A 53,402-nucleotide genomic window follows, 5' to 3' on the forward strand; every position below is an offset into this window, starting at 1 on the left:
GGCGCTGCCCACACCGCAGACGCTGCTGGCCGAATTGCTGAAAACGCGCGAAGGCTGGCATCTTTTCCTGTATCCCTTCGCGGGCCGCCATGTGCACCTGGGCCTGGCCAACCTGATCGCCTGGCGCGTCGCCCAGCATGCGCCGCGCACCTTCTCCATCGCGGTCAATGACTACGGCTTCGAGCTGCTCAGCGCGACCGAGGTGGACTGGCCCACGCTGCTGCCGCAAGTGCTGGAGGCCGGCCCTGGCGAGGCGTTGTTGCACGAGGTGCTGCAAAGCCTCAACGCGAGTGAGCTCGCGCAGCGCCGCTTTCGCGAAATCGCGCGCGTCTCGGGTCTGATCTTCCAAGGCTATCCCGGTGAAAAGCGCAGCAACAAGCAGCTGCAGGCCTCGTCCTCGCTGTTCTGGGAAGTGTTCCGAAAATACGACCCGGCCAACCGCCTGCTCATGCAGGCCGAGCAGGAGCTGCTCGCGCAGGAGCTTGAAATTGGCCGGCTGCGCGCCAGCCTGGCGCGCATGAACACGCAGCAGCTCGTGTTGCAAACGCTGGAGCGGCCCACACCGTTTGCGTTTCCGCTGATGGTGGAACTGTTTCGTGAAAAACTCAGCAACGAAAGCCTGGCCGACCGCATCGCGCGCATGGTGGCGCTGCTCGAGAAGGCCGCCGGCGGGTCCGTCGCGGTGGGCGGCGTTGAGCAGGTCAAGGGCACGCTGGCCTTTGGGCAGGAGAACTCGCCTTCAGGCAATGGCAATGGCAATGGCCGCGGCCGTGCGCGCCGTGAACGCAAGCCCTCCAGGCCGCTACCATTGCTTTGATGACGCAAGAGGATCACACGCCACCCAGCCCGCCGCTTCCTGTGACTTACGCAGGCGAAACCGTCTGTCTGCTACCCGATCGCGCCTTGTGGTGGCCCGCCGGCCGCGTGCTGTTTGTGGCCGACCTTCACCTCGGCAAAGCCGCCACCTACCGCGCGCTGGGCCAGCCCGTGCCTGCGGGTACCACGCGCGAAAACCTGGCGCGGCTCAGTGCCTTGCTGCTGCACTACCGGCCGGTGCAGCTCGTCTTCCTGGGGGACTTGCTGCATGCGGCCCAGGCCCGCACGCCTTCGGTGCTGGAGGGCCTGGCCGCCTGGCGCGAAAGTTCCGGCGCGCTTGATTGCGTGCTGGTGCGCGGCAACCACGACAGCCGCGCCGGCGATCCGCCGGCGTCACTCGGCATTCGTGTGGTCGATGAGCCTTTTGCGATCGGCCCGTTTGCAGCCTGCCATCACCCGCAAAGCCATGAGACGCTGGGTGTGATCGCCGGCCACCTGCATCCGGCGCTGAGCCTGTACGGCGCCGGCCGCGATAACGTGCGCCTGCCTTGCTTCTGTCTGGAGGCGGGGCTGCTGATCCTGCCGGCCTTCGGCGAATTCACCGGCGGCTGGAAGGTGCCGCGCCAGCCTGGGCGCCGGCTGTACCCGGTCGGTGACTCCAGAGTGTGGCAGCTGCCTGACGCCTGACGCCTGAGGCCTGATGCATCAGCGCCGCGCGGAGCTGTGGCGCAAATGCTGCAAGTAACAACTCGACACGAGAAGAGTCAGCAGGGCGCGCCGGCGGGCGTTATTGTCTTGAAGAGTTCAACCGGAAGACAAGGCGACACCAATGGACAGCATTCTGGACAGTTTGACGTGGGCGGAAGAGTTGGAGCCCGGGCACAAGGCCAGACGGTTGCGCCACGTGTGGCTGAAGCGGCTTCTCGTATTGGTGGCTGTGGTTGCCGCCTTGGGCGTGCTCATGGTGCCCTGAGCCGGCTGGCTTACCTCAGCAAGGGCGTGTCGGGCAGTTCGTTGGGACCCGGCTCGGCGTCGCCAGTGCCTGCGGGGACGGCAAAGTGCTGCATCAGCACCGCCGAGGTTTCTTCCAGCGCCTGGGTCAGCCCGTCTTCATAACGCTTCTCCCGAAACGCACTGGCCATGTGGGCCACCATGGCCTGCCACTGCGCCGGGCTCACATGCCTGGCCACGCCGCGGTCGGCCACGATCTCGATGGCGTGTTCGGCCAGCAGCACATAGATCAGCACGCCGTTGTTGTACTCGGTATCCCAGACGCGCAATTTGCCAAACATCATCACCGCACGTTCGCGTATGAGGGCGCTGAGGGGGGTGTTGCTGTCCAGCCGCCACAGGTAGCTGGCGGGCAGTGAAGACTCGACACAGATGCGGATCTCGCCGCTGTGGCGCCGCTCGCTGGCCGCCACGCGCCGCGCCAGCCGGTCCAGCAGGTCGGGCGGAATGGCCCGCGCCGTGTCGGAGGTATCCAGCCACAGGTGCCGGATCAGGGTCTTGAGCTTGTGGATCATGGTGTTCACCAGCTCCCCGATGCGCCGCCGCCGCCGAAATCGCCACCGCCGCCGCTGCTGAAACCACCCCCGCCGCCGCCGCCCCAGCCGCCGCCACCGCCACCGCCACCGCCAAAGCCGCCACCGCCCCAGCCAGAGGACCGTCCCCCGCGCCCGACGGATCCCAGCGAGCCCACGCTGGCGATCAGCGCAAACACCGCGCCTATCAGTGTGGCGACACCGCCAATCAGCAGGCTGCTGGTGAAAAACCAGGCCAGGCCGCCGACCGCGCCGCCGGTCACCAGGGCGCCCAGCTTGCGGCCGAAGATGCCCGACATCAGCCGGGCACCGATCGGAACCGCAAAAAACAGGAACACCGCGATGTCGGTCCAGTTGAACCCCTTGCCGCCCGGGCTGCCAGCCTGCGCATCGGGCACAGGCAGGTTTTCCCCCTTGATCAGGGCGATGATCTGGTCGGTGGCCGCGTCGAGCCCGCCGGCAAAGTCGCCCTGCCGGAAGCGCGGCGTGATGGCGCGGTCGATGATCTGGCGCGCTGCCAGGTCGGGGATCGCGCCCTCCAGCGTCTTGGTGGTTTCGATGCGCACCTTGCGGTCGTTTTTCGCCACCACGAGCAACAGCCCGTCGCCGACGTCCTTGCGTCCGATCTTCCAGCTGTCGCCAACCCGCTGCGCATAGGCGGCGATGTCCTCCGGCGCGGTGGTCGGCACCATCAGCACCACCACCTGCGCGCCGCGCGCCTGCTCAAAAGCTGCGAGTTTGGCCTCCAGCGCCTGGCGCTGCGCGGCATCGAGCGTGCCGGTGCTGTCCATCACACGCGCCGTCAGGGCCGGCACGGGCAGCACGTCCTGCGCCCGGGTTGTCGGGGCGCTGAACAGCAGGCCGGTGGCCAGCAACCCGCCCAGCATGGCGCGAACTGATGCGCCGAGCGCAGCCCGGCCCGGGAAGCAAAGCAGAAGGCTGCGCACGGTCGGCAAGGCGCTGGTCGCTTATTTCTTGTTGAAGTCCACGGTCGGTGGCGTCGAGATCTGTGCCTCGTTCTGCACGCTGAAGGTGGGTTTGACCGTGTAGCCGAACACCATGGCCGTCAGGTTGTTCGGAAAGCTGCGTGCGAGCACGTTGTAGGCCTGCACCGCCTGGATGTAGCGGTTGCGCGCCACCGTGATGCGGTTTTCCGTGCCCTCGAGTTGCACGCGCAGGTCCTGAAAGCCCTGGTTGGCCTTGAGGTTGGGGTAGTTTTCCGTCACCACCAGCAGGCGGGACAGGGCCGAACTGAGTTCACCCTGCGCCGCCTGGAATTTCGCAAAGGCTTCGGGGTTGTTCAGGGTCTCAGGCGTCACCTGCATCGAGGTGGCCTTGGCCCGGGCTTCCACCACCTTGGTCAGGGTTTCCTGCTCGAAATTGGCCTCACCCTTGACGGTGGCAACGATGTTGGGCACCAGGTCGGCGCGGCGCTGGTACTGGTTGAGGACCTCCGACCAGGCCGACTTGGTCTGCTCGTCCAGGCGCTGGAAGTCGTTGTAGCCGCAGCCCGACAGCAGCAGGGCCAGAGCGGTGAAAAGGCCGGCAAGGCCCCGGCTGAAAAAGCGTGATTTCATGGCAAGCCTCCAAAAGTGCAAGCTGCAACACTACCATAGTCGAATGTCGCCAGACCTTCTTCTTTCCTCCCTCCAGGCCCTTGATCCGCGGCAGGTGTTGCAGGCCTCGCTGCGCACGCAGCCCGCCGCGCTCGCTGTGCGACCGGGCCTGATCGTGGCCGGCGCCACCGGCGCGCTGGGCAGCGAGGTCCTGCGCCGGCTGGCCGGCAGCGGCGGCTTTGCGCACACCCACGTGCTGGCGCACGAGCCCATGAGCACCGGGCTGGCGCAGGTCTCGATAACGGCCGTGCGCGGCGAGGACATCGCTGCCTGGCCGGTGCGCCCGCTACCGGTACAGACCGGTGTGGTGATGTTCGAGCCGCCCCGGCTCTACCATGACCGGGAGCGCGCGCTCTGGACGCCACAGCCGGCGCAACTGCCCGCGCTGGCGCAGTGGCTCAGGCGTTGTGGCGTCCAGACCCTGGTGCTGGTGCTGCCCCATGCACCGGGCCGGCTGCCGCAGGCGCTGCGCCACGGCCTGGCCAGCATTGACGAGCAGCAGGTGGCCGCGCTGGGCTTCGAAAGGGTGCTGCTGGTGCGGTCGGCGCAAAAGCAACCGGCGCCGCGCGGCGGCAGCTGGCCGGAGAAGGTCGCGGCCTGGATGCTTTCGACCTTCAGGTACATGATCCCGGCGGCAGCGCAACCGGTGCGGCCCGCCCGGCTGGCCGAGTTCGTGGATGTGGTCCTGCGAATGTTGCCGGCGGGCATTCATGTGGTGGCGCCGGAGCTGTTGTGGCAGGCGGTGCAGGCGCCCCACATGCAGGAGGTGGTGCGGGCGTGGCTTAATACAGGGCAAGATTCCCAGGCGGACTGAACACGCACACCCTCCTACTCCCCATGCGAAAACCCCAAGTTTCCCCGGCCAGCAACGGCAACGCCGACGAGATCGAGACGGCTTTTTACGAGGCGCTGCAGGGCGGCGACATCGAGCGGCTGATGGCCTGCTGGGCCGACGAAGACGACATTGTCTGTGTCCACCCCGGCGGGCCCCGGCTCGTGGGCGCGGGTGCGATACGCGCCGCCTTCGATGCCATGTTTGCCAACGGCAGCATCCGGGCGCATGCCGAAAAAGTCCGAAAGATCGAAGCCCTGGGCGCCAGCGTGCACAGCGTGCTCGAACGCATCGAGGTCATGACCGAAGAAGGCCCGCGCCACGCCTATGTGATCGCCACCAACGTGTACCACAAGACGGCGCAGGGCTGGCGCCTGGTGGCCCACCATGCCAGCCCCGGCACGCCCCGCGAGATGCAGGAAATCTCGGACAGCCCGCAAGTGCTGCACTGAGGCGGAAGACGCGATGTTTTACGACGCACCGTGGTGGCTGCCCGGCGGCAACCTGCAGACCATTTATGCCGCGCTGCGTTCGCAGCGTTACCTGGCCGAGGCACCGAGCTTTCGCCGCGAGCGCTGGACCACCCCCGACGATGATTTTGTCGATGTGGACTTCGCGCGCCACGCCAGCGCGGGCGCCGCGTCGGGGCAGGCGCCCCTGCTGGTGGTGTTCCATGGCCTGGAAGGGTCCTCCGCCAGCCACTATGCAGAAGCATTTGCCGATGTCGCCCGCGTGCGCGGCTGGGCCTGCGCCGTGCCACATTTCCGCGGCTGCTCGGGCGAGCTCAACCGCGCCCCGCGTGCCTACCATTCGGGTGACTTCGAGGAGATCGACTGGATCCTGCGGCGCTTCCGGGCCGGCCACGCCGGACCGCTGTTTGCCGTCGGCATTTCGCTGGGCGGCAATGCGCTGATGCGCTGGGCCGCCGAAATGGAAAATTCGGCGGGCCGGGTGGTGGACGCCGTCGCCTCGGTCTGCTCCCCGCTGGATCTGGCGGCCAGCGGCCACGCAATCGGCCGGGGTTTCAACCGCCTGGTCTACACCCGCATGTTCCTGAACTCCATGGTGCCCAAGGCGCTGAAGAAGCTGGAGCAGCACCCGGGCCTCTTCAGTGCCGACGCCCTGCGCGCGGCGCGCGACCTGTATGCCTTCGACAATATCGTCACGGCACCTCTGCACGGGTTCAGGAACACCGAAGACTACTGGACGCGCGCCTCGGCCAAGCCGCACCTGCGCCGCATCGTGGTCCCGGCGCTGGCGCTCAATGCCCTCAACGACCCGTTCATTCCGGCCGCCAGCCTGCCGCAGGCCGGCGATGTGAGTGCGGCCGTGACACTCTGGCAGCCGCGCGAGGGCGGCCACGTCGGCTTCCCCTCGGCGCCTTTTCCGGGCCACGTGCGCGCCATGCCCGAGGCGGTGTGCGGTTTTTTCTCAGCGCAGCTCGGCGCAACAGCCAGCGGGGCAAAATAGACCGCATGGATGACATTGTTCGCCAGGCCATTGCGAAGTGGCCCAACGTCCCGCACTGCTACGGCTGGCTGGGCCTGGATGCGCGCGGCAACTGGTACATGCGCGATGACCAGGCCCAGGCGGCGGGCCCCTTTGCCGGCGGCGCGGCAGCGGGCAAGGGGTCGCTGCTCAAACACGACAAACTGATCGACTTCATCGCCCGCAACTACGAAGGTGATCCGGCCGGCCAGTGGTTTTTCCAGAACGGGCCGCAGCGCGTTTATGTCGAACTCGAGGCGACACCGCTGGTCTGGCGTATCGGCAGCGCACCGGATTTTTCAGTGACCGCGCACACCGGCCGGCCCGCGCGGGTGCAGCGCTGCATTCTCGATGAACACGGCCGGCTCTATCTGGAAACCGATATTGGTTTTGGTCTGGTGCACACCCAGGACATGGTGCAGGCGTCGGAGGCGATCGAGCAGGGCCTGTGGGTGCCGGTGGACGTCGCCACCCGCGACCTGCCGTCCCGTTTCGGTTATGTGCGCAGCCCGGCCGCCAGCCGTGGTCAGTCTCAGTCTGCTTGATGCTATTGATTTAATAGCGTTCCGCGCTTGCACTGAAAGGGCTTGAGCCCGTTTTGGCCATGAAAAAAGCCGGTCAGAGACCGGCTTTTTGGCAGAAGCTGACAGCGCTTATTTGGCGGCGCTGACCATGTATTCGACGGCAGCCCGGATATCCGCGTCGGAGGCGGAAGAACCGCCCTTGGGTGGCATGGCATTTTTGCCCTTGATCACGCTGGCCGTCAGCATGTCCAGACCGGTCTGGATGCGTGGCGCCCAGGCAGCCTTGTCGCCAAACTTGGGCGCACCAGCCACACCTGACGCATGGCAGGCCAGGCAGGCCTGTTTGTACAACGCTTCGCCGACACCGGCCTTGGACGCTGCGGCGGGCGCAGCGGCTGCCACCACCACGGGGGCTGCGGGCGTAGCCGCTGCAGCAGCAGCAGCAGGTGCCGCTGGAGCGACGGGTGCTGCAGCAGCGCCTGCATCTGCCGCGGCTGCCGCTTTTTGCGGCTCGACGAACTTTGCACCGGCGGCATTGGCCAGGTGCACCACGGCTTTGCCGATTTCGACATCGTCAAAATCACCGCCGCCCTGCGGACCCATGGCATTTTTGCCCTTGAGGGCGGAGTTCCACAGCGCTTCGAAGCCGGTTTTGATACGTGGCGCCCAGGCGGCTGCATCGCCGAACTTGGGGGCGCCGGCGGCGCCGGTGGCGTGGCAGGCGGCGCATTGCGCTGCATACACTTCGCTGCCGGTTTTCAGCGGACGGTTGGCATCGCGGATTTCAACCATGCCGATTTTCTGGATGCGCTGGGCTACGGCCTTTTCAGGATCTCCGGTGCCGGCGGCAGGCTTGTTGTCCGAGGTCACGTAATACACCAGCGCGATGATGGCAAAAATCGGGACGACAAAGGAGAAAAAGACCGCAAGCAGGAGCTGCTTGGGGGTTTTGATGGGGCCTGAGTGGTCTTCTTCGTGGGCCGTCGTTGGATCGTTTGCGCTCATGGCTTCCTCAAAAAACTAAAAATCGGTAACTAAAGCAACTCATATTCGACAACCTTTGATTATAGCCGTCACCCCTGTAAATCCCGGACGCGGCCTGTCCGACTGATAGAATCAGGCTCTTCCACAAGTGCAGTGCGCCCAGCGCCTGCCCTTGCGGGTCAACTACCCGCTGCAAAGCGCCGGTAGATGCCTTGTTTCAGCGTTGCGGCTGTAGCTCAGTGGATAGAGTATTGGCCTCCGAAGCCAAGGGTCGTGGGTTCGATCCCCGCCAGCCGCACCACATCTGCTGTCAGTCGGTCATGTCTGCCTCCGGCCATGCATGACCCCGTGCCCCATGGACCTGGAGTGACACATGAACACCGAGTCAGACGGTCGCGCACTTTTTGCGGACCAGCTGGGCTTCGGATTTGACGACGCGGCGCCCCTCGTGGCCGCGCCCGTTTCAACCAAAACCCGCAAAGCCCGAATCGTTCCTCTTGCTCCTGCATTGGAGCCGCTTTCACCGGAAGCGATGGCGCTGGCGCTGGAGCGGCATGCCGATTACCGCGTGCTGCGGCGCCTGCCTGTGCAGCAGCAGTTTGCGCACCCGTCCGGGGGGCGGGTCACGCGGCTTCTGATTCTGGATACCGAAACCACCGGGCTGGACGCATCGCGGGACCGCATCATGGAGCTGGCGCTGCTGCGGGTCGATGTGGATCTGGCCACCGGCCTGCCGGTCGGCACCGTCGATGTGTATGACGGCCTCGAAGACCCGGGCATGCCGATTCCGCCCGAAATCCAGGAGCTCACCGGCATCAGCGATGACATGGTTCGCGGCCACAAGCTCGACGAGCGGCGGGTGGCGGCCATGCTGGCCGGTGCCGATCTGGTAATCGCCCACAACGCCGGTTTCGACCGCCCATTTGTCGAGGCCCGGCTGGCGCAATTTGCGCAATTGCCCTGGGCCTGTTCGTTTGCCGATCTGGACTGGAAAAAAGAGGGCCGCGGCTCGGCCAAACTCACGCAGCTGGCGCTGGAACTCGGCTGGTTCTACGATGCGCACCGCGCCGAGATGGACTGCCACGCGCTGCTGGCGGTGCTGGCCAGCCCGCTTCCGGTGTCCGGACAGACGGGGCTGACACAGCTGCTGTCTGTCGCGGCCAGGCCCAGCTACCGGCTGCAGGCGACCGCCGCGCCCTTCGAGGCCAAGGATCTGCTCAAGGCCAGGGGCTACCGCTGGGACGGGGAACACCGGGTGTGGCACACCCGCCTCGGCGACGAGGCGCAGTTGCAGTCGGAGTGCGAATGGCTCAAGGCCTCGGTGTATGGCAACCGCGCCGCGCGTGTCCAGGTGGAACGCCTGGATGCGGGCAACCGGTATTCGCTGCGACCGGGCCAGGTCGAGGCAAGGGCTCTTTAGGCTCTTTAGAACTTGTCCGGACGACGCTGCCAGGTGATGCAGCGGTTGTTCGCCGGCATGGCGCGGTCTTCCACCAGCTGCAGGCCGGCCGTGGCCGCCAGGGCATGGACCGCTTCGACATCGCGCAGTCCGCTGGCGGGGTTGCCGGCACGCAGGGAGGCATCGAAGGCGGCATTGCTGTCGCTGGTGAAGCGGCCGCCGTAGTTGAAGGGGCCATACACCGTGAGCAGCCCGCCCGGCGGCATGTGCCGGCCCAGTGCCTGGAACAGCCGCTGCACTTCTGGCCAGCCCATGATGTGCAGGGTGTTGGCGCTGAACACTGCGTCAAACGACACATCGGGCCAGTCCTCGCGCAAGTCCAGCGCGACGGGCGCGGGGGTATTGAGCAGCCCGGCTTCATTGAGCCAGAGTTGTATTCCCGGCAGATGGTCGGCGACGTCCGAGCTTTGCCAGCGCAACCAGGGCAGGGCGCCCGCGAAATACACCGCGTGCTGGCCCGTGCCGCTGCCAATTTCGAGCACTGAACGCCGGTCGGCAAAACGCTCGCGCAGCACGCTCAGGATGGGGTCGCGGTTGCGGTCGGTGGCGGGAGCGTGGGGCTTGTTGTCCATAGGTGACGATTGTCGCTGCGCGGGGAACCGCCGCACCCCGGGGCTGTCGAATCCTGCATTCCGGGGCGGTGTATAACAAACACAGCGGCCATTCAACCCAAGGACCTGCCATGCGATTGCCCAAGCTTCTGTTTGTTCTAGTGGCCAGCCTGCTCTGGCTCGGTGGCTGCGCGCTTCATCCCTTCAGTGCCGTCCAGCCGGGCATGTCGCAGGGCGATGTGGTGGCGCGCCTGGGCCCACCCGGTGCCGTGGTGGCGATCCCCCAGGGCACGCGCCTGCAATACTCCGGCCAGCCCACCGGCCAGTTCGCCTTCATGGTGGACCTCGATGCTTCGGGCCGCGTGTCCAGCGTCCGGCAGGTTCTCAATGCCAGGGATTTTGCGCGCATAGAAGTGGGCAAGTGGACGCGTGACGATGTGTTGCGCGAGTTTGGGCGCCCCGCCCTTGTCGATCGCGTGGCCTCCTGGCCGGGCGACATCCTGACCTACCGCTGGTACGACCTGCAGGACCTCTTCTACTGGGTCTATCTGGACGGCAACCAGGTGGTTCAGAGAGCACATCCGGGCATGGAGTTTCGCAATGACCCGGAACCGCGCGACTAGCAGCCAGACAGTCCCGGAGCTCAGGCTTTTTTCAGCTGCAGGGCGGCTTCGTACAGCTCATTGCGCGGTGCACCGGTGATGTCGGCGGCCAGTTTGACGGCGGTTTTGAGCGGCAACTCGGCCAGCAGCAACTGCAGGACACGGTGGCCGTCGTCCTTGGCCCGCGCCTCCTCGCCGGGGTGCAGCACCAGCGCAAATTCGCCGCGGGTGCGCTGCGGGCCGGCGGCCAGCCAGGCGCTCAGGTCCTGCGCCGCAACCGTGGCGATTTCCTCAAACTGCTTGGTCAGCTCGCGGCAGACCGTGACCAGCCGGCTGCCCAGCGGCGCCATCGCGCGCGCCAGCGCTTCCATGCGGTGCGGCGCCTCAAGAATGACCACCGCACGCGCGTCGGCCTGCAATGCCTGCACCGCCTGCTCCCGCTCCATCGCCTTGGACGGCAGGAAGCCGGCAAACACAAACCCCGAGCCGCCGCTGATGCCGGCCACGCTCAGCGCGGTGGTGACGCTGCTGGCGCCGGGCAGCGGCAGGATGGTCAGTCCGGCGGCGCGCACGGCCGCCACCAGGCGCGCGCCCGGGTCGCTGACGGCAGGAGTGCCGGCGTCACTGACATAGGCGACGCGTTCGCCGCGCTGCAAGCGTTCGATCACGAGCTGCGCCGCCTGGGCTTCGTTGTGTTCGTGCACGGCCAGCAGCGGCTTGTCGATGCCGTATTGGCGCAGCAGCGGCTGGGTATGCCGGGTGTCTTCGCAGGCAATCGCATGCACCAGCTGCAGCACATGCAGCGCGCGCAGGCTGATGTCCGACAGGTTGCCGATCGGCGTGGCCACCACATACAGCGCAGCTTCGGGATAATGCTGCATGCCTGCCGCAGCGCGCGCAGCGGGCAGGGCCAGGTCAAAGGAAGCGTTCAATGTGGTTTTCCAGAAAACAGGTTGAAAAAGGGCCGCCAGTTGGCGTCAGCGCTGACGCAGCGGAGCAGCCCGGCCAGATTACCACCAAGCGCCTGGGGGATGAGGCGGAGTCGCTGGCACTGGCGCATCTGCGGCGCGCCGGGCTGAAGCTCGTCGAGTCCAATTATCGGACCCCCGGCCGCGGCGGCGGCGAGGTGGACCTGGTCATGCGCGCCCCCGACGGCACCCTGGTGTTTGTCGAAGTGCGCCAGCGCCGTAGCATGGGGCATGGCGGGGCGGCGGCCAGCGTCAGCGCCGTCAAGCAGCGGCGCATCATTTTTGCCGCCCGGCATTTCCTGATGCGGTTTGCCAGCCTGCCGCCCTGTCGCTTTGACGTGGTCACGGTGCAGGGCCGGCTGGACACACCCGACACGGTGGCCGTGGAATGGCTGCGCGGCGCCTTCGAGGCCGACTGAGTCGCTTGCGCAGGGCGGTTTCGTCCCCATTTTGTAACCATGCATTGCGTCTTGCGGGCCGGAGGGTCTGCGCGGCGCAGATTGAAAATCCGACCCGGTATCATTGACCCATGCTCGAACAACGTATAGAACAGCACTTCATCGACAGTGCCGACCTGAAGTACCAGGCGGCGCAAATCCTGTCCAAGCCGATTGCGGCAGCGGTGCAGGCCATCCTGGCCAGCGTCACCAGCGGCGGCAAGGTGCTGGCCTGCGGCAATGGCGGCTCGGCGGCCGATGCCCAGCATTTCGCGGCCGAATTTGTCGGACGCTTCGAGCGCGAGCGGCCCGAGCTCGGCGCCATTGCGCTGACCACCGACAGCTCCATCCTCACGGCGATCGCCAACGACTACGACTTCAGCGTGATTTTCTCCAAGCAGGTGCGCGCGCTAGGCGGTGCCGGCGACGTGTTGCTGGCGCTGAGCACCAGCGGCAACTCGGCCAATGTGCTGGCGGCCATCGAGGCGGCCCATGAGCGCGAGATGACCGTGGTGGCACTGACCGGCAAAAGCGGCGGAAAAATGAGCGCCGCGCTGCGCGAGACCGACGTGCACATCTGCGTGCCGCACGACCGCACGGCACGCATTCAGGAAGTTCATCTGCTGGCCCTTCACTGTATTTGTGATGGCGTGGATGCCCAATTACTTGGTGACCAGGAGAACACTTAAATGACCGTCAAAACCATGTCCGGATCCCTGCGACCGTACCAACGGCTTTTGCTGACCGTGTGCACCGCTGCCCTGGTGGGCAGCAGCCTGAGCGCCTGCTTCCCGCTGGTTCTGGGCGGCGCGGCGGCTGGCGCGCTGGTGGCCATTGACCGCCGCACCTCGGGCGCCCAGCTCGAAGACGAGGGCATCGAGCTGCGTGCCATGGCCCGCCTGCGCGACAACATCGGCAGCCGGGCGCGGGTCAGCGTGACCAGCTACAACCGCCAGGTGCTGCTGACCGGTGAAGTCCTCAACGAGCAGGACAAAAAGCTGGTGGAGCAGGTGGTGTCGCGGGTGGAGAACGTGGGCTCCGTGGTCAATGAGCTGGCCATCATCAACAGCCCGACGCTGGTGCAGCGCTCCTCCGACGTGTTGATCACGGGCCAGGTGAAAGCCCTGCTGATCGACTCCAGCGACATTTATGCCAACGCCTTCAAGGTGGTCACCGAGCGCGGTACCGTCTACCTGATGGGCCGTGTGACGCAGCGCGAAGCCGATCGCGCAACGGAAATCGTGCGCGGCGCCCGCGGCGTGCAGAAGGTGGTGCGCATTCTCGAGATCATCAGCGAGGACGAACTGCGCAGCCTGCAGCCGGGCGCCGCCAAGCCAGCAGCAACGCCGGCCCGCGCGCCGGGCAGCTGACGGGGGCGCTTCTCTTTTCAAGCAGGGGCCGCGGGTCCGGCTCCGCCGGCCCGCAGGCGCAGCGCCCCCTCGGGGGGCAGCTCAGTACGCGAAGCGACAAGCGTGGGGGCTACTTCAACCGCTTGATCAGGCTGGAGGTGTCCCAGCGCTGCCCGCCCAAGGCCTGCACGTCGCCGTAAAACTGGTCCACCAGGGCCGTGACCGGCAGGCGGGCGCCATTGGTCTTGGCTTCGTCGAGCACCAGGCCCAGGTCCTTGCGCATCCAGTCCACGGCAAAGCCGAAGTCGAACTTGTTGGCCACCATGGTCTTGCCACGGTTGTCGAGCTGCCAGCTTTGCGCGGCGCCCTTGCCGATCACGTCCAGCACCTGGTTCATGTCCAGGCCGGCCTTCTGGCCGAAAGCAATGGCTTCACTCAGACCCTGTACCAGCCCGGCGATGCAGATCTGGTTGACCATCTTGGTGAGCTGGCCGGCGCCGCTGGCGCCCATCAGTGTGAAGGCTTTGGAAAATGCCATGCCGGCCGGCTTGACGGCGTCAAAGGCCGCCGCGTCGCCGCCGCACATCACGGTCAGCGCGCCGTTTTGCGCGCCCGCCTGGCCGCCCGAGACTGGGGCGTCGACAAACTGCAGCTTCAGGGCCTGGGCGGCGGCGTACAGCTCGCGGGCCACGTCGGCCGATGCGGTGGTGTGGTCCACGAAGATGGCGCCCGGCTGCATGCCGGCAAAGGCGCCGTCGGGGCCGAGCGTCACGCCGCGCAAGTCGTCGTCATTGCCGACGCAGCAAAAAACGATGTCGGCGCCGCGCGCCGCTTCACGCGGCGTTGCGGCATGTTTGGGGCCTTGGGTGCCCGCGTATTCTGCGCACCATGCTACTGATTTGCTAGCAGTCCGGTTGTAGACAGTGACCTGGTGGCCGGCCAGCGCGAGGTGGCCCGCCATCGGGTAGCCCATGACGCCCAGGCCGAGAAAGGCGACTTGGCGGGACGGGGCGGGTTCGTAGGTTTTGGGGTTGGTATTGCTCATGGTCTGTGAGAAGGTAAAAGAGGTGGAGGGGCGTAGCGAGCGGGCTTCAGGCTAGGCGGGCGGCGCGCAGCAACCGGAACGTACTTCAGGTACGTGAGGATTGCGAGCACCGACCAACAACGCATGAAGCCTGCGCAGTAGCCCTAGACAATGGACATGTGTTCGGTGCCGGCCGCCAGATCCTGCGTCTTGGCGCGCTGCGAGTTGAGTTTGATCTGCAGCCGCAGGTCGTTGACGGAGTCTGCGTTGCGCAGCGCGTCTTCGTAGGTGATCATGTTGCTTTCAAACGCATCGAAGAGCGCCTGGTCGAAGGTCTGCATGCCGAGGTTGCGGCTTTTCTTCATGATCTCCTTGATCTCGGAAACCTCACCCTTGAAGATCAGGTCGGAAATCAGCGGCGTGTTGAGCATCACTTCCACGGCGGCGAAGCGGCCCTTGCCGTCCTGCTTGACCACCAGCCGCTGGGAAATCATGGCCTTCATGTTCAGCGACAGGTCCATCAACAGCTGGGCGCGGCGCTCTTCCGGGAAGAAGTTGATGATGCGGTCCAGCGCCTGGTTGGCGCTGTTGGCATGCAGCGTGCACAGGCACAGGTGGCCGGTTTCGGCGAAGGCGACGGCGTGTTCCATGGTTTCACGGTCGCGCACCTCGCCCATCAGGATCACGTCGGGCGCCTGGCGCAGGGTGTTTTTCAGCGCGGCTTCCCAGCTGTCGGTGTCCAGGCCCACTTCGCGCTGGGTGATCACGCAGTTCTTGTGCGGGTGTACAAACTCCACCGGGTCTTCGATGGTGATGATGTGGCCGTAGGAGTTTTCATTGCGCCAGTCCACCATCGCGGCCAGCGTGGTGGACTTGCCCGAACCGGTGGCGCCCACCAGGATGCACAGGCCGCGCTTGGACATCACCACGTCCTTGAGCACCTGCGGCACACCCAGGCCGTCGATGGTCGGCAACACGGCCGGGATCACCCGCATCACCATGCCGACCTTGCCCTGCTGGATGAAGGCGTTGACGCGAAAGCGCCCGACGCCGGGCGGCGAGATCGCGAAGTTGCACTCCTTGGTGCGTTCGAACTCGGCCGCCTGCTTGTCGTTCATGATGGCGCGCGCCAGGGCCAGCGTGTGGCCGGCGTTGAGCGGCTGTGGCGAGACCTTGGTGACCTTGCCGTCGACCTTCATCGCGGGCGGAAAGTCGCCGGTGATGAACAAGTCGCTGCCGTTGCGGCTGACCATCAGCCTGAGTAGGTCGTTGATGAATTTACTGGCCTGGTCGCGTTCCATGACTTGTCCTGTTTATTGATTCAATGGTGGCGTGACAGTCCCAGCGGGCTCTACAGTCAAGCAGGGGCCGCGAGTCCGGCTTTGCCGGCCCGCAGGCGCAGCGGCCCCCTCGGGGGGCAGGGAGCTACACGCAGTGAGCGACCGTGGGGGCAACATGTTCAGCCGGGGAAGTTCTCGGGGATTTTTGCCTTGCCGCGCGCTTCAGCGGCGGAAATGACGTTGCGCTTGACGAGGTCGGTCAGGTTCTGGTCCAGCGTCTGCATGCCTACGCTGTTGCCGGTCTGAATGGACGAGTACATCTGCGCGACCTTGGCCTCGCGGATCAGGTTGCGGATCGCGCTGGTGCCCAGCATGATCTCGTGCGCGGCGACGCGGCCCTGGCCGTCCTTGGTCTTGCACAGGGTCTGCGAAATCACCGCCTGCAGCGACTCGGACAACATCGCGCGAATCATGTCTTTTTCCTCGGCCGGGAACACGTCGATGATCCGGTCGATGGTTTTGGCGGCGCTGGAGGTGTGCAAGGTGCCGAACACCAGGTGGCCGGTTTCCGCAGCCGTCATGGCCAGGCGAATGGTTTCCAGATCGCGCATCTCGCCGACCAGGATGGCGTCCGGGTCCTCACGCAGCGCAGACTTGAGCGCCGCGCTGAAGCTCAGCGTGTGCGGGCCGACCTCGCGCTGGTTGATCAGACATTTCTTGGATTCATGCACGAACTCGATCGGGTCTTCCACCGTCAGGATGTGGCCGTACTCGGTTTCGTTGAGGTAGTTGACCATGGCTGCCAGCGTGGTCGATTTGCCCGAACCGGTCGGACCGGTGACCAGCACCATGCCGCGCGGCTTCATCGCCAGGTCGCCGAAAATTTTCGGCGCGCCCAGCTGCTCCAGCGTCAGGATTTTGGAAGGGATGGTCCGGAACACGGCGCCCGCGCCGCGGTTCTGGTTGAAGGCATTGACGCGGAAACGCGCCAGGCCGTCGATCTCGAAAGAGAAGTCGATCTCCAGGAATTCTTCGTAGTTCTTGCGCTGGGTGTCGTTCATGATGTCGTACACCATGGCATGCACCTGCTTGTGGTCCAGCGGGTCGACATTGATGCGCCTGACATCCCCATGCACCCGGATCATGGGCGGCAAGCCGGCCGATAGATGCAAGTCAGACGCCTTGTTCTTGACGCTAAAAGCCAGCAGTTGGGTAATGTCCATCCCGGGGTTCCTGAAAAGTTTACATTTGGATTATGACCATGATTGTGCGCAACCTCCAACTCGTCCGTGACCGTATAACCACGGCCTGTGTCGCTGCCGGACGCGACCCCGCCAGCGTGCGCCTGCTGGCCGTGTCCAAGACTTTCGGTGCCGATGCGGTGATCGAGGCCATGTCCGACGGGCAACGCGCGTTCGGCGAGAACTACATCCAGGAGGGGGTGGACAAGATATTGGCAGTGCGCGCGTGGGAAGCCGATCACCCTGGCTTGCCGCTCTCCCGCCCATCGGAGTGGCACTGCATCGGCCCCATCCAGAGCAACAAGACACGGCTGGTCGCCGAACACTTCGACTGGGTGCAGTCGGTGGACCGCCTGAAGATTGCCCAGCGCCTGAGCGAGCAGCGCCCGCCGCATCTGCCGCCGCTGCAGGTGTGCCTGCAGGTCAACATCGACGGCGGGGCCTCCAAGTCCGGCGTGACGCCGCAGGACGCCCAGGCGCTCGGGGCCGAGGTCGCGCGGCTGCCACGGCTGCAGCTGCGCGGCCTCATGTCGATTCCCGAACCTGCTCCTGATTTTGTAGCTGCCTGCGCTGTCCACCAAAGGGCTGCAGATCTTTTTGACCAGATCAATCGTTCTGGTGTGTTGCCGCAGGTGATGGACACGCTGTCGATGGGCATGACGGCCGACCTGGAAGCGGCCATTCATGCCGGCAGCACCATGGTGCGCGTCGGGACCGCTATCTTTGGCGCTAGATAAGCCCCCACGGTTGCTCACTGCGTGTAGCGCCCTGCCCCCCGAGGGGGCCGCTGCGCCTGCGGACTGGCGAAGCCAGATCCGCGGCCCCTGCTTGTAGGGGAGAGAGACCGCGGTGTTCGCGCTGCCTATTTTTTGGGCACAGCCAGCGGCTTGATGTTTCCGCAGTCCGCCGACAGCCACTTGCCGCCGCCGTCCATGGTCATGGTTTCCGGCTTGCCCTGCATCATGCTTTTCATGGTCATCTTCATCGTGTAGGCCTCGGGGCTGACAAAGGTCACCGTGCCTTCGCCGCTGGACGGCGGCTGGGTGCAGGCAAAGCTCATCTTCATGGTGTTGCCCGATCGCGGCGAATTCGTGGTCTTGCAGTCGCCCTGCTGGGCGGGCAGCTCATTGCGCTCCGCCATTTCTTTGGTCATGCAAATTTTTACCGCCATGTTGCCCCCGGCACCGGGGCCCATGGACAGGCCCTGTTTGGCCATCATGTCCTGCATCATCTTGCGCTGCTCGGGTGGCATGGCGGCCATCTGCTTTTGCGACTCGGCCATGGCTTTTTCCATCTGGCCCGAGCTGGACTGCATCTTGTTGTTGATCTCCCACAACCCCGGCTTGAGGTTTTGCGCCAGGGCCGGTGGCGCCGCCAGCAACAAGGTACCCAGTGCCGACGCACTGGCGACGAATAACTGCTTGACCGACAAATAAGCCATGAGCGCCTCCGGTTAAAAAAGAGACAAAAAAGACCTGACCTGCAAGTTTAGACACCCAGCGGCAATTGCGTGGTGTTTTTGACCTCCTCCATCACCGCGTAGGTGCGGGTTTCGCGCACGCCGGGCAATTGCCACAGCGCGTTGCCGGCAAAGTCGCGGTAGGCCGCCATGTCGGCCATGCGGGTTTTGAGCAGGTAGTCAAAACCGCCGGCCACCATGTGGCATTCCATGATCTGCGGGTACACCTGCACCGCGGCCTTGAAGGCTTCGAACACATGCGGCGTGGTGCGGTCCAGCAGCACCTCGACAAACACCAGCATGCCGGCGCCCAGCTTCAAAGGGTTGAGCCGCGCCTCGTAACCCAGGATGTAGCCGTCACGCGTGAGCCGCTGCACACGCGCCAGCACGGCCGTGGGCGAGAGCGCCACCGCTTCGGCCAGCTTGAGGTTGGAGAGGCGCCCGTCCTGCTGCAGCACGCTCAAAATCTTCAGGTCGATGCGGTCGATGTCTGTCTGGGCTTCGGTCATGTAGTTAATTATTCAGAATTAGTTGCAGAATTTAGCGTGAAATTCTCCTGAAATCCAGAGAACATGGCGTGATTCACCAGTTCACGGAGATTTTCATGCCGCAACAGCCTCGCCTTCCTTTGCCCTACCGACCCGAAGCCGCCATCGTCGCCCGGCATTTGCAGGCGCTGGCGGGGGCGCTGGACTGGGCCGCCGCCGCACCTCTGGCCCGGCCCTGGGTGCAAGCCGTGCGCAACAACCCGCCGCCCTTCTGGGCCATGGAAAGCCTGCTCAAGGAGTACCCGATTTCAAGCGCCGAGGGCCTGGCCCTGATGCGTCTGGCCGAAGCGCTGCTGCGGGTGCCCGATGCCGAGACCGCGATTGCGCTCACCGCCGACCAGCTCGGCCGCGCCGATTTTGACGGCGCCAGCGACGCCATGATGGCCCGCCTGTCGGCCTCGGCCATCGCCCTGTCCAAGAAGTTTCTGCCTGAAGACGGCCAGAGCAGCATCATGAGCAAGCTCGGTGCGCGCACCGTGGTGGCCGCCACCCTGCGGGCCGTGCAGTTGCTGGGCCGGCAGTTTGTACTGGGTCAGAACATCGGCGAGGCGATGAAGGAGGCCGATGGTGCCAGAAAACACACTCCCGGCCTGCGTTTCAGCTACGACATGCTGGGCGAGGGCGCGCGCACCGATGCCGACGCTCTGCATTATCTCGCCAGCTACACCCATGCTATTGAATCCATAGCTGCCCGCGCAGACAAAACGGGCGCCTGTGAGCAAAACGACGGTATTTCCATCAAGCTCAGCGCGCTGCACCCGCGTTACGAAGAGACCCAGCACGCGCGCGTGCTGGCCGAGCTGGTGCCGCGCGTCTGGGGCCTGTGCGAACTGGCGGCGCGGGCCAACATCAACCTGACCATTGACGCCGAAGAGGTGGACCGGCTCGAACTTTCGCTGGACGTGTTTGAAGCCCTGGCCGCCCTGGTGGCGCAGCAGCAACCGCAGTGGCAGGGTTTCGGCCTGGCGCTGCAGGCTTACCAGACACGCTCGCTGGAGCTGATCAGCCATGTCATCACCCTGGCCCGCCGCTACCGGCTGCGTTTCATGTGCCGCCTGGTCAAGGGCGCCTACTGGGATTCGGAAATCAAGCGTGCGCAGGAGCTGGGCCTGCCGCACTACCCGGTGTTCACCCATAAACACCATACCGACGTGTCCTACCTCGCCTGCGCGCAGGCCCTGCTGGCCGCGCCCGATGCGATCTACCCGCAGTTTGCCGGCCACAACGCTGGCACCATCGCTGCGATCATCCAGATGGCGGCGCGCAATGCGGACGTGCGCCGCGCAGGGCCGCCCCAAGCAAGCACAGCCCCCTCGGGGGGCAGTGACGTACACGAAGTGACGAACGTGGGGGCCGCATCAACTTTTGAGCTGCAGCGGCTGCACGGCATGGGCGAAGGCATTTTTCGTGAGGTGCTGAAAAACCCGCAGATCGCCTGCCGCGTCTATGCGCCCGTGGGCGCCCACCGCGACCTGCTCGCCTACCTGGTGCGCCGCCTGCTGGAAAACGGCGCCAACTCCTCGTTCGTGCACCAGCTTGCCGACGAGTCGGTGGGCATGGACCAGCTGCTGACCTCGCCGCTGCACATGGCGCCCGAGTCGTCCCTGCCGCTGCCGCCTCTTCTCTACGGCCCCGGCCGCCCCAACAGCGAGGGGCTGGACCTCACAGTCGAGAGCATGCGTGCGCCGCTGTTCGCTGCCTTCACGACGGTGCAGGTGCCTGGGGTGCCGGAGTTCGATGCCAAATTGGCCGCAAGCGCAGTACAGACAGGCGCCTCCAGCTATCAAAAATGGAGCAAGATAGATGTGGCCGAACGCGCTGCCACTTTGCGCCGCGCCGCTGATGCGCTGCAGCAACAGATGCCCGCCTTCTGCGCCCTGCTGGTCAAGGAAGCCTTCAAGACCTGGGGCGACGCGGTGTCGGAAGTGCGCGAGGCGATTGACTTCCTGCGTTACTACGCCAATGAAGCCGAACGCATCATGGCGCCCATCGCCTTGCCGGGGCCGACCGGCGAAACCAACGAGCTGCGCCTGACCGCACGTGGCGTCTGGGTCTGCATCAGCCCCTGGAATTTTCCGCTGGCGATTTTCACTGGCCAGGTGGCCGCCGCGCTGGCCACCGGCAATGCGGTGCTGGCCAAACCGGCCGAACAGACGCCGGGTGTGGCTTGGGAAGCGGTGAAGCTGCTACACGCCGCCGGTGTGCCCGAAGGCGCGCTGCAGTTGCTGCACGGTCCCGGCGAAACTGTCGGTGCGGCGCTGGTGGCGGCGCCGGGGATTGCCGGCGTGGTGTTCACCGGCTCCACCCAGGTGGCCAAAATCATCAACCGGGCGCTCGCCGCCAAGGACGGGCCCATCGTTCCGCTGATCGCCGAGACCGGCGGCATCAACGCCATGCTGGTTGACAGCAGCGCCCTGCCCGAGCAGGTGGTCGATGCCGTGGTGCAAAGCGCCTTCCGCTCGGCCGGCCAGCGCTGCTCGGCGCTGCGCCTGCTGTGTCTGCATGAGGGCATTGCCGACAAGGTGGTGGCCATGCTCCGGGGCGCGGTGCAGGAGCTGGCCGTGGGCGACCCGGCGGAGCTGGCCACCGACGTCGGCCCGGTCATCGACCGCGAGGCGTTTGACAATATCCAGCGCCACCTGCAACGCCTGGGTTCAACGTCAAAAGTGCTTCCAGCCCTTGCTGGTCGGGCGCAGAATGCTCCTGATTCAATAGCGAATCAGGTCTTGCCCAGCGCCTTTGAAGTCAGCAGCCTGACCGAAGTGAAAGACGAAATCTTCGGTCCTGTGCTGCAGATCGTGCGCTGGGGCGGCGAGCCGCAAAAAGTCATGGCCCAGATCAACGCCCTCGGCGACGGCCTCACGCTGGGCATCCAGACCCGCATCGACTCGCGCGCGCAGGCGCTGGCCGCGGCCGCGCATGTGGGCAACATCTATATCAACCGCAACATGATTGGCGCGGTGGTCGGCGTGCAGCCTTTCGGCGGCGAAGGCCTCAGTGGCACCGGCCCCAAGGCCGGCGGCCCGCACTACCTCTACCGCTTCTGCGCCGAACAGACTGTCACCGTGAACACCACGGCGGCGGGAGGCAATGCGGCTTTGCTGTCGGGGACCTGAACAATCCCTGGAGGGGGCCGGATAGGCGAAAAGCCCCGCCAGTCCGGAGACTGGCGGGGCTTTTCATATTCCTGAAATTCACCCACTGCCTGGGCCGGAGCCCGGGCGGTGGTGAGTCAGCCGGCCGGAAACCCGGCCAGCCTGCAGCCATTACATGTAGCTGGCTTCGCCGCGTGGGATCTGGCCCAGACGGACAGCGTCGGCCGCTTGTGCACGCACGGTGGCGCGGTCGGTCGAAGACTGCACGGTGGCTGCCACGCGGGAGCCGGCAGGCTCCTGGCTGTGGGTTTTCACTTTGCTGGCGGCTTCGGCGCGCACTTCAGCCACGGAGCGGGTCGAGTTGAACTGGACGGCAAACTGCGAACCGTCGGCTTCGTCAGCGTGGGCGCCGAAAGAGGCAACAGTGGCAAGAGCGGCAACAGCGAAGAATTTGGATGCGTTCATGATGAAATTTCCTTGAGAGAGAGTTAATAAACATTTCCGGGCATGGCGGGCTCATTGATTCCGTCTGTCCAGCCTCGGTGAGTCGTTTATTGGTTGCGGCTCATCGATGTATGAACTTTACTATTGCTAATAACAAAGAAAAATAGCATTAACGGCAATTTAAAATTGCTGATTAAGAAACAATTGGGGCTTGAATTGTCTCTGCAACGTCCGGGGGCCGTTCCGGCTGGAGTGCTTTGACGTCTCGGTTTTGCGTACCGGCAGCGCGTCTGCGCAAACGCGGGGACTCGATATCGACACCGCACGCGACATGCTGTTGCGGGGTTAATGAACTTGGGGCAGCGCCTGTCCAGGCCTTGATCCGGGAGCCCGCCGTCCATGCTTCACCCGAACGGGTCTCCATTCATTTATTCAAGACCAAAGTGCCTGCGGCCCAGATGGGGGATGTGCAACTAGCTATTGATTCAATAGCAACTCGACGGCCCGCGGCGTCTCTCAGCAGCCCGTCGCGCCCTCCGGCGGCTTGGCCATGCCCTGCATGAACACCTCGAGTTCGTCGATCGGCAGCGGCTTGCAGAACAGGTAGCCCTGGAAGCAGTGACAGCCGTGCCGGGCCAGGAAGTCGCGCTGGGCTTCGGTCTCCACGCCCTCGGCCATCACGCCCAGCCCCAGGCTTTGCGCCAGGCCAATGATGGTGCGCGCAATCGCCGCGTCGTTGGGGTCGGTCAGCACGTCCTTCACAAACGCGCGGTCGATCTTGAGCTGGTCCAGCGGCAGGTGTTTCAGGTAGGACAGCGCCGAGTAGCCGATGCCGAAGTCGTCGATGGACAGCGTCACGCCGGCGTTCTGGAGGATGCCCATCTTGGCAATCGTCACGTCCATGTCGCTGGCCAGCAGGCTTTCGGTCAGCTCCAGCTTGAGCCGGTGCGCGCTGATGCCGGCGCTGGCGATGGCGGCCATGACCTGCTCGACGAACTCGGGGTGGCGGAACTGGCGCACGCTGACGTTGACCGCGATGCTGAACTTTTCGGTGAGCGGACAGGCGGCCCAGCGCGCCAGCTGGGCGCAGGCGGTTTCCAGCACCCACTTGCCCAGTGGCAGGATCAGTCCGCTTTCCTCGGCCTGGGGGATGAAGCTGTCGGGAAACACCAGGCCGCGTTGCGGGTGCTGCCAGCGGACCAGGGCTTCGACGCCCACCATGAAACCCTTGGGGCCCACCTGCGGCTGGTAGTGCAGCACAAATTCCTGGTTGCGCAGGCCCTGGCGCAGCTCGTAGGTGAGCGCCGCGTTGGCTGTGGCCACTGCCTGCATGCCGGGATCGAAAAAGCAGATGGTGTTGCGGCCCGCGGCCTTGGCCTGGTACATCGCCAGGTCAGCCTGCTTGAGCAGATCGCCCACGCTTTTTTCGTGCTGGGTGATCAGCGTGATGCCGATGCTGCAGGTGCCGTCATAGTCGTGGCCCGACAGGTCGCAGGGCTCGCTCAGGGTGGCAAGAATTTTCTGTGCCACGACTTCGGCCTTCTTGCGGGCCAGGGTCGGGTCGTCGCCCAGGTCTTCGAGCAGCACCACAAATTCATCACCACCCAGGCGGCCCACGGTGTCGCGCAGCCGCACGCAGCTGTTCAGGCGCGCCGCCACCTTCTGCAACAGCAGGTCGCCGGTGGCATGGCCGCGCGTGTCGTTGAGCACCTTGAAGTTGTCGAGGTCGATGAACATCAGCGCCCCGGTTTTGTCGGGGTTGCCGGTGTGGGACAGTGCCGTGCGCAGGCTGTCCATCAGCAGCTGGCGGTTCGGCAGTTGGGTCAGCGTGTCGTAAAACGCCAGATGCTCGATTTCTTCCTCGGCGGCCTTGCGCTCGGTGATGTCGCGCGCCACGGCCACCCAGTGCGTCAGGCCCCGGCTGAAATAGTCCACAGGCACGATGTCGAGCTCCAGCCAGAACTGCTCGCCGTTTTTCTTGTAGTTGATGAGTTCCGCGCGCACCGGCTGCGCTTGCGCCAGCGCCAGCCGGATGCGGTCCAGCTCGGTGCGCTGCGTACGCTGCCCCTGCAACATGCGCGGCGTCTGGCCCAGCACTTCGGCCGGGCTGTAGCCGGTTTGCCGCTCGAAGGCATCGTTCACAAACACGATGCGCGGGCCGGGTGCATCGATCGGGCCGGCTTCAGTGATCATCACGATGTCGTTCAGGTGCGCGATGCTGGTTTGCAGCAGCAGCAACTGCTCCTGCGCCTGGCGCCTGTCACTGACATCGCGCAGGTACACGGCCACCCCTTCTTTAAACGGGTAGGCGCGCAGCTCCAGCCAACGGTCGGGAAGGGCGCAGAAGACCTCGAACTCGCGACTGTCGCCGCTGGCAAGCATCTCCAGGATTTCCTGGTGCACCCGGCTGGTGGCGTTGCCGTCCAGCGCTTCCCAAAGCGTCTGGCCCAGCAGCGCCGTGCCCGGGGCGCGCAGCAGGCGCTCGCCCTCGCGGTTGACATAGGTCAGCCGGCCCTCGCGGTCCAGCGTGGCAAAGGCGTCGTTGATGCTTGCCAGCGTGGTGGCCAGCCGCATGGTCAGGCTTTCGCTTTCCTGCTCGGCGCGTTTTCGGGTCGTGAGGTCTTTCAGCACGCCGACCAGCTGCACGATGGCGCCCGAGGCATCGCGCAAGGCCTCGCCCAGCGAGCGCATCCACAGCCGCTGGCCGCGCCCGGTAATGACCTCCACCTCTTCGTCAAACGCCGTGCCGTCCGCGAGGCAGCGCTCCAGGGCCGCGGCCATGCAGTCGCGCGACTCGGGTGCGAAGATGTCCAGCGCATTGGCCCAGGTGGGTGCCTGCGCTGGCGTCATTTCCAGCATGGCGGCCAGCTGCGCCGTCCAGGTCAGCTGGTGCGACGGCAGCGCCAGCATCCACGCACCCGCACCGGTGGTCCGCTCCAGCAGCGCAAGCGGGCCGCGCGGCGACAGGGCGGCGTTCGGCGCGCTGGGGTTGGACGTCAGGATCGGGGTCATGATGACCACCCTAACAGACGCAGGGCCGGCCCGGGCTTCGCAAAGCGCCCGTCAGGGTGTCGGACGCTGGCTGCGTTCCTCTTTCAGCGCGTCGTGCAGACGGTCCAGCGAACGGGCGCAGTCAAGCACGACGGCCTGCACCAGGCTGGCCGACAGCGCGGCCGAATGGGCGGGCACCTCGGGCAGGTCGCCTAGCCGCTCGCCCACGATCCTGCGCAGCGTGGTGGTCACCGCCTCAAACAGCACATCCCAGTCCTCGACCCCGATGGCCAGGTGCGCGTCATACGGTGCATGAGGCGGGGTTGCCTCAGGGTGGGTGCCGAGCCCGTTCTGGCGCGACACCGGAGTCGCTGGCGCATCGGGCCGGGATGCCGGGGCCACGCCATGCACTCCAGCGGCCGGCCCTGGCGTAAGGTGATGGGAAGAGGGCGACGTCATGGGGCGGCCTCCTGGGGACGGTGTGGGCACGTGGCGGCCATGTCAGGCAGTGTGTGTAGTTATGCTGCCGGTTGTAAATGACTTTTTTACTATCGTCTGTGCGTTACCGAACGGATGGGCGGGCCGCGTGGTGGTTCGACGGCGCGGTGCGTCCTGGCCTCCATGCTGCCCAGTAAGCGCCGGTCCCTCCGAGTCTGTCGAAGAGAGCTTCGCCAAGCTCAGGCCGAACGGTTGCCGGCCAGCAGGCGTTCAGCCCAGCAAGTCGGCGTAGGTCAGGCGGTCGGCAGCGTAACAGCTGCAGGCGGCCGCCTCCAGCCCCTTGCGGTCCAGCACGGTGAGTTCGCCCCGGTGGTACTCGATCAGGCCGCGCTTTTGCAGGGCGCTGGCGGCGGCCGTGATGCCGACGCGGCGCATGCCCAGCATGTAGGCGAGAAACTCGTGTGTGACATGAAAGCTGTCGGAGTGGGCGCGGTCCTGGCTCATCAGCAGCCAGCGCGCCAGGCGCTGGCCGGTCAGGTGAAAACGCAGACAGCCGGCAGACCCGGCCTGTTGCGCCATCAGCACGTAAATGTACCGATTCAGACCGCGTTGCAGTGCCGTGCTGCGCGCCAGTTCGCGCTTGAAGGCGACCGCGCCGATGCGCCAGGCGCCACCGGCGCCCTGTACCAGCGCACGCCAGGGCGCCGTGGCGACACCCAGCGCCAGCTGCGCACCCAGCATGCCTTCGCGCCCTATCATGCCCACCTCCACGCCCGAACTGCCATCGACCGGCGTGACCAGCGAGATAAAGCCCTGGGTGGGAAAGTACACATGGCGGACCGGCTGGCCGGGTTCGCACAGGACGCCGGACAGCGTCAGGTCGACGGGTTCACAAGCGGCCAGCAGGCGCGCGCGGTCCAGGCGGGGAAGACGTGCAAGGATGTGGTTCTGGACTGCGGACAAGCGGCTCTCCGGTGGATGGCGGCTTGCCGCGGGGGCAATTAAAAGGCCGCGCCGCTGTCAGATACAAATTCCAGGCGGCGCCCCAGTATGCGCTAGAAAATCTATCCACCCCGGCCAGGGGCTGCGGCGCGGGCAGACGGCAGGGGGTCAGATCGCCATATTTTCCGGAAGCAGCCGGTCGTATTCCTTCTTGACCACGGCATAACACTCGCAGGTGCGTTTTTCCAGCCCGGGACGGTCCAGCACCGTGATGCGGCCGCGCGAGTAACGGATCATCCCGAGGTTTTGCAGCTTGGTCGCGCCCTCGTTCACGCCTTCGCGGCGCACACCGAGCATGTTGGCAATCAGCTCCTGCGTCATCACCAGCTCGTTGCCCTGCAACCGGTCCAGGCTCAGCAGCAGCCAGCGGCACAGCTGCTGGTCCAGGGAGTGGTGGCGGTTGCAGGCGGCGGTTTGCGCCATCTGTGTGATCAGCGCCTGGGTGTAGCGCAGCAGCAGGTGCAACACCGGCGCATGCTTGAACTCTTCCTTGATGACATTCGCCGGGAGCCGGAAGCCCTCGCCAGCGCTTTGCACCACACCCCGGCTGGGCGTCGATTCGCCGCCCATGAACAGCGAGATGCCGACCACGCCTTCGTGGCCGACCACGGCGATTTCGGCCGAGGCGCCGTTTTCCATCACATACAGCAGCGAAACGATGGAAGTGGTCGGGAAGTACACATGGCTCAGCGTGCTGCCCGATTCATACACCACCTGGCCCAGCGGCATGTCGACCCGTTCGAGTTGCGGCAACCAGCGCTGGAATTCGGCGTCTGGCAGGGCTGCGAGCAACTCGTTTTTTCGGGGATCGGGGGAAACGGCCATCAACAAAGCTCCGAAGCGGTAACTGGCTTCGAAGGGTGCCTCTGACAGAGGGGTCGTGCCAGTTCGCCATCGTAGGCCGTTTTAGGTACTTTGTATGTACGCTATCGCACAAACCGATGGACGGCCTGTCAGCGCAAGCGACGGCAGGTTTCCTCAGCGGGGCGTGACCTGAGCGTGCTGCGCAATGGCTTCACGTTGCGCCGCCTGCACATCGTCCGTGAGGATGTTGGCTGTTTGTTCGGCGCAGTAGGCAAACAGGGCATCAAGCTCGGTGGTCTTGTCAAACACCGCGTCGGCGCCGAGTTCGGCCACGCGCCGGCGGACTTCGGGTGTGGCGTAGTTGGTGAGCACCACCACCTTCTGGTAGGACTCGCGCTGGCGGCAGCCGGCCAGCACGCCCAGACCGCTGCCCTCCTTGAGGAAAAGATCCACGATGGCCAGGTGCCAGGCGCCGTCATGCAGCGTCAGCCAGCGGCTGGCTTCGGCCTGGGTGGCGGCGTGCGCCACGACCTTGACATGAGCGATCTCCTCCAGGGTGTCGATCAGGTTGTCCCGAATGATCTGGTTGTCTTCGGCGAGGTAGGTGATGAGTGCCATAGGGGTTGACCGGTGAGGGGTTGGACCGCTCGCCGGGCGGTGAATGAAGCGGCTTCTTTCATGAGGCGCCGGGAAATGGAAAAAAATGCCGTCCGCCGGCGCGCGGGGCTGTAGGACGGCGCGGCGAGCGTGCGCTGACGTCTGCAGCCCGGTCTGCGGCCCGCGTCGGTTGGTGAATGCGCAGGTATTTGGAGCTGCATGTGTGTGCCATCGCACAGAAGGACCGGCGCAGCGTCCTACAGTCACGGGAGGGTTTTCCTCAGGTACCTGGCTGTTCGCGCTTTTTATATTGGTGAGAACTTAAGTTAACACCTGTTCCAGAGGGCAAGAGAACTCGGAACCCCAAGACCCATGCACACCCAATTTGATCTGCTCAAGAACTTTCCCGATATCGGCTCGTTGCGACCCGCGCTTCACTCGCTGTGTTCGCGGTATGGCTCCGTCGCCCGGCTGGACATCCTGGCGGCCAGCCAGGCAGGCAAGCGGCAGGCCCTGTGTTTTCTGCGCATGGATTCGGCCGCGCAGGAGCAGCAACTCATGCGCGAGCTCGGGGTGGGACGTTTTGGCGGCGACCTGGTCGTGATTGTTGACCTGCTGACCCCCGGCGGCATGACGGGCCACGGGGCGAACGCGCAACTGGCGTGACCCATGGCGGTGAACTGCCGGTTCACCCGACTTCCTTCTTCGGCCCCTGCACCACCTGAGTGCGGGACTCGTAGCCGCTTTTTTCCCTCTTTCTGAAAAGCATTCATGCCAAACATTCTCATCGTCTCGGGCACACGCCCTGAAATCATCAAGCTGGCACCGGTCTACCACGCGCTGCGCGCGACGGACTGGGCGCGTGTGCAGTGGCTGCACACGGGCCAGCATGGCGACATGGCAAGCCAGATTTTCGAATGTTTCGATGTCACGCCCGATATCTCGCTGGCGCGTGGCGGCAGCAGCCTGCTGGACTTCAGCATGGGATGCCGGCAGCAGCTTGACGCGGTGGTGACCGGGCAGGACTGGTCGCTGGTCATCGTGCAGGGCGACACCGAGAGCGCTTTCCAGGGTGCGCTCGCCGCCTTCTACAACCGCGTCCCGCTGGCGCATGTGGAGGCCGGGCTGCGTACCTACAACCTGGCACGGCCTTTTCCCGAAGAGGGCCTGCGGCAGATGATCAGCCGCCTGACGCGGTTTCACTTTGCGCCCACCCAGCGCGCGCTGGTGGCGCTGCAGACCGAGGGCATTGCCGACGAGTTCATTCACCTCACCGGCAACACCGTGATTGATGCGCAGCAATGGACCTGTGCCCACCGCGGCGTCAAGCGCACGAGCGCGGGCCGCGGCCACCTGCTGGTGACCGTGCACCGGCGCGAGAACTGGGGCAACGACGTGGAAGAAATCTGCCACGCCATTGCAGACATTGCGCGCCAGCAGCCGGACCTGCAGGTGCTGTTTCCGGTCCACCTCAACCCCGTGATCCAGGGCCCGGTCAATGCCCTGCTGGGTGACATCACCAACGTGACCTTGACGCAACCGCTGGACTACACCGGCATGCAGCAGGCGCTGGCCGATGCGTGGATGGTGCTGACCGACTCCGGCGGCCTGCAGGAAGAAGCCCCGACCTTCGGCGTGCCCGTGCTGGTGCTGCGCGATGAGACCGAGCGGCCCGAAGCGATTGAAGCGGGCTGCGCCCTGCTGATCGGCGCGACACGCAGCGCCATCGTCTCTGAAGTCACCCGGCTTTCGAAGGACACCGAGGCCTACACGCGGATGGCGCAGGCCGGCAATCCGTTTGGCGACGGCACGGCCTCCGCGCAGATCGTGGCGGTGCTCCAGCGCAGCCTGGCGGATGCGCCCGCGGCCGTCCCCGCGCTGGCGTGAGCGAACCCCTTCTCCCTGTAACGACTGGACTGACTGGAGCCCTGCCCATGCTGCCTTCCTTTTCCTCCTCGGCTTGCGGCCTTTGCGCCGAACGCCCTGTGCACGCCACCCGGCGGCAGATCCAGCTCCCTGTTGCGCTTGCCCTTGCGGCTACCGCCTTCATGGGGGCAGGACCGGCCCTGGCACAAGCCCAGGTGACGGGTGCGCTGATTCCCTCGTTCAAGGACTACCCGGTCGCTGCCGTCATGGCCTCGCTGCTTTTCCTGATCGTGGTGGCCATGATGATTTACGGCGTGCGCCACTTCATGTTCACGATGAACCGGCTGACCGGCGTGCAGCGCCACCCCTACATCGACATTGCCGTGGCGCGCTGGCCGATGATCACCGTCTTCATTGCGGCGCACAACGAGGAAAAGGTTATCGCCGGCTGCATCGAGGCGCTGCTCAATACCGACTATCCGGCGGACCGGCTCAAGATCATTCCCGTCAATGACCGGTCCAAGGACGGCACGGGCGAGATCATCGACGGTTATGTGGCGCGTTTCCCCTCGCGCATTTCACCGTTTCACCGCACGACCGGAAAGGCTGGTAAATCGGCCGCACTGAAGGACGCCCTGCATTTTGCAGAAGGCGACATTGCCATCATTTTCGACGCCGACTACGTGCCCGGCCGCGGCCTGCTCAAGCAGCTGGTGGCGCCGTTTTTTGACCCGGAGATCGGCGCCGTGATGGGACGTGTGGTGCCCGTCAACAGCGGTGCCAACCTGCTGACCCGCATGCTGGACCTGGAGCGCTCAGGCGGCTACCAGGTGGACCAGCAGGCGCGCATGAACCTGAACCTGCTGCCGCAGTACGGCGGCACCGTGGGCGGCGTGCGCCTGTCGGCGGTCGAGGCCGTGGGCGGCTGGCACGACGACACGCTGGCCGAAGACACCGACATCACCTTCCGGCTCATGCTCAATGGCTGGAAGACGGTCTACACCAACCGCTCGGAATGTTATGAAGAAGTGCCCGAGGAGTGGGCCGTGCGCATCAAGCAGGTGACGCGCTGGGCCAAGGGCCACAACCAGGTGATGAGCCGCTACTGGTGGAAGTTTGCCACCAGCTCCTACCTGACGCCGGCGCAGCGCATTGACGGCCTGCTGCTTCTGTTCGTGTTTGTCATCCCGCTGGTCATGCTGGCCGGCTGGGGACTGGCGCTGGGACTGTATTTCCTCAATGCAGGCTCGCTGCTGTCGTCGCTGATTCCCATTTTTGCGCTGATGATCTACGGCACATTGGGCAACTTCGCCGCATTTTTTGAAATCGTGGTCGCTGTGCTGATTGACGGCAACCGGCGGCGGTTGAGGCTGCTGCCTTTCAACATGCTGGGTTTCCTGGTCAGTCTGTTTGCCATTTCTGGCGCTGTCTGGAGCCTGCTGCTCGACCGGATTTTCAAACGCGAGATGGTGTGGGACAAAACCATCCGCTACCGAACCAAGGCTGCTGAATAAATGACTCAAAATTACATCACCTACACCGCGTTCGCGCTGGTCTGCCTGCTGCTGCTGACGCTGCCTTTTGTGCCTGCATTCCGGGAATGGCTGCGGCCCACGGACTTCGCCGCCTTGCCGATTTCGGCCAACTACACCACCGACATTGACCACTTTGCGCGCCGCCTGCACGCCGATGTGTCGGCCAGGCTCGGACTGGGTGAGCACACCGGGTATGAGGAGTTCGAATTTGTCGGCGATCCGGCGTCCGCTGCTGGCACCGACCTGGACTGGCGCAAGGCGGACAAGCGGCTGATCGCACGCAGCAGCATTGCCAGCCCTTCCCCGATCCGCAGTGCGCAGCCGGTGTACGTGCAGGGAAGCCTGCGCGGTGGTGCTGAGTCCACGTTTCCGGCGCTGTATGCCACCGGTGACATTACCCTGGGTGAACACAGCACGGTGGATGACTGGGCCCATGCCGACGGCGTGCTGCGCATGGGGCCGCGCAGTGTGGCCCTGCGGCGGGTGTCGGCGGGCGGTGCGATTGAACTCGGCAACGAGACCTGGTTTGAGCGCCTGAATGCGCCTGCCTTGCGTTTTGGCACGCGTGTCAGCGATGTGCTGCCACCCACGGGTGCCGAGCAGACGCCGGCCAGTTATGCCGATCTGCCAGGCGCGGTTCAGCAAACGCCCCTGCTTTTCCTGATCCGGGGTGACTGCGCGCTGCCGCCCGCCAGCATCTACCGCGGATCGCTGGTCGTGACGGGTTTTCTGACCATTGGGGCGGCGACCACCATCATCGGCGACATCAAGGCGCGCGAAGGGGTGAGCATCGGCCACCGCGCCAGCGTGCAGGGTGCGGTGACCTGCGAAAAGCGTGTCTACGTTTACAAGGATGCCCAGGCCTGGGGGCCAGTCGTTTCCGAGAGCGACATCCTGATCGGGGCCAGCGCGCTGGTGGGTTTGCCTGAAGCGCCCACCACCATCACCGCCCGCAACATCATCGTGGAAGACGGGGCGGTGGTGCATGGCACCGTGTGGGCGCGCGAGATCGGCATGGTGAAACAGGCATGAGGCTCAAACAACTATTGACGGTCTGTGCGCTGGGCGCATCGATGCTGACTCAGGCCGGATGTGCTGGTGCGGCGCCGCGTCTGGAGCTTGGCGGCTACACCGACGACAGCGGCGCCATCACTGTCTTGCACGGCGGTGATTCGGCAGACCCCTATTTCGCGATGCAGGCCTTGTTGCTGGCGCACGAAAACGGCATGGACATTTCGGTGCCGGCTGAAAAATTTGCCAACTGGCTGGTGCCACGGCAAAAGCCGGACGGCACGTTTGACCGGTTCTGCCGGGGTACCGACAAAAAATGGGTGTCCTGCAAAACGGCCGACGCCGACGACTCCTTGCTGGCGATCTGGATGAAGCTGCTCGAAACCATGCCGGCCAAGCTGGCCAGCAACCCGGTCTGGAGCAAGAGCCACCAGGTCAGCAAGGTGGCGCTGGAGCACCTGTACCAGCCCTCGCGCGGCATCTACATGGTCTCGCCAGTGGTGTTGCACGGCCTGTTCATGGACAACCTGGAAGTCTGGTCACTCAAGGTGCACCTGAAGCAGCCGCAGCAAAGGGCGGCATCGGACAAGCTGGCACGTGCCATCCATGACACGTTCTGGGACCCGGTCAACAAGCGCTTTCTGGTGTCCACCCAGCTGGAGCAGCGTTCGCAGAAGCCGGCGTTTTACCCCGACCATGTGGCGCAGATCTTTCCGCTGCTGTTCGATTTTCCGCTGGTGCCGGGCAACGCGCGCCAGTACTACCGCGACTGGATGGCGGCGTACCGCGGTGAGTGGCTGATCCAGGGTGAAGCCGACTATCCGTGGGGGCTGCTGGCCGTGCTCGCCATGCGCCAGAACGACAAGGCCACGGCCGCCTGCTGGCTGCGCCAGTCCACGCCGCTTCGCCACTCGTCGCGCTGGGCGGTGAGCGACGAAGCGTCCTACCAGATCCTGGTGAGCCGGGGCGTGACGCCTGCGGCGAAGGATGCGAACTGCAAATGAACGGACCGCGCGGCGGTGTGCTGCCCGGGCCGGCGAATGTGATGCAAGATTTTTTTTGGAGTGTATTTTGATGTTCAAGCCTTTTTTCCTGGCGCTGCCCGTGTTGCTGGCCGCTGCCCTGCCGGCAACGGCTCAAACCGTCGCGCCCATGCCAGCCCCGGTGCCGGTCGACAGCTTGGCGGCGCCGGCTGTGCCGGGAAGCAACGACTCCCTGCGCAGCCTGGAGCTCAGCACGGGTGTGCAAAACCTCAGCAATGGCTTTGGCAACTGGCGCGACGTGACCCTGAAGGGGGTCTATGGCGTGGACAAACATGTCCTGCAGGGTGAGTTGTCCGCGCACAAGCGCTTTGGCGAAAACGGTACGTTTCTGGGTCTCAGCGACACCTACACCTTCAATGAAGACTGGTTCGGGTCGGTGGCGTTGGGTGTCGGCGACGGTGCCTTCTATCTGCCGCGTTACCGTGTGGACGGAACGATTTCCCGGAAATTTCTTCCCGGCCGCAATCTGGTGGGCACCGTGGGGGCAGGGTATTACAACGCGCCCGATGGCCACACCGACCGCAGCCTGTCGCTGGGTGCGGCCTACTATTTTGAGGCGCCCTGGATCGTGGAGGGTGGCGTGCGGCTGAACCGCAGCAACCCGGGCTCGGTGGACACGCAGCAGCAGTTTGTGGCGCTGACCTGGGGCCGCCACAAGCAGGATCTGGTGACCGCGCGTTACGGGTGGGGCAGCGAAGGCTATCTCGCCATTGCCGCCAACCGGCAACTGGTCAACTTCGACAGCCGTGAGGCCAGCCTGACCTGGCGCCACTGGTTCAATGCGCGCACCGGCGTGCTGGTCGGCGCCAACCGCTACAGCAACCCGCTGTACCGCCGCAGTGGCGTGAATGTCGGCGTTTTCCACGAATTTTGATCGCACCCCATGAGCTCCAGAACCAAATCCCTGTCGGAACCTGCGCGTGAGCAGGAGCGTCTTTTCAACGCCTCTTTTTCGGCGGCCCGGGAAGCCCGCGCCCAACGGGTTCTGGTGCGCCCGCACCGGTCCATCACGCCGCTGAAGGTCACGCCCTGGTTGCTGGCGCAGGCGCTTGTCCTGCCGCTGATCCTGTGCGCGCTGGTGTATCTGGGAAAACCGCTGCTGTTTGATTTCTGGCGCGATTGCATCCTGTTCTGGTCCGCGGGGCTGGACATGCCTTTCACCCTGACCAACCAGCTCAACGACGCTGGTTACTACGCGATGCAGCTGTCCAGCGGACCGGACGACCGGCCGCTACCGAGCCGAACCATCCTGCTGGTGACGGCGGTTGTGACGCTGGCGGGGCTGGCCTTGTCTCTGCGCATGAAAAACGCGCAACTGCCGCTCAAGTACCCCTTGCGCATTGTTGGCGTCATCCAGCTTGTGACGCTGGTCTATTTCTGGCTCTCGCCAAGCGCTTTTCCCTACAGCATTGCGCGCCACAGTGAAGAACTGATGACCATCGGCTACGTGGTCATGCTGGCCACCCCGGTGATGCTGGCGATGGGGTATTACATCCTGAACCAGAGCCTGTCGATCAAGCTGTTCCACACCGCGCTGATCCTGGGTTTTTTCGCGGTCATGATTCCCCACCAGGTGCTGGCGCAGGCTTTCATCATGCAGCACCTGTCGGTACTGTTCATGCCGGTGCTGTACATCTGCATGGGCGCCGTCTTTGATGCGCTGGTGTTTGTCGCCCTCTACTCGTGGGCGGTCAGCAGCGCGCCGCAGGACGCCACGGTCTGAAGGTTCAATACCGGACGCTGCAGACCTCCAGCGCATTGAGTCCGCGGTCGGTGATGAGGTAGCCGCCTTCGCCGTCGTCTTCCAGAAAGCCGTGTTTTTTCAGGGAAGCGACGGTTTTCAGCCCATGGGCGCGGGTTTTGTGCGGTTGCGGCTGCTTGCGCTCGGTGGGCGGCAGGCCGACGATCCTGAAGCCGTAGCGGGCATCTTCAAGGCACTCGTACTGCTTGTAGGTCAGTATTTTCACCGGCAGGGTGCCGGTGGTGGTGCCGCTCCACTCAAATTCAGGCGGTGCGTAGCTGACCCGGTAGGTGCTGTCGTCCAGCGGGCGGCTGTCTGGCTGCGCCTGCCCAGCGGCAGCCGGGGAAGCTGCGGTCCTGCGTCTCAGGACGCGGTACACCCCCCAGGCGACCAGCCCCAGCACGATCAGCACCATGATCAAGACAGCAAACTCCACGAACTCCCCTTAATTGGCAACTGGTGTAATTATCCGTACAAAGTGCGTTCCGGTCTGGCGTACTCAGCGATCCTGGATCTCGAGCTCGAAGTGGGCATCGCCCATGTAGCGTTCGGCGCCAAAAGCCGCTTGCGTAGCCGCCAGCTCGGCCGCTTCCCACTGTTCGGCCAGCAACTGTTCTGCCGGCGCCAGATCCCAGGGGCGGGTCTGCTCCCCGTGGATCTGCAACAGCCGGAGGTAAGCGCGGTAAACGGGTGGCACCAGGCTGGCATCGCCCAGCGAGGCCTCGAGCGCTGTCCGAAAGCGCTGCGCTGCGCCGGCGCGTTCGGTGTCCGAGACGTCCTCGCTGTGAAAAATCCTGACCGTGTAGTGCATGGCGCAAGTCTACAAGCTCGCACCCGGCGCCGGCACACACGAGCGCAGCGCACCCGGTCATTTCGTTACTCATCTTGCATTAGCAGTGGAGACTTTTCAAAACGCTCTCCGTACCATCGGTTCTTTTTCAAGGAAATCCAGATGGCACTGCAATCCCCGTTCTTTGGCAAGCGCGACAACGAACCTTCCAGCCTGCGTCATGGCAGCCCCAACCCCAATCCTTACGCCAACACGCCAGCGGCAACCAATGTGTCGAACAGCGCGCCCGCTGCCTCTGCCGCTGCGACCGCGACCAGCAGCGCGCCATCTGCCGCCCCGCGCGAGAGCGGCGGCAGCAAGCTGACCGTCGGTCCCAATATCAAGCTCAAAGGCGTCGAGATCACCGACTGCGACACCCTGGTGGTGGAAGGTCTGGTGGAGGCCACGATGGACTCGCGTGTGATGCAGATCTCCGAGCATGGGGAGTTCAAGGGTTCGGCCGAGATCGACATCGCCGAGATCCACGGCGCGTTTGACGGCAACCTGACGGTGCGCCAGAAGCTGGTGATTTATGCGACCGGCAAGGTTACCGGCAAGATCCGTTATGGCAAGCTGGTGATTGAAGAGGGTGGCCAACTCGCTGGCGAGATCCTGTTCGGCGCCGTCGGCAATTCAAAACCCGCACTGGCTGGAAAGCCAGGCCTGCAGGTCGCCTGAGTTTTTTAGGGCCTGTTCACATTATTTATACAAGTGCGAACGTGGTTAAAACAGCGCCAATCTAGGCGCGCGACGACGCTCAGCCTGGGCGGCTGGGCTAGGAGTGCAACGACGAGTGGCGCTGTTTTAACCACGTTCCCTTCGGGTTGCGGCCAAAAAGGCCATGCGCAGCGTTGCAAAGCCTTGCCGGGCTCCAGCCCGGCTGCATTTTGCGCCTCACGCATGGCCTTTTTGACTCGCAACGCATCTTGCATAAATAGTGTGAACAGGCCCTAGACACGCACGCTGTCGCCGAGTTGACGACAGGGGTGCGCCGGGCGGGCGCAAAATGCGCCGATGTCCGCGGTTCACTCCCCCCTACAGGCCCAGGTTGTTCAATGGCAGGTTGAGCCCGGCGCGATCGTTTGCGCCGGCGACCTGCTGGTGATTCTCGAAGCCATGAAAATGGAACACGAGGTGCGTGCGGCCATCGGTGGCCGCCTCGGCGAAATGTTTTTCGCCGCTGGCGAACTGGTGGAGTCGGGCGCGCTGCTCGCGCGCATCGAGCCCGTGGGGGCAACGGTGGCGCAGCCTGATGCATCGACTACTGCGTTCCCCGAAGCATCCTCCCCCGTGTCCGGCCGTTTGCGCGCCGACCTGCAGCGCATGCTGGATCGCCAGGCGCCCACGCAGGACGCCAGCCGGCCCGAAGCGGTGGCCCGGCGCCACGCCCTGGGCCTGCGTACCGCGCGCGAGAACATCACCGACCTGTGCGACGAGGACTCCTTCATGGAGTACGGTACGCTGGCCGTCGCGGCGCAGCGCAGTCGCCGCAGCGAAGAAGACCTGATTGCCAATACGCCCGCTGATGGCATGGTGACCGGCATCGGCAGCATCAACAGTGCCCTGTTCGGCCCGCAGGCGAGCCGTGCCGTGGTGATGGCCTACGACGCTACGGTGCTGGCCGGCACCCAGGGCATGCGCAACCACCAGAAAACCGACCGCATGCTGGGGATCGCGCTGCAGAACAAGCTGCCGGTGGTGCTGTTTGCCGAAGGCGGTGGCGGCCGTCCCGGGGACACCGACATGCCCATCGTCGCTGGCCTGCATGTTGGCACCTTTGCGAGCTTTGCCCGCCTCAATGGCCGGGTACCGGTGATCGGCGTGGCGGCGGGCCGCTGTTTTGCCGGCAATGCGGCCCTGCTGGGCTGCTGCGACGTGATCATTGTCACCCGGGGCAGCAATATCGGCATGGGTGGCCCGGCGATGGTGGAGGGCGGCGGCCTCGGCGTGTTCAAACCCGAACAGATCGGGCCGGCCGGTGTGCAGCATGGCAACGGCGTGATCGACGTGCTGGTGGACGACGAAGCCGAAGCGGTGGCGGCGGCTCGGCACTACCTGTCTTTTTTTCAGGGTACGGTCCAGGCGTTTACTGCGCCGGATACCCTGGCCCTGCGCGAGGTGGTGCCCGAGAACCGTTTGCGCGTGTATGACACCCGCGCGGCGATCGACGGCATCGCCGACGCCGGCAGCGTGCTGGCGCTGCGCACCGGCTTTGGGCAAGGCATTCACACCGCGCTGGCGCGTATCGAGGGCCGGCCCGTGGGCATGCTGGCCAACAACCCGCAACACTTGGGCGGCGCCATCGATGCCGATGCGGCCGACAAGGCCGCGCGTTTCATGCAGCTGTGCAACGCGCATGGCCTGCCGCTGCTCAGCCTGGTGGATACCCCGGGTTTCATGGTCGGGCCGGAGACCGAGGCGCAGGCGCAGGTGCGCCACGTGAGCCGGATGTTCATTGCCGCCGCGCATCTGCGCGTGCCGTTTTTCAGCGTGGTGCTGCGCAAGGGTTACGGCCTGGGCGCCATGGCCATGACGGCCGGCAGTTTTCATGCGCCGGCCTTCAACGTGGCCTGGCCTACCGGCGAGTTCGGCGCCATGGGCCTGGAAGGGGCGGTGAAACTGGGTTACCGCAAGGAGCTGGAGGCGCAGCCCGAAGGTCCGCAGCGCGAGGCCTTGTACGAGACCCTGGTGGCGCAGCAGTATGACAAGGGCAGTGCGCTCAACATGGCGACCACGCTGGAAATCGACGCGGTGATCGACCCGGCGCAAACGCGCGACTGGCTGGTGCGCGGCCTGCAGTCGGCGCCCATCCGGCCCGCGGACGGCGCGCTGGCCATCGATACCTGGTGACGAATTAAAAAAGCCGGAACAGCAGGGGCAGCAGCAAGGAAGCCAGCACCACCTGCAGGCCCAGCGCCAGGCCGGCGTAGGCGCCGGCATCGGCGTTGACCTGCAGCGCACGCGCAGCCCCTATGCCATGTGAGGCGGTGCCCAGCGCAAAGCCGCGCGCCGTCCAGCCGGCCGCATCCAGCGGAATCCCGAAGGCATCAAACAGGTATTTGCCACTCAGCGCACCGACCAGTCCGGTGATGACCGCAAACACCGCCGCCAGCGCCGGGATGCCGCCTATCTTCTCGGCAATACCCATGGCCACCGGGGCGGTGACCGACTTGGGTGCCAGTGACAGCACCACGTCCAGGGGCAGTCCGACGGCCCAGCCCAGCGCCAGTGCCGAGCCGCTGGCGGCGATGCCACCGGCCAGGGCAGCCAGCAGCAGGCGGCCCCAGCGCAGCCGCAACTCGGCGCGGCGCTGCCACAGCGGCCAAGCCAGCGCCACCACGGCCGGCCCGAGCAGGAAGTGGATGAACTGCGCGCCCGCGAAGTAGGTCGGGTAGGACACGCCGGTGGCCAGCAGCACGGCCGCAATCACCAGCACGGTCCAGAGCACGGGATTCGCCCAGGGTGCCTGCTGCAGGCGTGCGTAGATGGCCTGGGCCACGACGTATACCACCAGCGTGGCCGTCAGGCCGAACAGCGGCGTGGCGGAAAGGTAGACCCAGAGCTCAACGAACTTCGGCATTTTTCCGCCACAGGAGATTCAACGTCAGCACCGTGACGGCCAGCCCGATCAGGGTGGACAGGACAATCACCAGTAACATGCGGCCGCCGTACTGGCTCACCAGGCTCAGGTGGGTCATGACGCCGACACCTACCGGCACAAACAGCAGCGAGAGGTGCGTCAGCAAAAAATCCGCGCAGGCCGCCACCGGCTCGCGCACCAGGGGCCAGCGCAGCGCGACCAGCAGCAGCATCATGCCGATGACCGGCCCGGGAAAAGGCAGGGAGAGGCCGCGCGAGAGCAGTTCGCCGATGGATTGCAACAGCAGCAGCCAGGCGAGGCCGCGCAGACCTTGCATGGCTAGAACCGCGGGAGGTCGGGATGCGAGATCTTGCCGCCGCGCACCAGCATTTTTCCGTACTCGGCGCAGCGTTGCAGCGTCGGGATCACCTTGCCGGGGTTGAGCAGACCCAACGGGTCAAACGCGCGTTTGACACCGAACATCTGCTCGTTCTCAGCGGCCGAGAACTGCACACACATGGAGTTGAGTTTTTCCACGCCCACGCCGTGTTCACCGGTCACCGTGCCGCCCATGGCGACGCTGGTTTCCAGGATGTCGGCGCCGAACAGCTCGCAGCGGTGCAACTGGTCGGCGTCGTTGGCGTCGAACAGAATCAGCGGATGCAGGTTGCCGTCACCGGCATGGAACACATTGGCGCAGCGCAGGCCGTACTTGATTTCCATCTGCTGGATCGCCAGCAGGATGTCGGCCAGGCGCTTGCGTGGAATCGTCGAGTCCATGCACATGTAGTCGGGGCTGATGCGGCCGCTGGCCGGAAAGGCGTTCTTGCGCCCGCTCCAGAAGCGCAGGCGCTCGGCCTCGTTCTGGCTGACCGCAATCGCCGTGGCGCCGTGCCGGCGCAACACCTCGCTCATGCGGCCGATTTCCTCCTCGACCTCTTCCGGCGTGCCGTCGCTTTCGCACAGCAAAATCGCCTCGGCCGTCAGGTCGTAACCGGCGTGCACAAAGTCTTCGACCGCCGCGGTCATGGGTTTGTCCATCATCTCCAGCCCGGCCGGAATGATGCCGGCAGCAATCACGGCCGCCACCGCGTCACCGGCCTTGCGCAGGTCGTCGAAGCTGGCCATGATGCAGCGCGCCAGCACGGGTTTGGGCACCAGCTTGACGGTGACCTCGGTGGTGACGGCCAGCATGCCTTCGCTGCCGATGACCACCGACAGCAGGTCGTAACCGGCGCAGTCCAGCGCGTCGCTGCCGAATTCCACCGCCTCGCCTTCGATCGTGAAGCCCCTGACCTTGAGCACGTTGTGCAGGGTCAGGCCGTACTTGAGGCAATGCACGCCACCGGAGTTTTCAGCCACGTTGCCGCCTATGGTGCAGGCGATCTGGCTGGACGGGTCGGGCGCGTAATACAGGCCCAGCGGGGCGGCGGCTTCGCTGATGGCGAGGTTGCGCACACCGCCTTGGACCACCGCGGTGCGGCTGGCCGCGTCCATCTTCAGAATTTTGTTGAACTTGGCCAGCGACAGGGTGACGCCCAGCTTGTGCGGCATGGCGCCGCCGGACAGGCCGGTGCCGGCGCCGCGTGCCACCACGGGGACTTCCAGCGCATGGCAGGTTTTCAGCACGGCCTGCACCTGGGCATAGGTTTCGGGCAGGGCGACCACCAGCGGCCGTTCGCGGTAGGCGGTCAGGCCGTCGCATTCGTAAGGCGTGGTGTCTTCGCTGTTCCAGAGCAGCGCATGCGCCGGCAGCACGGCCTGCAGCGCGGCGACGACCTGGGCCTGGCGTTCGGAGCGTTCCAGCAGCTGCTGCTGCCGGGAGTCGAGAGGAGCGTTCATGGGCGGCCTTCAAGGTGAAACACGGCTTGGCGCCGGGATGAAAGCACTTTAATGCAAAGCGTGCGCGGGCGGCGTGAAGAAAATGAAGGACCTTTGTGAAAACCGGCTAGCTATGAAACTGATAGCTACTAACGCCCGCCCCTTAAGGGCTGGAGGCATAAAACGCATGGAGGAACCAGCGTAACGCTTATGCGACCGATTTTTTCAGCCAGTCGGCAAACGCCGCACATTCCCAGCGGTCCATCATGCCGGTGCGCCAGCACAGGTAGTGGGCGTGCGGGCTGGGCACATTGCGCTCGTACAACCGCACCAGGGAGCCGTGTTCCAGCCATGGTGCGCCCAGCTTGAGGCGCACCAGCGCCACCCCCATGCCGGCGGCGGCGGCGTCGCACATCAGGCCGATGTCGTTGAACTGCGAGCCATCGACCGGCTCGGCCCAGTCCAGGCTGTGGGCCGCAAACCAGGTGCGCCAGGGCTCCAGCGGCGAGCGCAGCAGCGCTTCCCCGTCCAGGTCCTCGGGAACTTCAAAAGGCCCGTGCTCCCGCACATAGGCTGGCGAGGCCAGCGGCGTGACCTCGTCCTTCATCAGGCAGACGTGTTCGAGGTCGGCATAGCGGCCGGTGCCGAAACGCACGATCAGGTCGGCGTCTTCGGCCACCACGTCCAGCAGCGGGATGGACACCTGCAGCGTCAGGTCGATCTCGGGGTAGGCATCGGTGAACTGGCGCAGGCGCGGGATCAGGATGGAGCGGGCAAAGGTCGGCGTAACGGCCAGACGCAGCTTGCGCTTGCCGGGGCTGCCGCTCTGGCCGGCCGTGCCCGGAAATTTTTGCAGCGTCGCCAGGCCCTCGCGCACATGGGCCAGGTATTCGCTGCCTTCGGTGGTCAGCGAAAAGTCGGCCCGGCCGAACAGCTTGGTGCCGATGATCTGTTCGAGCTGCTTGACGCGGTGGCTCACCGCGCTGGGCGTCACGTTCAGCTCTTCCGCGGTCTGGGTGACGCTGCGCAGCCGCGCCAGCGCCTCAAAGGTCAGCAGGCACTGGATGGGCGGAATGCGGGCAGCGGTCGCCATGCCTGGTCACTTGAAGATCACCGTCTTGTGGCCATTGAGCAGCACCCGGTGTTCGCTGTGCCAGAGCACTGCGCGGGCCAGCACCTGGCTTTCGGTGTCGCGCCCCATGGCGGTCAGGGCTTCCACGGTTTTGCTGTGGTCGGCCCGGGCCACGTCCTGCTCGATGATCGGGCCTTCGTCGAGGTCGGCCGTGACGTAGTGCGCGGTGGCGCCTATCAGCTTCACGCCGCGGGCGTGGGCCTGGTAATAAGGTTTGGCGCCCTTGAAGCTGGGCAGAAACGAGTGGTGGATGTTGATGGCCCGGCCGGCCAGCTTTTTGCACAGGTCGTTGCTCAGGATTTGCATGTAACGCGCCAGCACCACCAGTTCGGCGCCTTCGGCCTCGATGATGTCGTACTGCTTCTTTTCGGCTTTTTCCTTGGTCGCTGCGGTGACCGGAATGTGGTGGAAAGGCACGTTGTAGCTGGCTGCCAGCTGGTAAAAATCACGGTGGTTGGAGACGATGGCGCGGATGTCCAGCGGCAGCAGGCCCGACTTCCAGCGAAACAGCAGGTCGTTCAGGCAATGGCCTTCCTTGCTGACCATGAGCACGGTACGCATCGGTTCGGTGGTCTGGTGCAGACCCCAGCGCATGTCGAACAACACCCCCAGCACGCCGACCTGTTCCCTGAGTTCTTCAAAGGGGAGCTGGTCGCAGGTGAAGCTGACACGCATGAAAAACAGGCCGGTCGCGTCGGCCGCCGGGTCGTCGCGCTTGTCGTCGCTGAACTGCGCCGCCTCCAGGATGTTGCCGCCGCGTTCGAACAAAAAGCCGGAAACCGCATGAACAATGCCCGGGCGGTCGGGGCAGGACAGGGTGAGGATATAAGTAGGGCTCATGGGGGATGAATTGTCGCAGGTGGCCGGCCGCCAGGTGCTTGCCGGAAAGCACATTGTCGCTGGGAGTGCCAGAATGCATCACTCACCGCCAAAACCCGGCTGCCCTATTTTTAAGCAGGAGATTTCGCCATGGCCTATCAAGACTTCAACATGGACCACCAGTGGTTGCCTTTCACACCGAACCGCAGCTTCAAGAAGGACCCGCGGGTTTTTGTGAAAGCCGACGGCATGTTTTTCACGACGCACGACGGCAAGCAGGTGCTCGACGGCATTTCCAGCCTGTGGTGTGTGGGCGCGGGCCACAACCGCAAGCCGATCAACGAAGCCATCAAGAAGCAGCTCGACACGCTGGACTACGCCACCGCCTTCCAGGCCAGCAACGACCAGGCCTTCAAGGCCGCCGACCTGATTGCCGGCATGGCGCCGGGTGACCTGAACCAGGTGCTGTTCTGCAATTCCGGCTCGGAAGCGGCCGACACCTCGCTGAAGGTGGCGCTGGCCTACCACCGCGCGCGCGGTGAGGGCCACCGCAATGTTTTCATCGGCCGCGAAAAGGGGTACCACGGCGTCGGGTTCGGCGGCATGAGTGTGGGCGGCATTCCGGCCAACCGCAAGGTCTACGGCTCGGCCTTGCTGCCCCGGGTGGACCACATGCGTTTCATCCACGACCCGGTCAAACACGCCTACATCCATGGCGCCGAGCCGGTCTGGGAAGAGGACATCCTGCTCGAGCTGGAGCAGCGCATTTTGCCGTTGCACGACGCCAGCAACATCGCGGCCGTGATTGTCGAGCCGGTGGCCGGCAGCGCCGGCTGGTACCTGCCGCCCAAGGGTTACCTCAAGCGCCTGCGCGAGATCTGCGACAAACACGGCATCCTGCTGATTTTTGACGAAGTCATCACCGGCTTCGGCCGCATGGGCACGAATTTCGGCGCCGACTATTACGGCGTGGTGCCCGACATGCTGAACTTCGCCAAGTGCGTGACCAACGGCGTGATCCCGCTGGGCGGCGTGATCTGCTCCGACCGCATCTACAACACCATGATGGAGGCCAATGCCGACAGCCCGGCGCATGCGGTGGAGTTTTTCCACGGCTACACCTACTCGGGCCACCCGGTGGCCTGCGCCGCGGCGATTGCCACGCTGGGCCTGTTCAAGGAAGAAAAGCTGTTTGAGCGCGCCGGGCAGATGGGCACCGTGCTCGGTGATGCCATGCACAGCGGCTTCAAGGGCCTGCCCAATGTGGTCGGCATCCGCAGCCTGGGCCTGGCGGGTGCGGTGGAACTGGCATCCATCGCCGGGTCACCGGGCAAACGCGCTTACGACATCTTCATGGACTGCTTCAAACACGGCGTGCTGGTGCGACCGGCGGCCGACAACATCGTGATCTGCCCGCCCTACATCGTGGAAAAAGAGCACATCGAGCGCATCGTCAGTGTGGTGGCGGATTCCATCAAGAAGAACGCCTGAAGTCGCGGTAGGGGCCCGGGCTACTTCGCCGCGGGCTTTTCCTTCAAACTTGCGCAATAGTCCTGCTCTGGCACGGCCGGGGTCGCCCAGACAGCGTCAAACGCAGCCCTATCTTCGGCCTCCTGGCGTACATCCGGCGCACTGGCGGCCGGGCCGGCGCGCAGCTGCACGGCCCTGACGGTGAGGCCGGGCGGCAGGTGCTGGGGCACGCCCAGCGTGCGGTTGACATGGCCGCTGCCGGCCAGCAACACCACGGTTTTTCCGGGCAAGGCCGCCTGCTGCAGCGTGCGCGCCATGCGGATGTCGCGCGCGATCTGGATGCGTGTCATCGGGGAGATGCGGTCTTCCGGCAACAAGCCGCAGTGGCCGAGGCGTATCAGCTGCTGCTGGGCCTTGAGTGCGGGGCCGGGCAGGGGCTGGTCCAGCCGGCCGTCGGCCATGGCTTCGCGCATCTGCGCCGCCGGCAGGTTGGCGCCCAGCACCGGCACGCCGGCCTTGACGGCCGCCATCACGGCCGGGCCATAGGCCGCCCAGGGCCAGCCCTTGTTGTTCCAGCCCAGGGCGGCCTGCACCTGTAGCTGGGTGCTGTTCGATTTCAGGGCCGCGGTGCTGGTGCCAGCCTCGGCCATCTCCAGCGCCACGGCGGCCAGCCGGCCGCGCACCGCCAGGTACTCGATGACCTGACGCTGGATGTCCTGGTGTTCGGCCGCATCATGCTGTTCGCCGAGCAGGATGACGTCGGCAGGCAGCAGGGCCTCGGTGCGAGCCGTGATGTCATTGGGCGCATGCGGAAACAGCCGCGGCTCGGGCACCCTGGCACAGGCGGCCAGGAGCACGAGCAGCAGCGGGACCAGGGCGGCAAGGCGCCGGCGTGGTTTCAGGAAGGTGGGGAGGGTGGTGTTCATGATGATGGTCACGGCGATACTAGCCCCATCTGAAAACCGGCGGCGGCCTGCCGGCCCAAGCCCCCGCACTTCTTGCCCCTCACCCTTTCTTGTCCCGGATGCGTCTCAAGCCGTTTCATGTTGTGTTCACCCTGCTGCTGGCGCTGGCCGGCGCGTGGCTCTGCGTCTGGATCGGCACCCCTCTGCCGTGGATGATCGGTCCGCTGCTGGCCACGGCCTGCGCCTCGATCGCTGCCCTGCCGACCGCCAGCTGGCGGCCGCTGAACAACACCGGGCAGTGGGTCATCGGCACGGCGCTGGGCCTTTACTTCACGCCGCAGGTGACCGCGCTGGTGGGCAGCCTGTGGTGGGCCATTGCGCTGGCGATTGTCTGGGCGCTGGGGCTGGGCCTGGCCTTTGGCGGCTGGCTGCATCGTGTCAACGCACCGCGCATGCCCGGCGTGCCGGCGCCGGCGATGCGCGCCACCAGTTATTTTGCGGGTGCCATAGGCGGTGCTTCCGAGATGACCCTGCTGGCCGAACGCGCCCATGCGCGCACCGACCTGGTGGCGGCCTCGCACAGCCTGCGGCTGCTGCTGGTCACGGTGACGATTCCTTTTGCGATGCAGTTCAGCGGGCTGCATGGCCTGGACCTGAACCCGCCGGTGCTGCGCGCGCTGAACGGGCCGGGCCTGGCCGCGCTGGCCGGGGCCACCGCCGCCGGTGCCTGGCTGATGCTGCGCCTGGGCCGGGCCAACCCGTGGTTCATGGGTCCGCTGCTGGTGACCATGGGCCTGACCATGGCCAGCCTGCACCTGTCGGGCATTCCGCCCTGGCTGACCAATACCGCGCAACTGCTGATTGCCGTGGGGCTGGGCGTGCGGTTTTCACCGACCTTTCTGCACGCCGCGCCGCGCTGGATGGCTTCGGTGGTGTTGGGCACCCTGGTCATGCTGGTCCTCTGCAGCGGTTTCGCCGCGCTGCTGGCATGGGCCACCGGCCTGCCGCTGGCCACGCTGATTCTGGGCACTTCTCCGGGCGGCATCGCCGAGATGGCGATCACCGCCAAGGTGCTGCAACTCGGTGTGCCGGTGGTCACCGCGTTTCAGGTGTGCCGGCTCGTGGCGGTGCTCATTCTGGTGGCACCGCTGTATCGCTGGTTCTACCCTGCGGACTGAGCCCGCGCCGTCAATGCCGGAATTTGCCGTCGCGTGTGACGATGGCCAGATCCACCAGCGTCAAGCCGGTGTGCGAACCCGGCAGGTAGCTGGCCCGCAGGCCGTTCAGGTCAATGCTGCCGGCGTTGTGCAGGCCGCGCACAAAGCTGTCGCGTGTCGGATCGTTGCCGGCCAGCCGCAGGGCGGCGACCAAGGCCTTGGCCGTAAGGTAGCCTTCCAGGCTGCCGTAGGAGAACTCCTGGCCGGGTTTCAGGCGTGCGAATTCTTCCTGGTACTCGCGCGTGATGCCTGTCTTGCGCTCCCACGGGCTGGGTACCACCTGGGAAAACACCATGCCGTGCGCGAGTTCACCCAGGTTTTTGGCGAGTTGCGTCGAGCCTGAATTCACGCCGCTGAAAGTGGCACGCACGCCCTGCTTGCGAGCCTGGCGAATCAGCCGTTCATACACGCCGGCGCCGCCATGGTTGATGACCACCTGGGCGTTGGTCGCGGCAATGCGCTGGGCCATCTGACCCATCTGCACATCGCTCACATCGGATTTGAAGGGCAGGTCCGCCACCAGCTCCATGCCCAAGTCCCGGCACAGCAGCCTGACGTTCTCCAGGTGTTGCAGGCCGGTCTCGGAGTCGGAACGGACAAAGGCCACACGCGTGGTCCCGGTTTTCTTCGCGTAGTCGAGCAGTGCGCGGAACTCTTCCCGATGCTCGGTGCGCACCGGAAAAACCAGCGGCTGATGCGGGCGGCGCAAGGTGGGAGACCCGGCGATGGGGCCAAAGAAGGGCACGTTCAGGTCCACCGCGGCTTTCATCACGGCGGTGGACGGACCGCCTTCGATCGAGCCGAACAGGATGAACACCTTGTCCTGCCCCACAAGCTGCCGGGCATTGGCTTCGGCTTTGGTGGACTGGTTGTCATCGTCCAGTGTCTGGAGGACGACCTGCCGTCCGTTAACGCCACCGCGGGCGTTGACGGCCTGCAGATAGGTCTGGATACCGTCCTGCACCGCCTTGCCGTAGTCGTTTTTTCCGCCCTGCAGCGTGATGTTCTGCCCAATCAGGATCTGGCGTGGTGACACGCCGTCAGCGGCCAGCGCCCAAGGTGTGCACAGCACAAGGCAACCGGCAAGCAGTCGGGAAAAAGAAAGAGTCATGGTCAGGTCCTGGGGCAAGGTGATGGCGGAGGCACCCGTTGCCATCGCTTCGGCGGATGGCCGATGTAAACAAATGTTACATGGCCTTCCTTAACCCTGTCTTAAGGCCGTCAATGACCTTCAGGAATCGTCGGGGACCCGCGCTGGGGCCGTCAGCTGCGCTGCAGTCGTCAGTGCAGCCCCACCGGCGTGTGCGCCAGTTCGGCATAACTTTCGAGCATGTCCTCGACTTCTTCCTGCGTTGGCGTGTTTTTCTGCCAGACGTTCAGGCGCTGCTGGAACAGTTCGGCCCAGGAGCCGTCCAGATAGACCTCCTTGCCGGAGCGTTTGTCGACAATTTCAAAGCCGTTGCGGGCCAGCTGGGGCACGGCCGGGGCGGGCGCAGACTCCTCCGGGGCGTTGGCGTGAATCTGTACCACCGCAAAGGATTCGGAGTCGTAGAGCATTTGCATGGTGTGGTTTCCTTCTCGTGTACATATATCAACGGCCGGGCGGAGTTCAAGAGCCACAGGGTTAATCCCTGAAAGGCCCGGAAATGCCAAAAAAATCACATCGTGAAGGAAAGAACAGCGGCGGCGCCTGCGGATGTCAGGGTCTCTCGACCACGCGCAGTTGCTGGTCGATGAAGTCGCCGTTTTGCTGGGTGATGCGGCTGCGCACCGGCAGGTAGTCCATGGAGGGGGCGAACCAGATTTCAACGGTCTGGTCGTAGTCGCGCAGCGGCTTGCGCGTGAGCTTGAGCGTGGCGGCTTCGCCAGCGGGCAGCGTGAGGGTTTCCTCGGATTCGACGGTGAAGGTCCAGGTGTCGACCTCGCGCGGGCCGGCGGTGTACAGAGACACACTGCTGCCGACCGGGTAGCTGGCCGGGGCGCCGGCCAGCAGGCTGCCCAGTTGCAGGAAAACACTCAGGCGGTCCTGCGCGCCGCGCAGCCAGGGGGCGTCGGGCGTGTTGGCACTGAAGCTGATCTTGCCCTTGTCTTCCTCGAAATGCGCCGCGCGTTCGCTGCGCGACTTGTCCAGAAAACGCGTCGGCGCCAGGCCGTCGGCGGTGATGCGGCCGCTGCTGGTCATGCTGCGCGATCCCAGAAACAGGGCGCTGACCACCATCCTGGCGTCATAGGTCTGGCCGTCCTGCAGCCAGTCGAGCTGGGCAAAGGCGCTGTAGTCCATGTTTTTTGATCGCCCCGTCATCGCGTATTTGAGGCGCACCGAGCCGGGGATGGACAGGGCCGTGCTGGCTCCTGACAGGGAAGGCGCCACCTCCACGGGGGTGGGTGCGACCGGTTCGGTGGTGGTCGTGGTGATTGCGGCCGGCGGGGTCGTGCTGTCGCTGACTGGCGGCGCTATGGATTCGATAGCTGATGGCGCTTGCAAGTCGGGGGCTGGCGCCCGATTTTCCTGTGAAACAGGGGCGCGGCGCCGGACCGGACGCGGACGCACCGGCGTGACTGCGGGCGCACTGGCCACGACCGGTTCGGGCCTGATCTCCAGCGTTCGCGTGATGAAGGGGCGTGGCACTGCCGCCTGCGGGTCGGGCACCGGCCCCCATGCCAGCGGCGCCGCCTGCAGCAGCAGGACATGGGCCAGTACCACCAGCGAGGTCAGGGCGATCAGGGGTCGCGCCGGCAGCGCTGGGGCCTGCCGGGCGGTCGGGGTGTTCATGCCCCTGTGAATCCCAGATCGGCAGAAAGTTGCCGCGCGGCCGCCGCCAGCGGTCGGGCCACGGCGCCGTCCCAGTCCGGGTCGAAGTTGGCCAGCGAGCCCATTGCCACCATGCCCAGCACCAGGTGGCCGTCGGCGTCGAACACCGGCGCGCAGAAGCCGGCCACGCCGGGCAGCAGGGTGTCCACCACGCGGGCCAGGCCGCGCCGGCGCACTTCTTCCAGCAGCGCCGTGACCTCGGCCATGGTCTTGGGGACGTCCTTGCGGGCGAGCTTGTGCATGCGCGCGAGTTCGTCCCGGAGCAGCGGCGTCAGGCGATCCTGCGCGGGCGGCCGGGTGGGCGGGGTTTTTTCGCCGCGGCTGCCGGCGGGCTGCGCCATGAAGGCGGAGAAACACAGGCCGGTGGCCGAGGACAGCAGCGGCATGACATCACCGAGGCGCAAATTGACGGTCACCGCCTGCGGCGACTCCTCCCAGTGCACGATGGTCGGCCCTTGGTTGCCCCACACCGCCAGCGCCAGGGTCTGGCCGATCTGCTCCATCAGCGGTCCCAGGCGCTGGCGCGCAAGCTTGACGCTGTCCAGCCGCGACAGCGAGGCCAGGCCCAGCTTGAGCGCCGCCGGGCCGAGGTCGTAACGCGTGGTGCCCGGGTCCTGGGTCACCAGCTCCAGTCGCTGGAAACTCACCAGGTAGCGGTGCGCCTTGGCGGCACTCATGCCGGCGGCGGCGGCCAGGTCGCGCAACATCAGCGCGCCCGGCGAGGCGCTGAGCACCTGCAACAGGCTGAAACCCACTTCCACCGACTGGATGCCCGCACGTTGCGCGGGCAGTGCGGGCAGGTCGTCGTCCGCCAGAAGGTGTTTACGCTCTTTCATGGAATTCGATTAAAATTAAAATTACATTTAGGTAAACTGATTTCACTTATCGTAACTGTATTGCCGTGGGTCTGCCGTGTGTTTGATCAGGCTGACCCAGCCGCCCCCCAGAACAGAGGAAATTGATGAAACTTGCTACCTACAAAGACGGTTCACGTGACGGCCAGCTCGTGGTTGTCTCGCGCGACCTGTCGACGGCCCATTATGCGACGGGCATTGCCACCAAATTGCAGCAGGTGCTCGACGACTGGAACTTCCTCGCCCCGCAATTGCAGGACCTGTACGAGACGCTGAACAACGGCAAGGCGCGCCATGCGTTCCCGTTCGAGCCGGCGCGCTGCATGGCGCCGCTGCCGCGCGCCTACCAGTGGGCCGACGGCTCCGCCTACATCAACCATGTGGAGCTGGTGCGCAAGGCGCGCGACTCCGAGGTGCCCGACAGTTTCTACAAGGACCCGCTGATGTACCAGGGCGGCAGCGACGACTTCATCGGCCCCTGCGACGACGTGGTTTGCCCCAGCGAGGACTACGGCATCGACTTCGAGGCCGAAGTCGCGGTCATCACCGGCGACGTGCCCATGACCAGCACGCCCGAGCAGGCGCTCGAAGGCATACGCCTGGTGATGCTGGCCAACGACGTGAGCCTGCGCAACCTGATCCCCAACGAGCTCGCCAAGGGTTTCGGCTTTTTCCAGAGCAAGCCGGCCACGGCCTTCAGCCCGGTGGCGGTGACGCTGGACGAACTCGGCGACGCCTGGGAGCACGGCCGCCTGAACCTGACCCTGCAAAGCACCTGGAACGGCCGCAAGGTCGGCATGTGTGACGCCGGGCCGGAGATGACCTTCCACTTCGGCCAGCTGATCGCCCACATCTGCAAGACCCGCAACGTGCGCGCCGGCTCCGTCATTGGTTCCGGCACCGTCAGCAACAAGGGCATCGAGGTCAAGGGCAAGACCGACTGGCCCAAGGGTTACAGCTGCATCGCCGAAAAACGCGCGATCGAAACGATTCAGGACGGCAAGCCCTCGACGGACTTCATGAAATACGGCGACACCATCCGCATCGAGATGAAGGGCAAGGACGGCGAACTGATTTTTGGCGCGATCGAGCAGAAGATCGTTCCGGCCGCACCGGTCAAATAAAGGAAAGAGGAAAGGGCGTGCGCGACGCGCCCTTCACCTTCAGCCTGCGGCGCGCGTCTGGGTGATGAACAGCTGGATGCCGCGCAGCAGCATCTCGACCGAAATCGCCACCAGGATCAGGCCCATCAGGCGTTCAAACGCCATCGCCAGCCTGTCCCCCAGCACGCGCTGGATGCGTTCGGCCAGCACCAGCACCACGGCGCACACCGCCATGGTGACGCACAGCGCCGCCACCCACTCCATGCGCCGGGCCGGTGCCTGCGACACCAGCAGCAGCACCGTGGCCAGCGCCGAAGGCCCGGCCAGCGCCGGGATGGCCAGCGGCACGATCAGGGGCTCGCCCTGCAGCGGCTCCGCCACGGGATGGCCGCCCGGAAAAATCATGCGCAAGGCGATCAGAAACAGGATGACCGCACCGGCGATCTGCAGCGACAACTCGCTGAGGTTCATCACGCGCAGGAAGCGGTCGCCGACAAACATGAAGCCCAGCAGCAGCAAAAAGGCGATCAACACCTCGCGCAGGATCACGAAGGCGCGCCGCTCGGGCGCGACGTGGCGCAGCGCATTGGCAAAAATCGGGATGTTGCCGAGCGGATCGGTGATCAGCAACAGCAGGATGGTGGCCGAGGCGAAGGTGTAATTCATGTCAGCCCCCACGCTCACTCACTGCGAGCCTGCGGCAGCTCGCTGCCCCTTGCACGGGAAGAGGGGCGCTGCGCCTGCGGCCCGGCAAAGCCGGCCCCGCGGCCCTTGCGTAACTGACGAGCTCCTGCGCTAGCTCGCTGCGCGCTGGCGTGCTCACCGGCCCATCCTCATGACGCGTAAATCGCGTCCAGGTCGCGGAAACCCTTGATCTCCAGCGGGTTGCCAAACGGGTCGCAGAAAAACATGGTCCACTGCTCGCCCGGCTGGCCTTCAAAACGCACTTGCGGCGCAAACAGGAAGTCGGTGCCCGCGGCCTGCAGGCGCGCGGCCATGGCCTGCCAGTCGGGCAGCGCCAGGACCAGCCCGAAATGCGGCATGGGCACCAGCGTGTCGCCGACATGGCCGGTGCGTTCGGTCTTGAAAGGCGGGCCCAGGTGCAGCGAGAGCTGGTGGCCCATGAAATCGAAATCGACCCAGGTCTCGGTGCTGCGGCCTTCCGCGCAGCCGAGCACGCCGCCATAGAAACGGCGGGCCTCGTCGAGATCGGTGACGTTGAAGGCGAAATGAAACAGGCTGCGCATCCGGTCAAGGATAGCAGCCTGTAGGTGGCCGGTTGCTGTCCCGGCAAAAAAATCCGGCGTTCAGACGGTCGAAGGATCGGCCGCCATGTTGTCGAACTTCTTGAAGTACTGGCGGGCCAGCGCGACCAGCTGGGCGTCGCTCGGATGGTCGGTGACCACCGAGTCCACCACGCTGTCGGCCACGGCCGGCAGGTGGCTGCTGCACCAGTCGCGGAACTGGTTGCGCACCAGGCCGGGGCCGGTGAGCAGCACTTCATGCGTGCCATTCAGTGCCCGGGCCACGCCGGCAAAAAAAGCGGCGCTGTCGTCAACCTTGCCCTGGTG

The 53,402-nt window shown here is 65.2% G+C and carries 57 protein-coding genes, 1 tRNA gene and 1 pseudogene (2 of these 59 running past the window's edge); 27 read left to right on the plus strand and 32 right to left on the minus strand.

Annotated elements, in window-relative coordinates; all coding sequences use genetic code 11:
- The 3 genes from AAG813_RS08035 to AAG813_RS08045 all read left to right on the plus strand — a co-directional run.
- Positions 1–817, plus strand: the end of a protein-coding gene (locus AAG813_RS08035; protein WP_341913693.1) for a ligase-associated DNA damage response DEXH box helicase. The gene continues 1,826 nt to the left of window position 1, outside the view; the window shows 817 of its 2,643 coding nt (coding positions 1,827–2,643); the start codon falls outside the window, past its left edge; it ends in the stop codon at positions 815–817.
- Positions 817–1,503, plus strand: a complete 687-nt coding sequence (pdeM, locus tag AAG813_RS08040; RefSeq protein ID WP_341913695.1) for a ligase-associated DNA damage response endonuclease PdeM — start codon at positions 817–819, stop codon at positions 1,501–1,503. The genes AAG813_RS08035 and pdeM overlap by 1 nt, the downstream gene beginning before the upstream one ends.
- 142 nt (positions 1,504–1,645) lie before the next feature.
- Positions 1,646–1,789 carry a hypothetical protein gene (locus tag AAG813_RS08045; RefSeq protein ID WP_341913697.1) on the plus strand — a complete coding sequence of 48 codons (144 nt, stop codon included), beginning with the start codon at positions 1,646–1,648 and terminating at the stop codon, positions 1,787–1,789.
- Between the two features lie 10 nt (positions 1,790–1,799).
- Here AAG813_RS08045 and AAG813_RS08050 read toward each other — a convergent pair whose 3' ends face one another.
- From AAG813_RS08050 to AAG813_RS08060, 3 genes are all read right to left on the minus strand, one after another.
- Positions 1,800–2,342: a TPM domain-containing protein gene (locus tag AAG813_RS08050; RefSeq protein WP_341913881.1), complete on the minus strand. Its 543-nt coding sequence runs from the start codon at positions 2,340–2,342 to the stop codon at positions 1,800–1,802.
- A 5-nt stretch (positions 2,343–2,347) separates the two neighbouring features.
- Positions 2,348–3,247 (minus strand): TPM domain-containing protein, encoded by a 900-nt coding sequence (locus AAG813_RS08055; RefSeq protein ID WP_341913883.1) that lies wholly within the window; start codon positions 3,245–3,247, stop codon positions 2,348–2,350.
- Positions 3,248–3,328: 81 nt separating this feature from the next.
- On the minus strand, positions 3,329–3,937 hold the full coding sequence (locus AAG813_RS08060; RefSeq protein ID WP_341913699.1) for a LemA family protein: 609 nt from the start codon (positions 3,935–3,937) through the stop codon (positions 3,329–3,331).
- Positions 3,938–3,980: 43 nt separating this feature from the next.
- Between AAG813_RS08060 and AAG813_RS08065 the strand changes: the two genes are divergently transcribed.
- The 4 genes from AAG813_RS08065 to AAG813_RS08080 are packed head-to-tail and all read left to right on the plus strand — an operon-like array spanning position 3,981 to position 6,841.
- Positions 3,981–4,790, plus strand: a complete 810-nt coding sequence (locus tag AAG813_RS08065) for a hypothetical protein (RefSeq protein WP_341913701.1) — start codon at positions 3,981–3,983, stop codon at positions 4,788–4,790.
- 23 nt (positions 4,791–4,813) lie between these two features.
- Positions 4,814–5,260, plus strand: coding sequence for a nuclear transport factor 2 family protein (locus AAG813_RS08070; protein ID WP_341913703.1), 447 nt, complete (start codon positions 4,814–4,816; stop codon positions 5,258–5,260).
- A 13-nt stretch (positions 5,261–5,273) separates the two neighbouring features.
- A complete protein-coding gene (locus AAG813_RS08075; protein WP_341913705.1) occupies positions 5,274–6,278 on the plus strand; it encodes an alpha/beta fold hydrolase in 1,005 nt (334 codons plus the stop codon).
- A 5-nt stretch (positions 6,279–6,283) separates the two neighbouring features.
- On the plus strand, positions 6,284–6,841 hold the full coding sequence (locus tag AAG813_RS08080; RefSeq protein WP_341913708.1) for a DUF2946 family protein: 558 nt from the start codon (positions 6,284–6,286) through the stop codon (positions 6,839–6,841).
- Positions 6,842–6,949: 108 nt separating this feature from the next.
- On the opposite strand, the gene AAG813_RS08085 is transcribed toward AAG813_RS08080, so the two are convergent.
- Positions 6,950–7,825, minus strand: a complete 876-nt coding sequence (locus AAG813_RS08085) for a c-type cytochrome (protein WP_341913710.1) — start codon at positions 7,823–7,825, stop codon at positions 6,950–6,952.
- A gap of 204 nt (positions 7,826–8,029) precedes the next feature.
- Between AAG813_RS08085 and AAG813_RS08090 the strand changes: the two genes are divergently transcribed.
- Positions 8,030–8,105, plus strand: a tRNA-Arg gene (locus tag AAG813_RS08090).
- Between the two features lie 72 nt (positions 8,106–8,177).
- On the plus strand, positions 8,178–9,224 hold the full coding sequence (locus AAG813_RS08095; RefSeq protein WP_341913712.1) for a 3'-5' exonuclease: 1,047 nt from the start codon (positions 8,178–8,180) through the stop codon (positions 9,222–9,224).
- A 5-nt stretch (positions 9,225–9,229) separates the two neighbouring features.
- Here AAG813_RS08095 and AAG813_RS08100 read toward each other — a convergent pair whose 3' ends face one another.
- Positions 9,230–9,835 (minus strand): DUF938 domain-containing protein, encoded by a 606-nt coding sequence (locus AAG813_RS08100; protein ID WP_341913714.1) that lies wholly within the window; start codon positions 9,833–9,835, stop codon positions 9,230–9,232.
- A 110-nt stretch (positions 9,836–9,945) separates the two neighbouring features.
- Here AAG813_RS08100 and AAG813_RS08105 point away from each other — a divergent pair, with 110 nt between their 5' ends.
- On the plus strand, positions 9,946–10,437 hold the full coding sequence (locus AAG813_RS08105; RefSeq protein WP_341913716.1) for a hypothetical protein: 492 nt from the start codon (positions 9,946–9,948) through the stop codon (positions 10,435–10,437).
- 20 nt (positions 10,438–10,457) lie between these two features.
- Here AAG813_RS08105 and rsmI read toward each other — a convergent pair whose 3' ends face one another.
- Positions 10,458–11,297 carry a 16S rRNA (cytidine(1402)-2'-O)-methyltransferase gene (gene rsmI / locus AAG813_RS08110; RefSeq protein WP_341913885.1) on the minus strand — a complete coding sequence of 280 codons (840 nt, stop codon included), beginning with the start codon at positions 11,295–11,297 and terminating at the stop codon, positions 10,458–10,460.
- Positions 11,298–11,347: 50 nt separating this feature from the next.
- Here rsmI and AAG813_RS08115 point away from each other — a divergent pair, with 50 nt between their 5' ends.
- The 3 genes from AAG813_RS08115 (at position 11,348) to AAG813_RS08125 (ending at position 13,191) form a co-directional block, all read left to right on the plus strand.
- Positions 11,348–11,803 (plus strand): YraN family protein, encoded by a 456-nt coding sequence (locus tag AAG813_RS08115; RefSeq protein ID WP_341913718.1) that lies wholly within the window; start codon positions 11,348–11,350, stop codon positions 11,801–11,803.
- 110 nt (positions 11,804–11,913) lie between these two features.
- Positions 11,914–12,510: a phosphoheptose isomerase gene (locus AAG813_RS08120; RefSeq protein WP_096669309.1), complete on the plus strand. Its 597-nt coding sequence runs from the start codon at positions 11,914–11,916 to the stop codon at positions 12,508–12,510.
- Between the two features lie 15 nt (positions 12,511–12,525).
- Positions 12,526–13,191 (plus strand): BON domain-containing protein, encoded by a 666-nt coding sequence (locus tag AAG813_RS08125; RefSeq protein ID WP_341913887.1) that lies wholly within the window; start codon positions 12,526–12,528, stop codon positions 13,189–13,191.
- Between the two features lie 109 nt (positions 13,192–13,300).
- Here AAG813_RS08125 and AAG813_RS08130 read toward each other — a convergent pair whose 3' ends face one another.
- The 3 genes from AAG813_RS08130 to AAG813_RS08140 all read right to left on the minus strand — a co-directional run bounded on the left by AAG813_RS08130 (position 13,301) and on the right by AAG813_RS08140 (position 16,697).
- Positions 13,301–14,215, minus strand: coding sequence for an NAD(P)-dependent oxidoreductase (locus AAG813_RS08130; protein ID WP_341913721.1), 915 nt, complete (start codon positions 14,213–14,215; stop codon positions 13,301–13,303).
- Positions 14,216–14,358: 143 nt separating this feature from the next.
- Positions 14,359–15,495, minus strand: a complete 1,137-nt coding sequence (locus AAG813_RS08135) for a PilT/PilU family type 4a pilus ATPase (protein ID WP_341913723.1) — start codon at positions 15,493–15,495, stop codon at positions 14,359–14,361.
- A gap of 158 nt (positions 15,496–15,653) precedes the next feature.
- Complete coding sequence (locus tag AAG813_RS08140) at positions 15,654–16,697, minus strand: type IV pilus twitching motility protein PilT (protein ID WP_300536927.1); 1,044 nt, start codon at positions 16,695–16,697, stop codon at positions 15,654–15,656.
- 32 nt (positions 16,698–16,729) lie between these two features.
- Between AAG813_RS08140 and AAG813_RS08145 the strand changes: the two genes are divergently transcribed.
- A complete protein-coding gene (locus AAG813_RS08145) occupies positions 16,730–17,452 on the plus strand; it encodes a YggS family pyridoxal phosphate-dependent enzyme (protein WP_341913726.1) in 723 nt (240 codons plus the stop codon).
- 125 nt (positions 17,453–17,577) lie between these two features.
- Here the strand turns inward: AAG813_RS08145 and AAG813_RS08150 are convergent, their stop codons facing one another.
- Both AAG813_RS08150 and AAG813_RS08155 read right to left on the minus strand, forming a co-directional pair.
- Positions 17,578–18,156 (minus strand): DUF3617 domain-containing protein, encoded by a 579-nt coding sequence (locus AAG813_RS08150; RefSeq protein ID WP_341913728.1) that lies wholly within the window; start codon positions 18,154–18,156, stop codon positions 17,578–17,580.
- 47 nt (positions 18,157–18,203) lie between these two features.
- The gene (locus AAG813_RS08155) at positions 18,204–18,683 is read right to left on the minus strand and encodes an Lrp/AsnC ligand binding domain-containing protein (protein WP_341913730.1); all 480 of its coding nucleotides are present in this window, start codon (positions 18,681–18,683) and stop codon (positions 18,204–18,206) included.
- A gap of 95 nt (positions 18,684–18,778) precedes the next feature.
- Between AAG813_RS08155 and AAG813_RS08160 the strand changes: the two genes are divergently transcribed.
- Positions 18,779–21,838, plus strand: coding sequence for an L-glutamate gamma-semialdehyde dehydrogenase (locus AAG813_RS08160; RefSeq protein WP_341913732.1), 3,060 nt, complete (start codon positions 18,779–18,781; stop codon positions 21,836–21,838).
- Between the two features lie 150 nt (positions 21,839–21,988).
- Here the strand turns inward: AAG813_RS08160 and AAG813_RS08165 are convergent, their stop codons facing one another.
- The 6 genes from AAG813_RS08165 to AAG813_RS08190 form a co-directional block, all read right to left on the minus strand.
- The gene (locus AAG813_RS08165; protein WP_341913734.1) at positions 21,989–22,282 is read right to left on the minus strand and encodes a DUF4148 domain-containing protein; all 294 of its coding nucleotides are present in this window, start codon (positions 22,280–22,282) and stop codon (positions 21,989–21,991) included.
- A 495-nt stretch (positions 22,283–22,777) separates the two neighbouring features.
- Positions 22,778–25,273 (minus strand): EAL domain-containing protein, encoded by a 2,496-nt coding sequence (locus AAG813_RS08170; RefSeq protein WP_341913736.1) that lies wholly within the window; start codon positions 25,271–25,273, stop codon positions 22,778–22,780.
- A gap of 51 nt (positions 25,274–25,324) precedes the next feature.
- The gene (locus AAG813_RS08175; protein WP_341913738.1) at positions 25,325–25,654 is read right to left on the minus strand and encodes a hypothetical protein; all 330 of its coding nucleotides are present in this window, start codon (positions 25,652–25,654) and stop codon (positions 25,325–25,327) included.
- Between the two features lie 306 nt (positions 25,655–25,960).
- Complete coding sequence (locus tag AAG813_RS08180) at positions 25,961–26,653, minus strand: Crp/Fnr family transcriptional regulator (protein WP_341913741.1); 693 nt, start codon at positions 26,651–26,653, stop codon at positions 25,961–25,963.
- A gap of 147 nt (positions 26,654–26,800) precedes the next feature.
- Positions 26,801–27,517, minus strand: a complete 717-nt coding sequence (locus tag AAG813_RS08185) for a Crp/Fnr family transcriptional regulator (protein ID WP_341913743.1) — start codon at positions 27,515–27,517, stop codon at positions 26,801–26,803.
- A 153-nt stretch (positions 27,518–27,670) separates the two neighbouring features.
- Positions 27,671–28,114, minus strand: coding sequence for a response regulator (locus tag AAG813_RS08190; protein WP_341913745.1), 444 nt, complete (start codon positions 28,112–28,114; stop codon positions 27,671–27,673).
- 351 nt (positions 28,115–28,465) lie between these two features.
- On the opposite strand from AAG813_RS08190, the gene AAG813_RS08195 reads away from it, so the two are divergent.
- From AAG813_RS08195 to AAG813_RS08225, 7 genes are all read left to right on the plus strand, one after another.
- Entirely contained in the window at positions 28,466–28,759 is a 294-nt protein-coding gene (locus tag AAG813_RS08195; RefSeq protein ID WP_341913747.1) for an RNA-binding protein, read from the plus strand.
- A 105-nt stretch (positions 28,760–28,864) separates the two neighbouring features.
- The gene (gene wecB / locus AAG813_RS08200) at positions 28,865–29,980 is read left to right on the plus strand and encodes a UDP-N-acetylglucosamine 2-epimerase (non-hydrolyzing) (protein WP_341913749.1); all 1,116 of its coding nucleotides are present in this window, start codon (positions 28,865–28,867) and stop codon (positions 29,978–29,980) included.
- A gap of 47 nt (positions 29,981–30,027) precedes the next feature.
- Positions 30,028–31,473, plus strand: a complete 1,446-nt coding sequence (locus tag AAG813_RS08205) for a glycosyltransferase family 2 protein (protein WP_341913751.1) — start codon at positions 30,028–30,030, stop codon at positions 31,471–31,473.
- Positions 31,474–32,526, plus strand: a complete 1,053-nt coding sequence (locus AAG813_RS08210; RefSeq protein WP_341913753.1) for a polymer-forming cytoskeletal protein — start codon at positions 31,474–31,476, stop codon at positions 32,524–32,526.
- Entirely contained in the window at positions 32,523–33,509 is a 987-nt protein-coding gene (locus AAG813_RS08215; protein ID WP_341913756.1) for a hypothetical protein, read from the plus strand. The genes AAG813_RS08210 and AAG813_RS08215 overlap by 4 nt, the downstream gene beginning before the upstream one ends.
- Positions 33,510–33,579: 70 nt before the next feature.
- Positions 33,580–34,422: a YaiO family outer membrane beta-barrel protein gene (locus tag AAG813_RS08220; protein WP_341913758.1), complete on the plus strand. Its 843-nt coding sequence runs from the start codon at positions 33,580–33,582 to the stop codon at positions 34,420–34,422.
- 9 nt (positions 34,423–34,431) lie between these two features.
- Positions 34,432–35,271 (plus strand): hypothetical protein, encoded by an 840-nt coding sequence (locus tag AAG813_RS08225; RefSeq protein WP_341913760.1) that lies wholly within the window; start codon positions 34,432–34,434, stop codon positions 35,269–35,271.
- Between the two features lie 4 nt (positions 35,272–35,275).
- Here AAG813_RS08225 and AAG813_RS08230 read toward each other — a convergent pair whose 3' ends face one another.
- Both AAG813_RS08230 and AAG813_RS08235 read right to left on the minus strand, forming a co-directional pair.
- Positions 35,276–35,725 carry a hypothetical protein gene (locus AAG813_RS08230; RefSeq protein WP_341913762.1) on the minus strand — a complete coding sequence of 150 codons (450 nt, stop codon included), beginning with the start codon at positions 35,723–35,725 and terminating at the stop codon, positions 35,276–35,278.
- A 63-nt stretch (positions 35,726–35,788) separates the two neighbouring features.
- On the minus strand, positions 35,789–36,100 hold the full coding sequence (locus AAG813_RS08235; protein WP_341913765.1) for a hypothetical protein: 312 nt from the start codon (positions 36,098–36,100) through the stop codon (positions 35,789–35,791).
- Positions 36,101–36,241: 141 nt separating this feature from the next.
- Between AAG813_RS08235 and AAG813_RS08240 the strand changes: the two genes are divergently transcribed.
- Together AAG813_RS08240 and AAG813_RS08245 are read left to right on the plus strand one after the other, a co-directional pair.
- Positions 36,242–36,796, plus strand: coding sequence for a polymer-forming cytoskeletal protein (locus tag AAG813_RS08240; protein WP_341913767.1), 555 nt, complete (start codon positions 36,242–36,244; stop codon positions 36,794–36,796).
- 336 nt (positions 36,797–37,132) lie between these two features.
- A pseudogene (locus AAG813_RS08245) lies at positions 37,133–38,968 on the plus strand (carboxyl transferase domain-containing protein); the annotation flags it as partial.
- A 4-nt stretch (positions 38,969–38,972) separates the two neighbouring features.
- On the opposite strand, the gene AAG813_RS08250 reads toward AAG813_RS08245, so the two are convergent.
- From AAG813_RS08250 to purU, 5 genes are all read right to left on the minus strand, one after another.
- A complete protein-coding gene (locus AAG813_RS08250; protein WP_341913769.1) occupies positions 38,973–39,698 on the minus strand; it encodes an LrgB family protein in 726 nt (241 codons plus the stop codon).
- Positions 39,682–40,035 carry a CidA/LrgA family protein gene (locus AAG813_RS08255; RefSeq protein ID WP_341913771.1) on the minus strand — a complete coding sequence of 118 codons (354 nt, stop codon included), beginning with the start codon at positions 40,033–40,035 and terminating at the stop codon, positions 39,682–39,684. Before AAG813_RS08255 ends, AAG813_RS08250 begins: the two co-directional genes overlap by 17 nt.
- A 2-nt stretch (positions 40,036–40,037) precedes the next feature.
- Positions 40,038–41,540, minus strand: a complete 1,503-nt coding sequence (locus AAG813_RS08260; RefSeq protein ID WP_341913773.1) for an FAD-linked oxidase C-terminal domain-containing protein — start codon at positions 41,538–41,540, stop codon at positions 40,038–40,040.
- 187 nt (positions 41,541–41,727) lie between these two features.
- A complete protein-coding gene (locus AAG813_RS08265) occupies positions 41,728–42,612 on the minus strand; it encodes a LysR substrate-binding domain-containing protein (RefSeq protein WP_341913775.1) in 885 nt (294 codons plus the stop codon).
- A gap of 6 nt (positions 42,613–42,618) precedes the next feature.
- On the minus strand, positions 42,619–43,491 hold the full coding sequence (purU, locus tag AAG813_RS08270; RefSeq protein ID WP_341913777.1) for a formyltetrahydrofolate deformylase: 873 nt from the start codon (positions 43,489–43,491) through the stop codon (positions 42,619–42,621).
- 129 nt (positions 43,492–43,620) lie between these two features.
- Between purU and AAG813_RS08275 the strand changes: the two genes are divergently transcribed.
- Entirely contained in the window at positions 43,621–44,961 is a 1,341-nt protein-coding gene (locus AAG813_RS08275; RefSeq protein WP_341913779.1) for an aminotransferase class III-fold pyridoxal phosphate-dependent enzyme, read from the plus strand.
- A 20-nt stretch (positions 44,962–44,981) separates the two neighbouring features.
- Here the strand turns inward: AAG813_RS08275 and AAG813_RS08280 are convergent, their stop codons facing one another.
- A complete protein-coding gene (locus AAG813_RS08280; protein ID WP_341913781.1) occupies positions 44,982–45,866 on the minus strand; it encodes a ChaN family lipoprotein in 885 nt (294 codons plus the stop codon).
- A gap of 98 nt (positions 45,867–45,964) precedes the next feature.
- Between AAG813_RS08280 and AAG813_RS08285 the strand changes: the two genes are divergently transcribed.
- Positions 45,965–47,023, plus strand: a complete 1,059-nt coding sequence (locus AAG813_RS08285) for an AbrB family transcriptional regulator (protein ID WP_341913784.1) — start codon at positions 45,965–45,967, stop codon at positions 47,021–47,023.
- Between the two features lie 10 nt (positions 47,024–47,033).
- Here the strand turns inward: AAG813_RS08285 and AAG813_RS08290 are convergent, their stop codons facing one another.
- The 4 genes from AAG813_RS08290 to AAG813_RS08305 form a co-directional block, all read right to left on the minus strand.
- Positions 47,034–48,173 carry an ABC transporter substrate-binding protein gene (locus AAG813_RS08290; protein ID WP_341913786.1) on the minus strand — a complete coding sequence of 380 codons (1,140 nt, stop codon included), beginning with the start codon at positions 48,171–48,173 and terminating at the stop codon, positions 47,034–47,036.
- Positions 48,174–48,343: 170 nt separating this feature from the next.
- On the minus strand, positions 48,344–48,625 hold the full coding sequence (locus AAG813_RS08295) for a DUF3567 domain-containing protein (RefSeq protein WP_341913787.1): 282 nt from the start codon (positions 48,623–48,625) through the stop codon (positions 48,344–48,346).
- Positions 48,626–48,761: 136 nt separating this feature from the next.
- Positions 48,762–49,835, minus strand: coding sequence for a DUF3108 domain-containing protein (locus tag AAG813_RS08300; protein WP_341913789.1), 1,074 nt, complete (start codon positions 49,833–49,835; stop codon positions 48,762–48,764).
- Positions 49,832–50,665, minus strand: coding sequence for an IclR family transcriptional regulator (locus tag AAG813_RS08305; RefSeq protein ID WP_341913889.1), 834 nt, complete (start codon positions 50,663–50,665; stop codon positions 49,832–49,834). Before AAG813_RS08305 ends, AAG813_RS08300 begins: the two co-directional genes overlap by 4 nt.
- Before the next feature lie 170 nt (positions 50,666–50,835).
- Between AAG813_RS08305 and AAG813_RS08310 the strand changes: the two genes are divergently transcribed.
- Positions 50,836–51,852, plus strand: a complete 1,017-nt coding sequence (locus AAG813_RS08310; protein WP_341913791.1) for a fumarylacetoacetate hydrolase family protein — start codon at positions 50,836–50,838, stop codon at positions 51,850–51,852.
- A 39-nt stretch (positions 51,853–51,891) separates the two neighbouring features.
- Here AAG813_RS08310 and AAG813_RS08315 read toward each other — a convergent pair whose 3' ends face one another.
- The 3 genes from AAG813_RS08315 to AAG813_RS08325 form a co-directional block, all read right to left on the minus strand.
- Entirely contained in the window at positions 51,892–52,497 is a 606-nt protein-coding gene (locus AAG813_RS08315) for a MarC family protein (RefSeq protein ID WP_341913793.1), read from the minus strand.
- A gap of 167 nt (positions 52,498–52,664) precedes the next feature.
- Entirely contained in the window at positions 52,665–53,078 is a 414-nt protein-coding gene (locus AAG813_RS08320; protein WP_341913794.1) for a VOC family protein, read from the minus strand.
- 60 nt (positions 53,079–53,138) lie between these two features.
- On the minus strand, positions 53,139–53,402 hold the 3' portion of the coding sequence (locus tag AAG813_RS08325) for a hypothetical protein (protein ID WP_341913796.1). 111 nt of this gene lie beyond the right edge of the window; 264 of the gene's 375 nt are visible here — the last part of the coding sequence; its start codon lies beyond the right edge, outside the window — the gene reads right to left on this strand; it ends in the stop codon at positions 53,139–53,141.

Origin of the sequence: Polaromonas sp. YR568 (genome assembly GCF_943371715.1) — a bacterium.
In the GTDB taxonomy this organism is placed as follows: Bacteria; Pseudomonadota; Gammaproteobacteria; order Burkholderiales; family Burkholderiaceae_C; genus Polaromonas.

What these genes read in the sequence shown, in the direction of transcription:
- AAG813_RS08315 (WP_341913793.1), bottom strand. Translation starts at nt 52,497, where the DNA reads ATGAATTACACCTTCGCCTCGGCCACCATCCTGCTGTTGCTGATCACC.
- AAG813_RS08215 (WP_341913756.1), top strand. Translation starts at nt 32,523, where the DNA reads ATGAGGCTCAAACAACTATTGACGGTCTGTGCGCTGGGCGCATCGATG.
- AAG813_RS08240 (WP_341913767.1), top strand. Translation starts at nt 36,242, where the DNA reads ATGGCACTGCAATCCCCGTTCTTTGGCAAGCGCGACAACGAACCTTCC.
- AAG813_RS08140 (WP_300536927.1), bottom strand. Translation starts at nt 16,697, where the DNA reads ATGGACATTACCCAACTGCTGGCTTTTAGCGTCAAGAACAAGGCGTCT.
- AAG813_RS08310 (WP_341913791.1), top strand. Translation starts at nt 50,836, where the DNA reads ATGAAACTTGCTACCTACAAAGACGGTTCACGTGACGGCCAGCTCGTG.
- AAG813_RS08250 (WP_341913769.1), bottom strand. Translation starts at nt 39,698, where the DNA reads ATGCCGAAGTTCGTTGAGCTCTGGGTCTACCTTTCCGCCACGCCGCTG.
- AAG813_RS08105 (WP_341913716.1), top strand. Translation starts at nt 9,946, where the DNA reads ATGCGATTGCCCAAGCTTCTGTTTGTTCTAGTGGCCAGCCTGCTCTGG.
- AAG813_RS08050 (WP_341913881.1), bottom strand. Translation starts at nt 2,342, where the DNA reads ATGATCCACAAGCTCAAGACCCTGATCCGGCACCTGTGGCTGGATACC.
- rsmI (WP_341913885.1), bottom strand. Translation starts at nt 11,297, where the DNA reads ATGCAGCATTATCCCGAAGCTGCGCTGTATGTGGTGGCCACGCCGATC.
- AAG813_RS08320 (WP_341913794.1), bottom strand. Translation starts at nt 53,078, where the DNA reads ATGCGCAGCCTGTTTCATTTCGCCTTCAACGTCACCGATCTCGACGAG.
- AAG813_RS08135 (WP_341913723.1), bottom strand. Translation starts at nt 15,495, where the DNA reads ATGGAACGCGACCAGGCCAGTAAATTCATCAACGACCTACTCAGGCTG.
- AAG813_RS08055 (WP_341913883.1), bottom strand. Translation starts at nt 3,247, where the DNA reads ATGCTGGGCGGGTTGCTGGCCACCGGCCTGCTGTTCAGCGCCCCGACA.
- AAG813_RS08210 (WP_341913753.1), top strand. Translation starts at nt 31,474, where the DNA reads ATGACTCAAAATTACATCACCTACACCGCGTTCGCGCTGGTCTGCCTG.
- AAG813_RS08280 (WP_341913781.1), bottom strand. Translation starts at nt 45,866, where the DNA reads ATGAACACCACCCTCCCCACCTTCCTGAAACCACGCCGGCGCCTTGCC.
- AAG813_RS08265 (WP_341913775.1), bottom strand. Translation starts at nt 42,612, where the DNA reads ATGGCGACCGCTGCCCGCATTCCGCCCATCCAGTGCCTGCTGACCTTT.
- AAG813_RS08165 (WP_341913734.1), bottom strand. Translation starts at nt 22,282, where the DNA reads ATGAACGCATCCAAATTCTTCGCTGTTGCCGCTCTTGCCACTGTTGCC.
- AAG813_RS08220 (WP_341913758.1), top strand. Translation starts at nt 33,580, where the DNA reads ATGTTCAAGCCTTTTTTCCTGGCGCTGCCCGTGTTGCTGGCCGCTGCC.
- AAG813_RS08060 (WP_341913699.1), bottom strand. Translation starts at nt 3,937, where the DNA reads ATGAAATCACGCTTTTTCAGCCGGGGCCTTGCCGGCCTTTTCACCGCT.
- AAG813_RS08290 (WP_341913786.1), bottom strand. Translation starts at nt 48,173, where the DNA reads ATGACTCTTTCTTTTTCCCGACTGCTTGCCGGTTGCCTTGTGCTGTGC.
- AAG813_RS08260 (WP_341913773.1), bottom strand. Translation starts at nt 41,540, where the DNA reads ATGAACGCTCCTCTCGACTCCCGGCAGCAGCAGCTGCTGGAACGCTCC.
- AAG813_RS08085 (WP_341913710.1), bottom strand. Translation starts at nt 7,825, where the DNA reads ATGAGCGCAAACGATCCAACGACGGCCCACGAAGAAGACCACTCAGGC.
- AAG813_RS08205 (WP_341913751.1), top strand. Translation starts at nt 30,028, where the DNA reads ATGCTGCCTTCCTTTTCCTCCTCGGCTTGCGGCCTTTGCGCCGAACGC.
- pdeM (WP_341913695.1), top strand. Translation starts at nt 817, where the DNA reads ATGACGCAAGAGGATCACACGCCACCCAGCCCGCCGCTTCCTGTGACT.
- AAG813_RS08285 (WP_341913784.1), top strand. Translation starts at nt 45,965, where the DNA reads ATGCGTCTCAAGCCGTTTCATGTTGTGTTCACCCTGCTGCTGGCGCTG.
- AAG813_RS08095 (WP_341913712.1), top strand. Translation starts at nt 8,178, where the DNA reads ATGAACACCGAGTCAGACGGTCGCGCACTTTTTGCGGACCAGCTGGGC.
- AAG813_RS08225 (WP_341913760.1), top strand. Translation starts at nt 34,432, where the DNA reads ATGAGCTCCAGAACCAAATCCCTGTCGGAACCTGCGCGTGAGCAGGAG.
- AAG813_RS08115 (WP_341913718.1), top strand. Translation starts at nt 11,348, where the DNA reads ATGTGGTTTTCCAGAAAACAGGTTGAAAAAGGGCCGCCAGTTGGCGTC.
- AAG813_RS08170 (WP_341913736.1), bottom strand. Translation starts at nt 25,273, where the DNA reads ATGACCCCGATCCTGACGTCCAACCCCAGCGCGCCGAACGCCGCCCTG.
- AAG813_RS08155 (WP_341913730.1), bottom strand. Translation starts at nt 18,683, where the DNA reads ATGACCGAAGCCCAGACAGACATCGACCGCATCGACCTGAAGATTTTG.
- wecB (WP_341913749.1), top strand. Translation starts at nt 28,865, where the DNA reads ATGCCAAACATTCTCATCGTCTCGGGCACACGCCCTGAAATCATCAAG.
- AAG813_RS08120 (WP_096669309.1), top strand. Translation starts at nt 11,914, where the DNA reads ATGCTCGAACAACGTATAGAACAGCACTTCATCGACAGTGCCGACCTG.
- AAG813_RS08065 (WP_341913701.1), top strand. Translation starts at nt 3,981, where the DNA reads ATGTCGCCAGACCTTCTTCTTTCCTCCCTCCAGGCCCTTGATCCGCGG.
- AAG813_RS08195 (WP_341913747.1), top strand. Translation starts at nt 28,466, where the DNA reads ATGCACACCCAATTTGATCTGCTCAAGAACTTTCCCGATATCGGCTCG.
- AAG813_RS08295 (WP_341913787.1), bottom strand. Translation starts at nt 48,625, where the DNA reads ATGCAAATGCTCTACGACTCCGAATCCTTTGCGGTGGTACAGATTCAC.
- AAG813_RS08125 (WP_341913887.1), top strand. Translation starts at nt 12,526, where the DNA reads ATGTCCGGATCCCTGCGACCGTACCAACGGCTTTTGCTGACCGTGTGC.
- AAG813_RS08045 (WP_341913697.1), top strand. Translation starts at nt 1,646, where the DNA reads ATGGACAGCATTCTGGACAGTTTGACGTGGGCGGAAGAGTTGGAGCCC.
- AAG813_RS08100 (WP_341913714.1), bottom strand. Translation starts at nt 9,835, where the DNA reads ATGGACAACAAGCCCCACGCTCCCGCCACCGACCGCAACCGCGACCCC.
- AAG813_RS08080 (WP_341913708.1), top strand. Translation starts at nt 6,284, where the DNA reads ATGGATGACATTGTTCGCCAGGCCATTGCGAAGTGGCCCAACGTCCCG.
- AAG813_RS08145 (WP_341913726.1), top strand. Translation starts at nt 16,730, where the DNA reads ATGACCATGATTGTGCGCAACCTCCAACTCGTCCGTGACCGTATAACC.
- AAG813_RS08300 (WP_341913789.1), bottom strand. Translation starts at nt 49,835, where the DNA reads ATGAACACCCCGACCGCCCGGCAGGCCCCAGCGCTGCCGGCGCGACCC.
- AAG813_RS08070 (WP_341913703.1), top strand. Translation starts at nt 4,814, where the DNA reads ATGCGAAAACCCCAAGTTTCCCCGGCCAGCAACGGCAACGCCGACGAG.
- AAG813_RS08235 (WP_341913765.1), bottom strand. Translation starts at nt 36,100, where the DNA reads ATGCACTACACGGTCAGGATTTTTCACAGCGAGGACGTCTCGGACACC.
- AAG813_RS08075 (WP_341913705.1), top strand. Translation starts at nt 5,274, where the DNA reads ATGTTTTACGACGCACCGTGGTGGCTGCCCGGCGGCAACCTGCAGACC.
- AAG813_RS08275 (WP_341913779.1), top strand. Translation starts at nt 43,621, where the DNA reads ATGGCCTATCAAGACTTCAACATGGACCACCAGTGGTTGCCTTTCACA.
- AAG813_RS08190 (WP_341913745.1), bottom strand. Translation starts at nt 28,114, where the DNA reads ATGGCACTCATCACCTACCTCGCCGAAGACAACCAGATCATTCGGGAC.
- AAG813_RS08160 (WP_341913732.1), top strand. Translation starts at nt 18,779, where the DNA reads ATGCCGCAACAGCCTCGCCTTCCTTTGCCCTACCGACCCGAAGCCGCC.
- AAG813_RS08185 (WP_341913743.1), bottom strand. Translation starts at nt 27,517, where the DNA reads ATGGCCGTTTCCCCCGATCCCCGAAAAAACGAGTTGCTCGCAGCCCTG.
- AAG813_RS08130 (WP_341913721.1), bottom strand. Translation starts at nt 14,215, where the DNA reads ATGAGCAATACCAACCCCAAAACCTACGAACCCGCCCCGTCCCGCCAA.
- AAG813_RS08150 (WP_341913728.1), bottom strand. Translation starts at nt 18,156, where the DNA reads ATGGCTTATTTGTCGGTCAAGCAGTTATTCGTCGCCAGTGCGTCGGCA.
- AAG813_RS08255 (WP_341913771.1), bottom strand. Translation starts at nt 40,035, where the DNA reads ATGCAAGGTCTGCGCGGCCTCGCCTGGCTGCTGCTGTTGCAATCCATC.
- purU (WP_341913777.1), bottom strand. Translation starts at nt 43,491, where the DNA reads ATGAGCCCTACTTATATCCTCACCCTGTCCTGCCCCGACCGCCCGGGC.